Origin of the sequence: Pseudoduganella sp. RAF19 (genome assembly GCF_052114165.1) — a bacterium.
Classification (GTDB): domain Bacteria; phylum Pseudomonadota; class Gammaproteobacteria; order Burkholderiales; family Burkholderiaceae_D; genus Rugamonas.
The window spans coordinates 340027-396812 of record NZ_JBFREF010000006.1 but is presented as its reverse complement, the minus strand read 5'-3'; the positions used below and the strand labels follow the sequence as shown (position 1 = coordinate 396812).

Annotated in this window: 50 protein-coding genes, 1 tRNA gene and 1 pseudogene (2 of these 52 only partly in view); 28 read left to right on the top strand and 24 right to left on the bottom strand. The window is 62.6% G+C overall.

What is annotated here, in order from left to right:
* Together AB4Z19_RS18670 and AB4Z19_RS18665 are read left to right on the top strand one after the other, a co-directional pair.
* Positions 1 to 575, top strand: partial view of a hypothetical protein gene (locus tag AB4Z19_RS18670; protein WP_442035772.1) — the 3' portion only. The gene continues 460 nt to the left of window position 1, outside the view; 575 of the gene's 1035 nt are visible here — the last part of the coding sequence; its start codon lies off the left edge, out of view; the stop codon is at positions 573 to 575.
* 107 nt (positions 576 to 682) lie between these two features.
* Positions 683 to 1378, top strand: a complete 696-nt coding sequence (locus AB4Z19_RS18665; RefSeq protein WP_442035771.1) for a hypothetical protein — start codon at positions 683 to 685, stop codon at positions 1376 to 1378.
* Here AB4Z19_RS18665 and AB4Z19_RS18660 read toward each other — a convergent pair.
* Genes AB4Z19_RS18660 through AB4Z19_RS18650 form a run of 3 tightly spaced genes read right to left on the bottom strand, consistent with a single transcriptional unit; the run spans position 1375 to position 3592 of the window.
* Positions 1375 to 2709: a GAF domain-containing protein gene (locus AB4Z19_RS18660; protein WP_442029104.1), complete on the bottom strand. Its 1335-nt coding sequence runs from the start codon at positions 2707 to 2709 to the stop codon at positions 1375 to 1377. The genes AB4Z19_RS18665 and AB4Z19_RS18660 overlap by 4 nt on opposite strands.
* On the bottom strand, positions 2706 to 3194 hold the full coding sequence (locus tag AB4Z19_RS18655; protein WP_442029105.1) for a hypothetical protein: 489 nt from the start codon (positions 3192 to 3194) through the stop codon (positions 2706 to 2708). The genes AB4Z19_RS18660 and AB4Z19_RS18655 overlap by 4 nt, the downstream gene beginning before the upstream one ends.
* An 11-nt stretch (positions 3195 to 3205) precedes the next feature.
* Positions 3206 to 3592 carry a GtrA family protein gene (locus AB4Z19_RS18650; RefSeq protein WP_442029106.1) on the bottom strand — a complete coding sequence of 129 codons (387 nt, stop codon included), beginning with the start codon at positions 3590 to 3592 and terminating at the stop codon, positions 3206 to 3208.
* 96 nt (positions 3593 to 3688) lie between these two features.
* Between AB4Z19_RS18650 and AB4Z19_RS18645 the strand changes: the two genes are divergently transcribed.
* The 4 genes from AB4Z19_RS18645 to AB4Z19_RS18630 all read left to right on the top strand — a co-directional run bounded on the left by AB4Z19_RS18645 (position 3689) and on the right by AB4Z19_RS18630 (position 6385).
* Positions 3689 to 3764 (top strand) — tRNA-Phe (locus AB4Z19_RS18645).
* A gap of 325 nt (positions 3765 to 4089) precedes the next feature.
* Positions 4090 to 4776 carry a glutathione S-transferase family protein gene (locus AB4Z19_RS18640; protein WP_442035770.1) on the top strand — a complete coding sequence of 229 codons (687 nt, stop codon included), beginning with the start codon at positions 4090 to 4092 and terminating at the stop codon, positions 4774 to 4776.
* Positions 4777 to 4794: 18 nt separating this feature from the next.
* Entirely contained in the window at positions 4795 to 5751 is a 957-nt protein-coding gene (locus AB4Z19_RS18635) for an alpha/beta fold hydrolase (RefSeq protein WP_442035794.1), read from the top strand.
* 64 nt (positions 5752 to 5815) lie between these two features.
* Positions 5816 to 6385 (top strand): TetR/AcrR family transcriptional regulator, encoded by a 570-nt coding sequence (locus AB4Z19_RS18630; RefSeq protein WP_442035769.1) that lies wholly within the window; start codon positions 5816 to 5818, stop codon positions 6383 to 6385.
* Positions 6386 to 7114: 729 nt separating this feature from the next.
* Here the strand turns inward: AB4Z19_RS18630 and AB4Z19_RS18625 are convergent.
* On the bottom strand, positions 7115 to 8176 hold the full coding sequence (locus AB4Z19_RS18625) for an alpha/beta hydrolase (RefSeq protein ID WP_442035768.1): 1062 nt from the start codon (positions 8174 to 8176) through the stop codon (positions 7115 to 7117).
* Between the two features lie 217 nt (positions 8177 to 8393).
* On the opposite strand from AB4Z19_RS18625, the gene AB4Z19_RS18620 reads away from it, so the two are divergent.
* On the top strand, positions 8394 to 9989 hold the full coding sequence (locus tag AB4Z19_RS18620) for a glycoside hydrolase family 43 protein (protein WP_442028790.1): 1596 nt from the start codon (positions 8394 to 8396) through the stop codon (positions 9987 to 9989).
* On the opposite strand, the gene AB4Z19_RS18615 is transcribed toward AB4Z19_RS18620, so the two are convergent.
* The 4 genes from AB4Z19_RS18615 to AB4Z19_RS18600 form a co-directional block, all read right to left on the bottom strand.
* Positions 9983 to 11482, bottom strand: coding sequence for a glycoside hydrolase family 28 protein (locus tag AB4Z19_RS18615; RefSeq protein WP_442028791.1), 1500 nt, complete (start codon positions 11480 to 11482; stop codon positions 9983 to 9985). The two genes, AB4Z19_RS18620 and AB4Z19_RS18615, sit on opposite strands and share 7 nt — an antisense overlap.
* Positions 11479 to 14574, bottom strand: coding sequence for a TonB-dependent receptor domain-containing protein (locus AB4Z19_RS18610; protein WP_442035767.1), 3096 nt, complete (start codon positions 14572 to 14574; stop codon positions 11479 to 11481). Before AB4Z19_RS18610 ends, AB4Z19_RS18615 begins: the two co-directional genes overlap by 4 nt.
* 187 nt (positions 14575 to 14761) lie before the next feature.
* Positions 14762 to 14971: a DUF2945 domain-containing protein gene (locus AB4Z19_RS18605; protein WP_442023352.1), complete on the bottom strand. Its 210-nt coding sequence runs from the start codon at positions 14969 to 14971 to the stop codon at positions 14762 to 14764.
* Between the two features lie 54 nt (positions 14972 to 15025).
* Complete coding sequence (locus AB4Z19_RS18600; protein ID WP_442023354.1) at positions 15026 to 15919, bottom strand: DJ-1/PfpI family protein; 894 nt, start codon at positions 15917 to 15919, stop codon at positions 15026 to 15028.
* A gap of 131 nt (positions 15920 to 16050) precedes the next feature.
* Here AB4Z19_RS18600 and AB4Z19_RS18595 point away from each other — a divergent pair, with 131 nt between their 5' ends.
* From AB4Z19_RS18595 to AB4Z19_RS18570, 6 genes are all read left to right on the top strand, one after another.
* A complete protein-coding gene (locus AB4Z19_RS18595; protein ID WP_442023355.1) occupies positions 16051 to 17118 on the top strand; it encodes a sensor histidine kinase in 1068 nt (355 codons plus the stop codon).
* Positions 17118 to 17816, top strand: a complete 699-nt coding sequence (locus AB4Z19_RS18590; RefSeq protein WP_442023357.1) for a LytR/AlgR family response regulator transcription factor — start codon at positions 17118 to 17120, stop codon at positions 17814 to 17816. Before AB4Z19_RS18595 ends, AB4Z19_RS18590 begins: the two co-directional genes overlap by 1 nt.
* A 50-nt stretch (positions 17817 to 17866) precedes the next feature.
* Positions 17867 to 18796, top strand: a complete 930-nt coding sequence (locus AB4Z19_RS18585) for an alpha/beta fold hydrolase (protein WP_442023359.1) — start codon at positions 17867 to 17869, stop codon at positions 18794 to 18796.
* Between the two features lie 164 nt (positions 18797 to 18960).
* Complete coding sequence (locus AB4Z19_RS18580; protein ID WP_442035766.1) at positions 18961 to 19302, top strand: DUF1840 domain-containing protein; 342 nt, start codon at positions 18961 to 18963, stop codon at positions 19300 to 19302.
* A 20-nt stretch (positions 19303 to 19322) separates the two neighbouring features.
* Complete coding sequence (locus AB4Z19_RS18575) at positions 19323 to 20048, top strand: hypothetical protein (RefSeq protein WP_442035765.1); 726 nt, start codon at positions 19323 to 19325, stop codon at positions 20046 to 20048.
* Positions 20041 to 20421 (top strand): VOC family protein, encoded by a 381-nt coding sequence (locus AB4Z19_RS18570; protein WP_442035764.1) that lies wholly within the window; start codon positions 20041 to 20043, stop codon positions 20419 to 20421. Before AB4Z19_RS18575 ends, AB4Z19_RS18570 begins: the two co-directional genes overlap by 8 nt.
* On the opposite strand, the gene AB4Z19_RS18565 is transcribed toward AB4Z19_RS18570, so the two are convergent.
* The gene (locus tag AB4Z19_RS18565; RefSeq protein WP_442035763.1) at positions 20412 to 21431 is read right to left on the bottom strand and encodes a zinc-dependent alcohol dehydrogenase family protein; all 1020 of its coding nucleotides are present in this window, start codon (positions 21429 to 21431) and stop codon (positions 20412 to 20414) included. The genes AB4Z19_RS18570 and AB4Z19_RS18565 overlap by 10 nt on opposite strands.
* A gap of 101 nt (positions 21432 to 21532) precedes the next feature.
* Here AB4Z19_RS18565 and AB4Z19_RS18560 point away from each other — a divergent pair, with 101 nt between their 5' ends.
* The 3 genes from AB4Z19_RS18560 to AB4Z19_RS18550 all read left to right on the top strand — a co-directional run bounded on the left by AB4Z19_RS18560 (position 21533) and on the right by AB4Z19_RS18550 (position 25320).
* Positions 21533 to 22453: a LysR substrate-binding domain-containing protein gene (locus AB4Z19_RS18560; RefSeq protein ID WP_442023366.1), complete on the top strand. Its 921-nt coding sequence runs from the start codon at positions 21533 to 21535 to the stop codon at positions 22451 to 22453.
* A 122-nt stretch (positions 22454 to 22575) separates the two neighbouring features.
* The gene (locus AB4Z19_RS18555; RefSeq protein ID WP_442023368.1) at positions 22576 to 23610 is read left to right on the top strand and encodes an alpha/beta fold hydrolase; all 1035 of its coding nucleotides are present in this window, start codon (positions 22576 to 22578) and stop codon (positions 23608 to 23610) included.
* A 60-nt stretch (positions 23611 to 23670) separates the two neighbouring features.
* On the top strand, positions 23671 to 25320 hold the full coding sequence (locus AB4Z19_RS18550) for a M28 family metallopeptidase (RefSeq protein ID WP_442035762.1): 1650 nt from the start codon (positions 23671 to 23673) through the stop codon (positions 25318 to 25320).
* 161 nt (positions 25321 to 25481) lie between these two features.
* Here AB4Z19_RS18550 and AB4Z19_RS18545 read toward each other — a convergent pair.
* Together AB4Z19_RS18545 and AB4Z19_RS18540 are read right to left on the bottom strand one after the other, a co-directional pair.
* Positions 25482 to 25730, bottom strand: a pseudogene (locus AB4Z19_RS18545) (Rid family hydrolase); the annotation flags it as partial.
* Positions 25731 to 25904: 174 nt separating this feature from the next.
* The gene (locus AB4Z19_RS18540) at positions 25905 to 26510 is read right to left on the bottom strand and encodes a DUF1579 domain-containing protein (RefSeq protein ID WP_442023370.1); all 606 of its coding nucleotides are present in this window, start codon (positions 26508 to 26510) and stop codon (positions 25905 to 25907) included.
* Positions 26511 to 26590: 80 nt separating this feature from the next.
* Here AB4Z19_RS18540 and AB4Z19_RS18535 point away from each other — a divergent pair, with 80 nt between their 5' ends.
* The 4 genes from AB4Z19_RS18535 (at position 26591) to AB4Z19_RS18520 (ending at position 31236) form a co-directional block, all read left to right on the top strand.
* Positions 26591 to 27442, top strand: a complete 852-nt coding sequence (locus AB4Z19_RS18535) for a CAP domain-containing protein (RefSeq protein ID WP_442035761.1) — start codon at positions 26591 to 26593, stop codon at positions 27440 to 27442.
* Positions 27443 to 27647: 205 nt separating this feature from the next.
* Positions 27648 to 28094, top strand: a complete 447-nt coding sequence (locus AB4Z19_RS18530) for a nuclear transport factor 2 family protein (RefSeq protein WP_442026687.1) — start codon at positions 27648 to 27650, stop codon at positions 28092 to 28094.
* 127 nt (positions 28095 to 28221) lie between these two features.
* A complete protein-coding gene (locus AB4Z19_RS18525; protein ID WP_442026685.1) occupies positions 28222 to 29400 on the top strand; it encodes a GGDEF domain-containing protein in 1179 nt (392 codons plus the stop codon).
* A 66-nt stretch (positions 29401 to 29466) separates the two neighbouring features.
* Positions 29467 to 31236 (top strand): hypothetical protein, encoded by a 1770-nt coding sequence (locus AB4Z19_RS18520; protein WP_442026684.1) that lies wholly within the window; start codon positions 29467 to 29469, stop codon positions 31234 to 31236.
* 3 nt (positions 31237 to 31239) lie between these two features.
* Here the strand turns inward: AB4Z19_RS18520 and AB4Z19_RS18515 are convergent, their stop codons facing one another.
* The 3 genes from AB4Z19_RS18515 to pepN all read right to left on the bottom strand — a co-directional run bounded on the left by AB4Z19_RS18515 (position 31240) and on the right by pepN (position 35682).
* Entirely contained in the window at positions 31240 to 32151 is a 912-nt protein-coding gene (locus AB4Z19_RS18515) for a PEP-CTERM sorting domain-containing protein (RefSeq protein WP_442035760.1), read from the bottom strand.
* Positions 32152 to 32501: 350 nt separating this feature from the next.
* A complete protein-coding gene (locus AB4Z19_RS18510; RefSeq protein ID WP_442026681.1) occupies positions 32502 to 32930 on the bottom strand; it encodes a hypothetical protein in 429 nt (142 codons plus the stop codon).
* A gap of 109 nt (positions 32931 to 33039) precedes the next feature.
* The gene (gene pepN, locus AB4Z19_RS18505; protein ID WP_442035759.1) at positions 33040 to 35682 is read right to left on the bottom strand and encodes an aminopeptidase N; all 2643 of its coding nucleotides are present in this window, start codon (positions 35680 to 35682) and stop codon (positions 33040 to 33042) included.
* Between the two features lie 91 nt (positions 35683 to 35773).
* Between pepN and AB4Z19_RS18500 the strand changes: the two genes are divergently transcribed.
* Entirely contained in the window at positions 35774 to 36226 is a 453-nt protein-coding gene (locus AB4Z19_RS18500) for a GNAT family N-acetyltransferase (RefSeq protein WP_442026864.1), read from the top strand.
* Positions 36223 to 36540 (top strand): nucleotide pyrophosphohydrolase, encoded by a 318-nt coding sequence (locus AB4Z19_RS18495; RefSeq protein ID WP_442026862.1) that lies wholly within the window; start codon positions 36223 to 36225, stop codon positions 36538 to 36540. Before AB4Z19_RS18500 ends, AB4Z19_RS18495 begins: the two co-directional genes overlap by 4 nt.
* Here AB4Z19_RS18495 and AB4Z19_RS18490 read toward each other — a convergent pair.
* From AB4Z19_RS18490 to AB4Z19_RS18455, 8 genes are all read right to left on the bottom strand, one after another.
* Entirely contained in the window at positions 36521 to 37357 is an 837-nt protein-coding gene (locus AB4Z19_RS18490; RefSeq protein ID WP_442026860.1) for an alpha/beta hydrolase family protein, read from the bottom strand. The genes AB4Z19_RS18495 and AB4Z19_RS18490 overlap by 20 nt on opposite strands.
* A 71-nt stretch (positions 37358 to 37428) precedes the next feature.
* Positions 37429 to 39897 carry a TonB-dependent receptor plug domain-containing protein gene (locus tag AB4Z19_RS18485; RefSeq protein WP_442026859.1) on the bottom strand — a complete coding sequence of 823 codons (2469 nt, stop codon included), beginning with the start codon at positions 39895 to 39897 and terminating at the stop codon, positions 37429 to 37431.
* Positions 39898 to 39933: 36 nt separating this feature from the next.
* Entirely contained in the window at positions 39934 to 40425 is a 492-nt protein-coding gene (locus AB4Z19_RS18480) for a RidA family protein (RefSeq protein ID WP_442026857.1), read from the bottom strand.
* 8 nt (positions 40426 to 40433) lie between these two features.
* Complete coding sequence (locus tag AB4Z19_RS18475) at positions 40434 to 40820, bottom strand: c-type cytochrome (protein ID WP_442035758.1); 387 nt, start codon at positions 40818 to 40820, stop codon at positions 40434 to 40436.
* The gene (locus AB4Z19_RS18470; RefSeq protein ID WP_442025292.1) at positions 40817 to 42391 is read right to left on the bottom strand and encodes a flavin monoamine oxidase family protein; all 1575 of its coding nucleotides are present in this window, start codon (positions 42389 to 42391) and stop codon (positions 40817 to 40819) included. Before AB4Z19_RS18470 ends, AB4Z19_RS18475 begins: the two co-directional genes overlap by 4 nt.
* 176 nt (positions 42392 to 42567) lie before the next feature.
* On the bottom strand, positions 42568 to 44181 hold the full coding sequence (locus tag AB4Z19_RS18465; protein WP_442025291.1) for a Mu transposase C-terminal domain-containing protein: 1614 nt from the start codon (positions 44179 to 44181) through the stop codon (positions 42568 to 42570).
* A 228-nt stretch (positions 44182 to 44409) separates the two neighbouring features.
* Positions 44410 to 46542, bottom strand: coding sequence for a DEAD/DEAH box helicase (locus AB4Z19_RS18460; RefSeq protein WP_442025290.1), 2133 nt, complete (start codon positions 46540 to 46542; stop codon positions 44410 to 44412).
* Between the two features lie 136 nt (positions 46543 to 46678).
* The gene (locus tag AB4Z19_RS18455) at positions 46679 to 48286 is read right to left on the bottom strand and encodes a methyl-accepting chemotaxis protein (RefSeq protein ID WP_442025289.1); all 1608 of its coding nucleotides are present in this window, start codon (positions 48284 to 48286) and stop codon (positions 46679 to 46681) included.
* A 143-nt stretch (positions 48287 to 48429) separates the two neighbouring features.
* Between AB4Z19_RS18455 and AB4Z19_RS18450 the strand changes: the two genes are divergently transcribed.
* From AB4Z19_RS18450 to AB4Z19_RS18430, 5 genes are all read left to right on the top strand, one after another.
* Positions 48430 to 49494 carry a sensor histidine kinase gene (locus AB4Z19_RS18450; RefSeq protein ID WP_442025288.1) on the top strand — a complete coding sequence of 355 codons (1065 nt, stop codon included), beginning with the start codon at positions 48430 to 48432 and terminating at the stop codon, positions 49492 to 49494.
* On the top strand, positions 49491 to 50096 hold the full coding sequence (locus AB4Z19_RS18445) for a response regulator transcription factor (RefSeq protein WP_442025287.1): 606 nt from the start codon (positions 49491 to 49493) through the stop codon (positions 50094 to 50096). The genes AB4Z19_RS18450 and AB4Z19_RS18445 overlap by 4 nt, the downstream gene beginning before the upstream one ends.
* A 78-nt stretch (positions 50097 to 50174) precedes the next feature.
* Positions 50175 to 50540 (top strand): response regulator transcription factor, encoded by a 366-nt coding sequence (locus AB4Z19_RS18440; protein ID WP_442025286.1) that lies wholly within the window; start codon positions 50175 to 50177, stop codon positions 50538 to 50540.
* 14 nt (positions 50541 to 50554) lie between these two features.
* Entirely contained in the window at positions 50555 to 52060 is a 1506-nt protein-coding gene (locus tag AB4Z19_RS18435) for a putative bifunctional diguanylate cyclase/phosphodiesterase (protein ID WP_442035757.1), read from the top strand.
* Positions 52061 to 52081: 21 nt separating this feature from the next.
* Positions 52082 to 53080 (top strand): alpha/beta fold hydrolase, encoded by a 999-nt coding sequence (locus AB4Z19_RS18430; protein ID WP_442027013.1) that lies wholly within the window; start codon positions 52082 to 52084, stop codon positions 53078 to 53080.
* A gap of 11 nt (positions 53081 to 53091) precedes the next feature.
* Here AB4Z19_RS18430 and AB4Z19_RS18425 read toward each other — a convergent pair whose 3' ends face one another.
* Positions 53092 to 53901, bottom strand: a complete 810-nt coding sequence (locus AB4Z19_RS18425) for an SDR family oxidoreductase (RefSeq protein ID WP_442035756.1) — start codon at positions 53899 to 53901, stop codon at positions 53092 to 53094.
* 50 nt (positions 53902 to 53951) lie between these two features.
* Between AB4Z19_RS18425 and AB4Z19_RS18420 the strand changes: the two genes are divergently transcribed.
* On the top strand, positions 53952 to 55574 hold the full coding sequence (locus tag AB4Z19_RS18420; RefSeq protein WP_442027011.1) for a M28 family peptidase: 1623 nt from the start codon (positions 53952 to 53954) through the stop codon (positions 55572 to 55574).
* A gap of 114 nt (positions 55575 to 55688) precedes the next feature.
* On the opposite strand, the gene AB4Z19_RS18415 is transcribed toward AB4Z19_RS18420, so the two are convergent.
* Positions 55689 to 56786 carry the final stretch of a bifunctional diguanylate cyclase/phosphodiesterase gene (locus AB4Z19_RS18415; protein WP_442035755.1) on the bottom strand. Its footprint extends 1734 nt past the window's final position, so 1098 of the gene's 2832 nt are visible here — the last part of the coding sequence; its start codon lies beyond the right edge, outside the window; its stop codon occupies positions 55689 to 55691.

The window sequence follows — 56786 nt, the reverse complement described above, 5'->3', positions numbered from 1 at the left end:
TGGATGCGGGTCTGGTGTCCAACAACTCGCAACTATTCGCATGGCTGGGTGAGCTGTTCACCAGCACCGACCGCGTCTGCTCCGATCCCGAGGGTAACTACTTGTTCTTCACCGAGCGTCCGGTATTCTCGGTTACTGCGACGTCAGGAGAGCGGCGGGAAGTCCTGCCCTTTCGTATGACTTACGCGGGCGGCGGACCTCCGGCTTCCGAGCTTCCGTACTGCGATTGCCAGGTCCTGCTCGACCGCAGCTATTACGCGCCGATCTGGGACCGCAACTGGCCGGACGATACCCTGCTCAGCTTTGAATACATGGACGATCCGCCCGAGCCGGGCGTCCAGCCGCCCACGCGCGAGGCGGCCCGCGCGGCGCTGGGCCAGCCGTTGAAGGAACTGCGCTTCGATAAGGGCTACCAGGTCTGGCTCTACGAATGGCAGCCCGGGCACAAGCTGCCGCCGGGGCCGGACCAGCGTCCACAAATGGCTGAGCAGGTGCTGCTGTTCGGGCCGGATGGGGCCACACGCCGCATACGCCATCGCGAGCCCGCGCAACAGCCAGTGCGTCCAGTCAACTAAGAAGAATTTAAGATTTGCTGAGCCAAGTTTTAAGAACGCGGCTTTCCACCTCTGACTACCATTCTGTTCGGGCATTTCGCCCCACGGAAAAGAAAGAGGAAATGGAAATGAGTGAATCACAAGCCCGCCGCAATAATCTGTACAGCGGCATCCACAAAGCCCTGCGCGCCTACATGAGCGACACCCTGAACCGCACCGCGCGCCTTGACGCCAACGACGCTGAAGAGCTGTCCGCCGGCCTGCGCCAGATCCGCGAGCTGCTGGCCTTCATGCGCAGCCACATGCAGCACGAGGCCAGCTTCATCCATACCGCAATGAACGCCCGCCGCGCCGGTTCGGCCCAGGTCACCGAAGGCGATCACGATCATCACGACTGGGCCATCGACAAACTGAACGCGCTGTGCGGCCACGTGGAAGAACACAGCGGCGCCAGGCGCCAGGATTACCTGGACCACCTGCACCTGCAATTGTCCGTCTTCGTCGGCGAGAACCTGGTGCACATGAATATGGAAGAAACGGAGAACAACGCCATCCTGTGGGCCCACTACACGGATGAAGAACTGGATGGCATCCACGATGCCCTGGTCAGCACCATTCCGCAGGAAGAGATGCAGCTCGCCATGCGCTGGATGATCCCCGCACTTAACCCGTCCGAACTGGCAGGCATGATGATGGGCATGCGCGCCGGGATGCCTCCGCCGGTCTTTGAAGGCATGCTCGGTTTTGCACGCTCGCTGCTCGATCAACGCTCCGCGCAAAAGCTGGACGCGGCGCTGGCTGCACCGCAAGCCCTGGCAGCCTAAATCACCTCATGCAGCACCAGGGGCTGGCGCACGCAAAGACGGAAATGGCCGCGGCCTGTTTTCTCGATCTGCACTCCCGCATCACGTTCGCACAGGCGGCGCGCCAGCAGCACCAGGCGCGCTTCCAGATTGTCGCTGACATCGGGCAGGCGGATACGTGGATCGAGGCGCAGCTCGCGGTTACTGAAACACGTGCGGCCCAGAGTCGCGTGGTCCTTCAGCAGGCACCACAGCACCGCGCCCGCTACGCCTTTGATCAGGTAATCGTCGCCAAAGAACACGGAATCGTTGCCTGCGTAATGGCGCACCAGCAGCGGCGCCGCTTCGCGCTGCGCGCGCGCTTCGTCCGGCGCTGCAAGCGGCTCAGGTTCGGCTTGCGCCGCGTTCTGCAGGATGTACATCTGCATCGCCAGCTGGCCGCTCAGCGTGACCAGCGCATCTTCATCGTCATAGCTGAAGCGCAGATCCTGCGGACTCTCCACATACAGCACACCAAGCAAATAGTCGCAACCGACGATCGGCACGGCCAGCTGGCTGCGCGATTCGGCCAGTCCGGGAAACGGGATCTCTTCCGCCAGTTCGCTGTCCGTCAGCTGCTCGCGAATGGCGCGGCTGTAGCTGTACTCCGCCGTCATATGGCTGATGCGGACCGGCGTGCGCTCGCGCGCGGCCACACCAATCACGCCCTGCCCCATGCGAATTTCGGAGCCCACACCGGATTCGGCGTAACCGTGGCTGGCCACGGTGTACAGATTGCCCGCTGCCCTATCGTGCATCAGCAGCATGGCGTGGCTGATTCCCAGCTTCTCGTCCAGGCAGGCCATGATTTCGTCGAACAGGCGATCCAGGTCGCGGCAAGCGGCCAGGCGCTCGGAGCATACGCGCAGCGCGGCCAGTGTGTTGCGCGACGCTTCCGGCGCGGGGACGGCATCCTTGTCCACCCGCAGCAGGTCGTTGACGCGGTAGACGTCCGAACCTAGCAAATGAAATACGCCGCTCATGCCGACGTGCGAGGCAATTCCCGCCAGACGCGCCTTCATGCTCTCGAACAGCGATCCCGAAGTTTCAGTACGCAGGTATTCGATCTGCAGCGAATACTGCGCGCCCGTAAAGGGATTGATGACCATCAGCCGCGCGCGAGGATTGGCAAGAATGTTCTGGCGCGTCTTGTTGAAGAACTGGTAGGACAGCGCAATGTGTTCGCGATCGATGTACTGCACTTGCGAGAGATAGGAGACGTTCGGCACGCCTTCCTTATCGGCAGTCGCCAGCACCGCGGGGATCACGCCCTCGAAGCACTCGCGGATCGTGTCGAGGCGGACCTCGCTCATGCTCCAGCCTCCAGCGGTTTGCCTGCGTTGGGGCCGGGCGTCTGTGTGAAGGCTTGCTGCGGGCGGAAGCTCAGCCCCACCAGTTCATTCGGCGGACAGGAAAGCAGCATGCGCACCATCTCTTCGCGGAAGCCGATCGCGCCCACTTCGGCCACAAAGGCATCGCAGTAGGCTGCCACCACTTGCAGGTCTTCGGTTGAAGATGCGGTCACCCGTGCATCATCGCTTTTCAATTGCATCGTGCGGTGACTGGAAGGCTGGGTGAAGGCGACTGCGATGCGTCCATTGGCAAAGATATCGCGCTGCACGCACTGGGATTTGGACTCGGGCACGAAGACAGTGACGCTGCTGCCGTCATCGCTCACCCGGCAACCGATGGCCCGCACCAGCTCCGGCACGCCGCCCGCCGAACAGGTGGCGACGCTGATCGACACGCCCGCACGCATGAAGGCGATTTGTCCGGCATCGAGGGAGGGCGAGCTCATGTCGGACGATTCTATCTGAACACGAAGCGCTTGGCGGTAATGAAATTGAAAGTCATGCCCGCCAGTGAACCGATCGCCACACCGGCCGCCGGGGTCCAGGCCGCATGCGGCAGCAGCTGCAGCGCGAGGGTGTAGGCCGCATAGTTGATCGCACCGCCGCCCAGCATGGCGACCAGATAGCGCCACCACTCGCGCCAGACGCTGTCCGTGGCGGCAAAGGTGTAGCGGCGGTTCAGCCGCCAGGTCACCCAGACGGCAAACAGGAAGGACAGCAACCGTCCCACGTAATAGCCGCAGCCCAGCGCCAGGGCGAGATACAGCGCCGCCATATCGGCGACCAGTCCGGCCACGCCATTGGCCGCAAAGCGCAGGAATTGCTGATGGGTCGACTTGCTCATGTTGATGTTCTTGAAACGCCCCCAGGGCGCCAGCCCGCGATTATAAAACAAGGGACTAGCCAACCGGCCAAACACCCTGCTATAATTGCGCGCCTTGGCCTGGTAGCTCAGTTGGTAGAGCAGAGGATTGAAAATCCTTGTGTCGGTGGTTCGATTCCGCCCCGGGCCACCAAGAACATACCTCACGAAACGCCGATCCATTGCTGATCGGCGTTTTTGCTTTGTGCGCAACATTTCCGGGTTTTCCGGTCCATTCTCGGCTACGGTCTCACGTACCGTTTTCGCCGTCGCTGCCCCCCCCTGTCCCAAGACCCTTTCAGCGGCCATATGTCGTGTTCCGCGGCCGGCCGCGACGTGCTCAATGCGCGGTCGCTAAATTGCTTGACGCACCCAAAACTCGGAAGTATTATCTATCTATCGATAGGTAAACAACTCATCGTTTGCCTTCCGACAGCCAATCAATCTACCTACCAAATCGGTAGCTCAAGGAGTGCATTTTGAAAATTTATGACCGAGCAGGATTCCCTAACCCAGCCCGTATCCGCATCGTTCTTGCCGAAAAGAACCTGGAATCTCAGGTTGAGTTCATCAGCGTCGATTTAATCGGGGCCGAACACAAGCAAAGCGCCTTCCTTGCAAAAAACCCCAATGGAGTCGTACCGGTTCTTGAGCTGGACGACGGGACCTTCATTTCCGAAGGGGTAGCTATCACCATGTATTTGGACAACCTGGACGGCAACCCGGTGCTCACCGGCACCACTGCACGACAACAGGCCCTGATACACATGATGCAAAAACGTGCCGATGACCAGCTGATCGATGCAATCGGCATCTACTTCCACCACGCCACCCCCGGGCTGGGAGAAAGTCTGCAGGCCTATAAAAGTCCTGAATGGACGCATCGAAAGCAGTGGGGTGAGCGCAGTCTGGCCAAGTTCGCCAGCGGCATGCAGTACTTCAACAGCGTACTGGCAACTCAGCCGCATGTGGCAGGCGAGCACTTCTCGATGGCCGACATTACGGTATTTGCGGCACTGATGCATGCCTCCGCCGCCGGCGTACCGATACCGCCCGAACTATCCGCGCTGGCAGCGTGGCAGGCAAGGATCGCCGAGCGTCCAAGCGTGAAAAACCGCAGCGGCCAGCAATTCGAAGCGGACGATCTGCGCCGCCTCGGCTTTTAACCAGGAGCCACCATGACTATGTCTCCGCCCCGTACCGATCGCCGCAGCATGCTGGCCAGTCTCGCTGGCGCCGTCGCCGGACTGACAGCAATCAGCGCTACCGCTGCCGCGCCTGGCAAGCCCACAGCCGGCGTCCAGGCTGGCAAGCTCACCGCAAATACCATTACCACCCGCGATGGCACCGTGTTGTATTACAAGGACTGGGGAAGCGGTCCGCCGGTGGTGTTCTGCCACGGCTACCCGCTATCGTCGGATGCCTGGGAAAACCAGATGATGTATCTGGCCCAGCACGGTTACCGCGTCATCGCGCATGACCGGCGCGGCTTCGGCCGATCCAGCCAGCCCGCCCAAGGCTATGATTACGACACCTTCGCCGACGACTTGGCGACCCTGGTCAACGCCCTCGATCTGAAAGACGCCACCTTCATTGGACACTCAATGGGCGGCGGCGAAGTGGTGCGCTACATTGCCCGCCACGGCGCACAGCGCGTCGCCAAGGTCGCGCTGGTTGCTGCCGTTACGCCGTTCCTGCTGAAAACGGACAGCAACCCCGGTGGCGTGCCGCGCGAATTTTTCGACGGCTTCCGCAACGCCGTGCAAGCCGACCGCTCACAATGGAACAAAGACGTCAGCCTGCCCTACTACAACTACAACCGCCCCGGCGCAAAGGCGTCGGACGGGGTGCGCGAGGATTACTGGCGGCAGGGCATGAACACCGGCATGCTGGCGGCCTACCATGCGATCACCGCCTTTTCCGAAACCGACTTCCGCGCCGACCTGGCGAAGATCACCGTACCGACGCTCGTGCTTCATGGCAGTGACGACCAGATCTGCCCCATCGAGTTGACCGGCGCGCCAGCGGCCAAGCTACTACGCAACGCGCGGCTCGCAGTATACGAAGGCGGTTCACACGGCCTGCTCATCACCGAGAAGGACAAGCTGAACGCCGACCTGCTGGCCTTCCTGAAATCTTGAAATTCGTGACGAGGCGGTGTGAGTATGTGTATCATGCCGCCTATCTATCGATCAGGAGAGTAGTTTGGCGAACCGATCCGACATCCGCGAGCACATCATGGCCGTCAGCCGGAAAATGGTGCAGGCACGCGGATACAACGCACTAAGCTTCCGCGATGTGGCCGAGGCGGTGGGCGTCAAGAGCGCCAGCGTGCACTATCATTTCCCCACCAAGGGCGACCTGGGGGCGGCGCTGGCGAGGCGCTATACGGAAGACGGCATGATGGCGCTGGACGCGTTATTCGCATCCGGTGCGGGGCTGGAGGACAGCTTGCAGCAATACACGGAAATCTTCCGCCAGGCACTGGTGGATGACAACCGGATGTGCTTGTGCGGCATCATGTCTGCCGAGCAGGCCGACCTGCCGCCACAAGTACGCGCGCAGGTCAACGGGTTTACCGACGCGAATGTCGAATGGCTGGGCCGCCTCTTGCTGGCGCGGCGGCCGGGAACAGACGCGGCACTGGCACAGTCGCGCGCGATGGCCATCTTCGCCGCCATCGAAGGGGCGCAGCTGGTCGCTCGTGGACGGGGCGACCCGGCTGTCTTCGATGCTATCCTCGCTTCCTACCGACAGGCGGGACTGTTCTCGTAGAGCCGAAGTTTGAAAATCCTTGTGTCGGTGGTTCGATTCCGCCCCGGGCCACCAAGAATAAAAAGTAAAAACGCCACCTTCGGGTGGCGTTTTTGTTTTTGGGCGCCCCTCCAAATATGCATATTCCTTTGCAAAAGAAGGAATTAAATTCTCCTCCGTGGTAGTGCGTGATTTATTCCTCTGAGCAACTTAATATGCTCTACTGCATTATCGGCCTTTGTGTATATTTTGAGCAGCGCATACCAAAATCACCAGCCAGAAAACAAACTAAAAAGAGACTTGACCGAAGCAGCCAAGTCGCGCAGACAGCGACGTAGCCTGAAACAAATTCACGAAGAGCTTAAGGAACTGAGATTCGGAGGGTCTTACGATCGCGTGGCGGCGTTCGCAAGAGTATGGCGGGCAGGTCAAACGGACAGGGCCAATTCAGCGAGCAAACGAACAGTCTGTGGTCGAAACATGAAGTATCAGGCTCGGCCCTGTCCGAGTTGCGAGCCAATCTCGAACAGCAAGCAAATCCGGGCGATGCGCGATTCCACGCGGTTAGCGCAGACGTTCTGTCCTTGTCGGTACGAGCAACTGATCTCGCACACACACTTTCTAAAACTAAGGGCGACTTAACGGCATGCTTTTGAATTGCATACTGCAACATGCGTTAAGCAATCAGTTGTCGTCCCTCCGGACGAGGCGGCGACTTCGTGACTTCTAATGAGATCATGGAATGAGCGCTCATTGATTCGCCACCACCCTCTCATCCAGAAAGTGCTGCACGGCTTCGAACAGCTGCATGCGGTTCTTCTCCATGAGGATGCTATGGGTGCCCTCGCCTATCTCGACATAGCGCTTGTATGGCACATTCACCAGTTTGGCGAAGTAGGCATACAGCATATAGCTCGGCAAGTCGGCATCCCACTCGGCATGGACCAGGAAGGTCGGGACGCGGATGCCGGCCGGGTCGTACAGGGCTTTGCCGGCGGCCCAGAATTCACGGGTATCCTGCACAACGCCGTTCGGTGCGCGTAGCACCGGAGGCGATTGCGCCGCACCGATTGGGTCGCTCGCAAACGTGGCGTCGGCCCAGGCCTCGAACCAGCCAGCAGGAATCAGGTCGCGCTTTTTGTCCTCCGCTACGCCGGTCAGCCAGCGCTCCCTGGTAGATTCGCGCGTGACGGAGCGATAGGCGCCAAGCTTGTTGCCGGGGTCCGCGAGCGAAGCCGTGGTGCGAATCCACTGTGGCGCGTACAGGACCAGGCGATTGACCTTATCGTTATTTTGCGTCGTATAGACGGCCATGAGTGTGGTACCCCAGGACCATCCCATCAAATTAATCTTCGATACGCCGCGGCGTTTCAGAATGAAGTCCACAGCGCTGCCGACGTCCTTCACTGCGGTTTCGGTACGTACGATTGGGAAGTTTTCTGCAGCGGGGCTGTCCATTTCCGGCGGTCGCGTCGATTTGCCGTAACCACGCAGATCGACCAGGTACACGTCGTAGCCATGCCGCGCCATGTAGTCCATCCATGACAGGCCGTTCAGCTTCAGATCGAATGTGGCCTCGGAGGGGTATGTCGCGCCGTGAACATACAGCAGGATCTTCTCGGCGGGAAATCGCTTCTCGCCCTGAGGATGCTTGTTGCGCACATAGAGGCTGATGCCGGGGTCCTGCGCCGGCACCATGAATTCTTCCATGGCCAGTTGCGGCGTATTCGCGGCGATGGCGCCTGCGCTAGCAACAAACAACAGCGTAGCGGCGGCGGCCGTCCGCATCATCGTCCTGATATCAATTCTCATGGCCCATCCCTTTCAGAACCGGCATTTTTTAAGATATCAAGACAATATTAGCTGGCTTTTGGTTTTCGTCAACCCGGCGGTAATGCCTGTTATAAGGCGCGCCGTTGGTCATAATCCATCAGCATGTTGATCACTTGCCGATTGACTCGATAGCTGCCCTCGTTTCTACTTGTGGAATCGCCAGAAAAGAGGATGGCCCATGGGATTGAGGAAGTTGATGCTTGCTGCATTCGTTGCGCTGTGCTGCACGCAAGGTCATGCGCAGACTTACAGTAATCCCATTCTTTATGCTGACTATTCGGACCCCGACGTGATCCGCGTCGGGAGCGACTACTTCATGGTCGCCTCCAGCTTCCATTTTTCGCCGGGCATTCCCATCCTGACTTCGCGCGATCTGGTGCATTGGAAGATTCTTGGCCATGTGCTGCCCAAGCTGCCCTTCCATCCGGCCTATGACATGGTGCCGCCTTACACGCTGACGGACAGTATCTCGAAGCCGGTCGGCGATGGTATGCGCTACGCGGGCGGCGTGTGGGCGCCGTCGATACGCTTCCATGACGGCCGCTTCTATGTTTACTGGGCCACGCCGAACGAAGGCATTTTCATGAGCAGCGCCGCCGACCCGGCGGGCAAATGGTCCGAGCCGGTTGCCGTGCTGGCGGGGCCAGGTTACGAAGATCCTTGCCCTTTCTGGGACGACGACGGCAGAGCCTATCTGGTGCATTCCAGGGTCGGCGCGGGGCCTGGCATCCTGCACGCCATGAGCCCTGATGGCAAAACGGTGTACGACGCGGGCAAAACCATCGTCGACGACAAAGTCAACCTGCCGGTGTTCGAAGGCCCCAAGGTCTACAAGCGCAATGGCTACTACTACATCTTCGCGCCGATTGGCGGCGTCGAGACAGGACCGCAAGCCGTGCTGCGCTCGCGGCATATCGACGGACCTTACGAATCGCGCGCCGTGCTGAAGCCCACGGCCACCATCAAAGGCCCGCACCAGGGCGGCTACATTGAAACGCCGACGGGACAAGGCTGGTTCATCCACTTCAACAGTACCGGCGCCTTTGGCCGCATTACTTATCTTGAACCGGTGGTCTGGCAAGACGACTGGCCCATCATCGGCGAAAGGAGCGACAAGGCCGAGCTCTCTGGTACGCCGGTCAGCAGCTACGCGCTGCCGCAAACCGGCGTCGCCTACCAGCTACAAGACAGCGATGAGTTCTCGGCGTCTACTCTGGGCCTGCAATGGTCATGGAATCACAATCCTGACGATGCGCGCTGGAGTCTGACGCAGCGCCCAGGCTATATGCGCATTGAGGCCAACAAGGCCCGCTATCTGGTCGGCGCGCGCAATACGCTGACGCAGATTCTGCAAGGCCCGCAGTCGGAGATCGCCACGCGCATCGAACTGGCAGGACTGGCGGAGCAGCAGCGCGCAGGGCTGACGCTGTTTGGTGTGAAAGTACCGTGGATTGGCATCGTGCGCGAGAATGGCGTCAATTACCTGAGCTATTCGAATTCCGGCGAGGAGCTGCGCGGGCCGCGAATCGATGCGCCGGCCGTGATCCTGCGTGCGGTGGTGAAGCAGGATCAGACCGTGCAATTCTCATACGCCCTGCAGGACCAGGCGCCGTTCAAAGAGTTCGGTCCTGTCACGCAGTTGGCGCGCTTCTCGTGGTGGAAAGGCAGCCGACCTGCCGTGTTCACCTACATCAAATCGGACAGCGACGAAGCCAGGTCAGCGCGCGCCCCAAACCGGATCGACCGCAACTACATCGACATCGACTGGTTCAGGGTCACGAACGCTCACTGACGCAGGACTTCAGCGTCGACGCCAGCCAGCACCTCCGGCCGCGCGTCAGCGCCGGACACGCTGAAGCGCACGCGCTGCAAGCGCAGCTGGCGAATGTGCCGCGCCCACAGGCCGTAAGCAGGCATCACCTTGGAAAACATATGCGGATCGGGATACTCGGCATGCGCTTCCGGCACCGCGGCCTGGTCCACGGCCGGTGCATTGGCAGCGGCCATGCCGAGCGACACATCGCGCAACAGCACATGCTCGATCGCCCTCTCCGGAATGCCGCTGAAGAAGGAGCCGCGCATGCCATTGTTGTCGCCCGTGATGCGGTCGTACACGATGTAGCGCAGCACGCCCGGACCGGGACGTTGCTGCTCCGGCCGCACGCGTCCGCGATCGCCCAGCCGCAGGAATAGCGGGCTTTCGGCGCGGACGATGTGCGCATCGTGCACCAGCACGCGCTCCAGCGTGCCGCCGTCCACGATCTCCCACGAGATGCCGCCGTCCGCCTTGCGCCGGTTCATGGCACGCATGGCATCGGACGGCCCGCCCACCGTCACATTCCGCACCAGCACATTGCGGAAGTCGCCCTGCGAGTCCGTACCGAACTTCAGCGCATTGCAGGTGCTGTAGAACTCACAGTTTTCGACCAGGATGTCTTCCGCCAGCCGCTGGCCAGCGCCCTTGAAGCACATGGCGTCGTCCTCGGCGTTGATAAAGCTGTTGCGCACGATGACGCGGCGGCAGCTGTCGATATCCAGGCCATCGTTATTGTGATTGGCCTGGTTATCGACGCGGATGCCGTCAACAATCAGGTCTTCGCAGTTCAGGTAGTTCTGCATCCAGCAGGGGGAATCCTTGAGATGGATGCCGCGCACCACCACCTGTCGGCAATCGATCACGCGGATCAGGAAGGGACGTCCTGGCGTTGAACCGGCCGTTTCCTCGCCGGGGAAATTGTCCTTGGTGCCGCGTCCATCGATCATGCCCTTGCCGCAGATGCCGATACGTTCACAGCCCTCGGCAAAAATGAGCGACTGATTCATGCCCATATTGCTGTCCATGACCGTCGGCCGCTTCGCCACGTGCTCCGGAAAATCGTGCAGGTCGGTACTCGCCAGCAGCCGCGCGCCTTCGGCCACTTCCAGCATCACGCCGGAACGCAGCACCAGCGTGCCGCTGACGTAATCACCCTTCGCCAGACGCACCGTGCCGCCGCCCGCCGTGGCACAGGCTTCAATCGCACGCTGGATCGACGTCGTCGTGGCAGCGGGCGCTGCGCCGGATGCCAGGCCGTGATCTTCCGGCAGGAATACGCGGTTCGGCACTTTCCATGGTTTGAGCGTTTGCGTGAGATGCGCGGCCATCTTGTCCAGATCGCGCCGCAGCTGGTCTGCCCAGTCCGGGGCCGCGGCAGCCGCCGCAGCGGCTCCTACGGTCCATGGACTGAGCAAGCCCGCTGCCAGCGCGAAGGTGAGTTGCCGTCGTTGTTGGCCAGTTTTGATCACAGTTTGACGTCCAGGCTGAAGAACAGATTGCGGCCCAGCGGGTCATAGGTCGCGGGGATGCTGTTGTTTGCGGGGAGCTGCGTGGAGCCCAGCACTGGCGGGTCCTTATCCAGCACATTGCGCACGCCGGCCACCAGGCTGATGTTCTTGGTGAAGTCGTAGCCGGCCGTCAGGTCCAGATAGGCGTAAGCGCCGATCTTCGGATTGGTCAGCGACTCCAGCGCCGGTGGCGTGCCTCCCTGGCGCTGCGGCAGAACGTAGGTATCCACGGTCACCTTGCCGAGGTAGCGCACGCGGGCCGACAGCATTGCCTTGCCCGAGTTCCAGGTGACGCGCGCAGTGCCCTTCCAGTGCGGCACCGGTTGGCCGCAGGTAGGACCAAAGCTTGCCACGCACTCGTTGGTGATGTTCGGCAGATCCTGAATTGGCGTAAAGGTCAGCTCTTTCACATAAGTCCAGTTGGTGTCGAGATTCCAGCGGCTGTCTGCGCCCATCAAGCCGAAAGCGGTGCGGAAGCCGTAGTGCGCCGCAGCGTCCAGGCCCGAAGTCTTGATGCCGCCGATATTGGCCGCCGTGGTCATCACGTACGTCGGTGCTGCGATCTGGCCGGTCACCGGGTCGCGGTTGATGGCCTTGCAGTACACGCTGTTCGCGTTCTGGATGGTGTTATAGCACAGGTTCAGCACCGACTGGATGCCGCCGCCGCCCAGCGTGGAGATCGCGTCATCCAGTGTGATGCGGTAGTAGTCCAGGCTCATTTGCAGGCCCGGCACGGTGGTGGGTGCGAACACGGCGCCGAAAGTCGTGGTGTGCGAAGTCTCAGCCTTCAGGCCCGGATTGCCGCCCACGATCTGGGTCAGGAAATTGGTCGGCTGGATGGACTGGTCGAACACCAGATTGGCCGGCACGCCGGTCGCCTGGCACAGCGCACGCACAGCTGCCGTCTGCTGCGATGCAGGCTGGCGGCTGGAACACGGGTCGGTCGCGGTTGGGCCATTGGTGCCCTGGCCGCCGTACAGCTCACCCACGTTTGGCGCGCGGATCGACTTCTGCTTCTGCGCACGAAAGGTCAGGCTTTGCACCGGTGACCATTCGGCGCCGACCGAGTTGGTCCACACCGCGCCGACCGATTCCACATCGTAGTCCGAACGGCGGAAGGCGCCGCTTACGCTCAGGCTCTTGGCGAAGGGCTTGTCCGTCAGCAGCGGGATGCGCGCTTCGCCGAACACTTCCTTCACAGTCTCCGAACCTTCGGTCTTGCGCGCCGCATTCCAGCCGGCGACGTCACCCGAAGCCAGGTAGGCATCCGGCGAGTAACGGGCGTCAGCGCGGCGGCGTTCCACGCCGGTGGAGAAGTCGACCGGACCGGCTGGCAGCTGGAACAGCGTACCGGTCAGCCCAGCGGCCAGACCCTGCTGCTCGGCGGTGATATTCGAGTTGGAGATGACCGAAACAGCAGTGGCGGCGGCCGGGCTGATGTTCTGGCCGAAGGGATTCAGCACTGGTGCAGCACCGCCCTGCGACAGCAGCGCGTTCTGGAAACCGCTCAGCGAAATCGACCCGGCCTGAAGCTGGGATTCCGTGGTGCGGCTGTTGGTGTAGTACATATCGTACTTCAGGTCACTCAGGTAATTGTCCGAGATATTCGGCAGCTGCCCCTTGACGCCCAAAGCGATACGGAAGGTTTCGTGGTCGGTCGCTGCCGCGCGCGGACCGACATCGGTCATACGCCGGTTCAGATTCAGAACCGCCAATCCATCGCCAGCAGTGGTGGACAGCGTGCTCTTGCCGTTGGTGACAGTCGAGGTGCCGCTTTCCTTCAGGTCCAGCTGGCGCAGCACTTCCTGCATCTGCGAGCTGAGATAAGGATTATTGGTGTTGACCAGGAAGTTGCCGCCTACGCCGGACGGCGCCAGTTGCACGCTGGCGCGGTTGCTGCTGAAGTGCACCTCGCTGTAGCCGGTCGCGTACTGATTGAAATCATAGTGGGCGAAGGCGTTGGCCACCCAGCGCTTCTGCGGCGTGACGACGTAGGATTGCGGACCAAGGTCGTAAGCATCGGCCGTGGTGTAGGGACGCACGGTCTTGCCGGTCTGGTCGAAGATGGCGCCCAGCGTGGTCATGCTGCCCAGGCCCGCTGCGCGCATGGCCGCATCCAGCGCGGCGTTGGAGCTGGAAGAGCCGACCACCGGCAGGTTGCCGATACGTCCCGTCGGCACGGTCGACGAACCGCTGTAGACCAGGCCAGGCTTGCCGCCCGCCGACAGACAGGTCTGGCCGGAAGGCACGGCCAACGGCGTGCCGGGACCGGTGGCCGACCACGACGCGGCGGTCACGCAGCCGTCGCCCAGCGAAGGCAAGGCATAGCCGCCCAAGTCGCCGCGCGTGGTGCCTTTGCGGTCCTGGTAGTTGACGGAGATGACGGCGTTGCCCTTGCCGCTGTCGAAGTTGCCGCCGACCGTCAAATCGACGCTGCGGGTTGGCGTGTGCGTCGGCTGATCCCAGTTGCTCTGCACATTGATTTCCGCGCCCTGGAAGTTATCGCGCAGGATGAAGTTGACCACGCCGGAAATCGCGTCCGAACCATACACGGCGGACGAACCACCGGTAACAGTCTCCACGCGCTTCACCAGCGCGGTCGGAATGGTGTTGATGTCGGTGGTGAAGTCAGGGCCGGTGATCGCAAAGCGGCGGCCGTTGACCAGTACCAGATTGCGGGTCGCGCCGAGGTTGCGCAGATTGAGCGTGGAGGTGCCGACCGGCTGGCCCGCCTGCACGGTGTTGGCTGTGGGGCTGTTCAACTGATTGCCGGTGAACTGCGACATATCGTTGAGCAGGTTCTCCAGGTTCTGGGTACCGGACACCTTCAGTTCCTGTGCATCGACCACGGTAACCGGGGTCGGCGCCAGGAAGCCGCGGCTGACCAGGCGCGAACCCGTGATCGTGACGACGTTTTCGTCAGGCTTTGCGCTGTCCGGCGCTTGCTGTGCCTGCGCCGCGCCGCCCATGCTGGCCGCGATCAGCAGCGCCGATACGGCAGGTTTGTGATTGAGTTGTGTGCGTTTCTTTCCTGTCTGCTTCTTAGATCTCATTATTTTGTCTTCCTCTATTTTTAATGCGACTTTATAAGATAGCGCTATCATTTACTCGCCGTACTGTGCGGCTTAGGCGATGTTAGAGAGCGATTGCAAACAGGGTCAATTGGCTATCGATCAGGGAGTTGATCGAAGCCCTTTTTAGTCATCAAGTTGATTGATTCGCGCTGGAATCTGTTGCAAATCAGATTTTCTTGAGCGCTTCGGCTTTGTGGGCGGCTTCAGCGCCCGTTTTGTCGCTGACGACGAGGTATTCGACGTGTCCGGGCGAGGCCGCGACTTCATGGCCTTTGATGTGGGTGGGCGAGGTCAGCTTCTTTTTGATGGTGCCGTGAACCGGGCCTTGCGAGGAATTCCACTGCACCTTGTCGCCAATTTTGAGCTCTTCCGCCATGATCTGCCTCCTATCGGAAGATTGGAGCACAGATCGTGGCGACGGATCGCACGCTTATCCGAGATAAGGCGCCGGGTTGGCGTCGAACAGCTGTTTGTGGTCGCTCATGCAGAAATAGTAGGTCTTGCCGCGATAGCGGGACGTTGGCGCGGAAGCCTTGGCCACTTCCATCTCACACACGGGGCATAGCGGGTGCTCGGCGCTTGAGCGGCGGCGCTTGGCGTAAGCAACGTTGGACTCCGGATTGAGCCAGCCCTGTCCCTGGTATTCCAATGCGTCCGCCGTGTTGGCCGCAACGGGCCGGCCGAAGTAGCGCTCCACCACACGCAGCGCGAGATCGATGCCGGAGGACAGCCCGCCGGCGCTGGCGAACTTGCCCGCTTCCACAAAGCGCGCGCCGCGCTTGAGCGCAATGTCGGGGAAAGCCATCGCGAATTGCGTGTAGGAGCCGTGGTGCGTGGTGGCGGCTTTGCCGGACAGCAGTCCCGTCTTCGCAAGCAGGAAGGCGCCGGTACAGACCGACATCGTCAGGTCCGCCTCCTGCGACGCTTCGCGTATCCAGGTCAGCACGGCTTCATCGCGCGCGCTCTGCGCCGGAATGACGATCACTTTCGGCGCAGGCGCATTGTCGAAGGAGTATTCAGGGACGATGGTCATGCCGCCGCTGGCCTTGATTGGCTTGGTGGTGGCGGCAACCGTGTAGAGATTGAAGGCCTGTTCGCGGCCCGGAATGCTGACGTTCTCGAACACTTCCCAAGGTCCGGCAAAGTCGATCATCACCGCGCCATCGGACAGCAGGAATGCAACGGGGATGGCGCCGTCAGGCGGCGGCTGAAGCGCCGGTACTCGTGCAGGTGTGGGCGCAGCCGCTGCGGCCTTACCCAGCGCAGGCAGCGCCGCGGTCAGTCCCATCGCGGTGGAAAGGCGGAAGAGGTCACGTCGGTTCATGATTGGTCCTTGAAATGTGATGGGTGTAGTGTCCCATCGCGTTTGCTGCGGCGCGACGCACCTGGCTGCAGGCTGCCGTGGATTCGCTGCAAACCATCGCCCGGCCACCGGTTTTCCCCTATGATTGCGCCATGACGATTTCAGCAAAAACCCTGCGCTACGTAGCCTATCCGTGGCTGGCCCTGGCCCTGTTCGATGCGACCCAGACCGTCGTGTCGATGAAAGCCATGGGCATGGAGCATGCGTGGGCCACGCTGTTTGCGGTGACCTTCGCATCCTGGGCGGTTTGGGCGGTATTCACGCCGATGGCACTGGTCCTGCTACAGCGCTTTCCCCTGCCGTCGCGCGCCGCAGCGCCCTGGCTCGTGCACAGCGCCGCATGTCTGCTGATCGGTGTGGCATGGGCCACCTGGGCCTCGGCGCTGGAACACACGACCAATCCCTTTGCGTATCCACACGGCGCCGATCCATTTATGCCGCTGCTGCGATCCAAATTGCTGAACAATCTGGTGGGCGACGTGATTCTGTATGGCGCGATCGTGGCCGTGGCAATCACAATCGACGCCCAGCACCGCCTGCTGCGCCAGCGCGAGGCCAGTGCGCGCCTGTCCGAATTGCTGGCGCAAGCCCAGCTCGCGGCACTCAGGCTTCAGATCGAGCCGCACTTCATCCTCAACGCCCTGAACGCCGTCACGGGTCTGATTCGTGAGAAGAAGGACCGCGATGCGATCGCGATGGTCGCCTCTCTTGGCGACTTGCTGCGCCGCGTGACCGAACGTTCCGATCGCCAGTTCGTCGCGCTGGAAGACGAAGTCGATTTCCTGCGCAAATACCTCGACATCCAGCAGATGCGCTTTGCCGAGCGCCTGCGCTGCCGCATCGACATTCCGGCGCCGTTGATGAAAGCCCAGGTGCCGGACTTCATCATGCAGCCGCTGGTGGAAAACGCCATCAAGCATGGTATCGCCAAGCGCGCGAAAGGCGGCGAGCTGCGCGTGACCGCCGAGCGCGAAGGCGGGCTGCTGACCTTAAGCGTGATGAACGACGGCCCACTGCTGCCGGAGCAGATTCGCGATGGCGTCGGCCTGTCCAACACGCGCCAGCGTCTGCAGGCGCTGTATGCGGACGCAGCGCTGACCCTGCGCAATCAGGCGTCAGGCGTGCTGGCCACGATCACCCTGCCCTATTGCGAGACTTGATGCGTGCCCTGATCATCGACGACGAACCGCTCGCGCGCAGCAATCTCGCCGTGCTGCTGGCACGCGATCCGGCAATCACCGTGGTGGGCCAATGCGGCTCGGCTGAAGACGCGCTTGCCGCACTCGCCGAGCACGCTCCCGACCTGGTCTTCCTCGATATCGAAATGCCCGAATGCGACGGCTTTGAACTGCTGGAGCGCATCGGACCGTCGCCATCGTTCGCGATTGTCTTCGTCACGGCACACAACCAGTTCGCCTTGCGCGCATTCGAAGTCGGCGCTTTGGACTATTTGCTGAAGCCTTTCGACGACCAGCGCTTCGAGCGCGTGCTGGCGCGCGTGAAGGAACGCCTGCGCGTGCCGGATGAAACGCGCCGCTTCATCATCAAGAACGGCAACACGCTGGAGGTCGTGAAGTTCGCCGACATCGACTGGATCGAAGCCAGCGACTACTACTCGACGCTGCACGCGGCGGGCCGCACGCACATGCTGCGCCGCAGCCTCGCCGATCTGGAAGCGCAGTTGACGCCATATGGCTTCTACCGTATTCACCGCTCCGCCATCGTCAATCTCGATCGCATCCGTGCGCTGGAAATCCGCGAAGACGGCGAATACGAAGTCGTCCTCGGCGACGCGCAGCGGCTGCGTATGAGCCGCCGCTATCGCAAGGCGGTGATGGAAAAACTGGCCCCGGCTTAAGAATCTGCTACTCTCTTGGGCGGTGGTACCCAACCAAAGGAGAACGACGCATGCGCATTCCCTTCGTATCTGCCCTCGCTGCCGCCCTGCTGGCAGCCGCCGCACTGCCTGCACTCGCAGCGCCCATGCCCTACCCTGCCAGCTTCAAGATCCAGGATATCAAGACCGATGGCGCCACGCTGCATGTGCGGGTGGGCGGCAATGGTCCGGCCGTGGTCCTGATTCACGGCTTCGGCGACACGGGCGATATGTGGACGCCACTGGCGGTGGCCCTGGCCAGAGACCACAAGGTGATCGTGCCGGACCTGCGCGGGCTGGGCTTGTCCTCGATGCCGGACGGCGGATACGACAAGAAGACGCAGGCGGGCGATATCCGCGCCATTCTGGACATGCTGGGCGTCGACAAAGCCGATATCGTCGGCCATGACATCGGCACCATGGTCGCCTATGCCTATGCCGCCCGCTATCCGGACAAGACGACCAGGCTGGTGGTGATGGACGCCCCCGTGCCCGGCGTACCACCATGGGAGCAAATCGTTCGCCTGCCCGTACTATGGCATTTCGATTTCGGCGGCAAGGATGCCGAGCGCCTGGTCAAGGGCCGCGAGCGCATTTATCTGGACCGCTTCTGGAACGACTTCGCCGGCGATCCTTCCAAAATCGACGAAGCCACGCGCGCGCATTATGCGAAGCTCTACGCCCGCCCCGGCACAATGCGGGCCGCCTTTGCCCAGTTCCAGTCCATCCGCAAGGACGCGGAAGACAACCTCCAATCCATCAAAACAAAACTCACCATGCCAGTGATGGCAATCGGCGGCGAAAAGTCCTTCGGCAACAATGAAGCGATCGTGATGCGCAATGCCGCCGACCATGTCACCGAAGTGGTTATTCCAGGCGCCGGCCACTGGCTGATGGAGGAAGCGCCCGCCATGACGATCGAAAAAATACAGACCTTCCTGGGAGAAAACCCAGCAAAATAAAGTTCTGACAACGATCGTTCGATCCTGTCTATGACTTAAATCAAACTTAAGCGAACAGAATTCTCTATGGAAAACAACAAAATCGGCCTAATGTCTGTACTACGGGCAGGCTAATTCACCACGCGCTGCCTGAACGACAAGATTTATTCGTGGAAGGCCGCATTATGTTGATTTCGTTCAAGTCCAAATCTTCTCCTGAAGTGTTGATGTACCAGGAGCATGCCGAGCGCATTCTCCGCCTGCTGAACAAGAGCCCGAAGCGTGGCGTGATTACGGCGGCCGAAGCGACCCAGGCGCTGTCATTGCTGGAGCAGGAAGTGCAATACACCAAGGAGCACCCGACTGAGGACGTTGAACACGACGTGCACGCCCACGAGCAGGAAGAAGGCGAAACCAAGGAGCACGCCATGCTCCAGCGTGTGAGCTTCCACGCCCGCGCCTTCCCCCTGCTGGAGATGCTGCGCTCCGCCAGCCAGGAAAACGAATACATCATCTGGGGCGTCTGACGCGCCGTGCGAACGTGGTCATGTCCGTCCGCAACCGTCCCCTCGCCCTCGCCCTCTCGCTGCTTGCCGTCGGCCCGGTCTTAGCCGACACGCCGGTGGACGAGCCGCTGGCCGCCATCGTCCGGGGCATGCATAGTTCCGAATTAAAGAGCTATCGCGTGATGCTGGCCGGTCTGGACGCCTTCGAGGAGTTCCACACGCTGGCGCCGGATGCGCCTGAAATGCGCTTCCGCCTGCGCCCCACCGAAGAAGATGCCGACATGGGCGATCTGGCCCTGCGCATCGCCGGCGAAGACACCTCGCTCGCCGTTCCGGTCGCGGCCGACAATACCTTTATCCTGCCGCCCAGCGAACTGGTGGCAGACGATAACGCCGATCTGCAGCTGAACAAACCGAAAAGCAAATTCCGCTGGCAACCGGATATCCGCAGTCTCGGCGTGCCGGAGAATATGCGCCGCCTCGGCGACCTGCGGCTCGAAGCCAAGGTCAAGATCGCGACGGCCAAGGCGGAAATGAGCTTCATGCTCAAGTCGCTGGTCAACTCCCTGCTGCGCAGCGCGGACTGGGCGATGCACGAGAAGATCCTCATCCCCACCACGACTGCCCGCCAGCTCGCCAAAGCCACCCTGCTCCATGGCGATCAGCGCATCGCGCTCGACCTGACGCCCGAAGGCCACGGCTTCCAGCCCCCGATCCGGAACAAAGCCTATCCCGACGACGCCCTGATCGAACTGGTATATGCCTGACATTCTGCTCGACCACCTGATCCTGAATGTGCGCGACGCAGCTGCCTCGGCGCGGTTTTACCAGGACATTCTCGGCTTCCGGCATGAGGGCCGCGCCGGGCCGTTCGAAATAGTGCGCGTCAATGCCGGCCTGACGCTGGATCTGATGCAGTCGGAGCCGGCGCTTCAACAGCACCTCGCCTTTGCGCTCGCGCGCGAAGACTTCGAACAGGTGCACCAGCGGCTGAAGGCGACGGGTATTGCCTTCGGCGGCAACCACTTCGAGCGCAATGGCGGCCCTCCCGGCCGCACCCTCGGCGCGCGTGGCATGGCCGACTCCATCTACTTCGACGACCCCGACCACCACAGCATCGAAATCCGCTGCTACGGCTGATCAGAGATCTTGATCACGATCTTGCCGAACGGCCCGCGCGCCAGGTGTTCATAGGCCTGCAAGGCTTCGTCAAACGAATACACATGATCGATGACAGGCTTGATGCGATGCTTGTCCAGGAAAGGATTCATGCGTTCGAAAGAGCTGCGCGGTGCGACGGCAATGCCGCGGATTGTGGTCTGGCGGAAGATGACCGGCATCAGGCTGAGTGCCGAAGTCTGCCCAGTGAGAAAACCGACTTGGGCAATCGTGCCGCCGACACGGGTTGCGAGCACCGACTGGTTCAACCCATCGCCGCCTGCGACATCGAGCGTGATGTCCACACCTTTGCCATCCGTGAGCTCCAGCACCCTGTGTTCCCAGTTCGGGTGGGAGCGGTAATTCACGCCGTCAAGGACGCCAAGCGCCCTGACGCGCTCCAGGTTCATATCGCTGCTGGACGTGGCGATCACCCGGGCACCGTGCGCCAGGGCGATTTGCGCCGCAAAAATCGAGACGCCGCCAGTCCCCTGTACCAGCACGGTCTGGCCGGGCTGCAAGTGACCGACGTCCATCAGCGAATACCAGGCCGTCAGCGCTGCAATCGGCAGGGTCGATGCCTCCACATCGCTCATTTCATCCGGGGCCTTCACTGCGCTCTGTTCGTGGATGATCATGTACTCCGCCAGACCGCCCGGCAGCGGGGAGCCCAGGCAGTACAAGGGTTCATCCGGGCCAGGCATGCCGTCAAGCCAGCGCGTATACAGCGTTGAGTTCACGCGCTCACCCACCTTGAAACGGCTTACGCCCTCGCCCACCGCGACCACAGTGCCCGCCGCGTCGGATACCGGAATCAGGGGCTTCGGCACCAGATGCGGTTCGTAGATGCCGTCGACAATTGCCTTGTCGCGGAAGTTCAGCGACACAGCGCCAACCTTGATCAGCAGCTCACCCGCGCCAGGCACCGGCGTCGGTACTTCCGCCTGCTGCAGGTTCGCCAGTCCAAAGTCCTTCAACAGCCATGCTTTCATTTGCTTCTCCAATAGAAATCGATGGAGAAAAGTCTAATTCAATCCCTTAAGTTTATTTAGTAGGTAGAATTCCACTCATTCAATCCTGACAGGATCAAATCATGGAAGACCGTTTTGCAGGCATACGCGAGTTCGTCACCACGGTGGATGAAGGCAGCCTGACTGCGGCCGCCCTGAAGCTGGACGTAACGGGATCGGCAGTGGGCAAGAGCATTTCGCGGCTGGAGGCGCGGCTCGGCGTACAGCTTTTGCATCGCACGACGCGGCGCCTCGATCTCACCTCGGAGGGCGAGACTTATCTGCAAAGCTGCCGCCGCATCCTGGAGGACCTGGAACAGACCGAATCGATTCTGGCGACCGGCCACCGGCATCCCATCGGCCGCCTGCGCGTCGACCTGCCAACTACCTTCGGGCGCCGCCACATCATGCCGGCGCTGCTGAAACTGAGCCAGCGCCACGAGCAGCTGGATTTATCGGTCACGCTGCGCGACCGTACGGTGGACATGGTGGGCGAAGGTATCGACCTCGCCGTGCGCATCGGCATGCTGGGCGACCACACTGACCTGGTGGCGCGCAAACTGGGCGAGCAACGCCTGGTCATTTGCGCCGCGCCGTCCTACCTGAAGCGGCGCGGCGCGCCAAAGAAGCGCGAAGACCTGGCAAAGCATGATTGCCTGATCGGCTGGCGCCGTGGCGGCAGCTCGAACTGGCTGCTGACCAGTGAAGATGGCCACACTGCTCCTTTTGAAGTGCCGGTGCGTCATGAGCTGACAGACGGCGATGCGCTGCTGTGTGCGACCGTCACCGGCTGCGGGCTGGCGCAGCTGCCAGGCTGGCTGGCGGAAGACGCTTTGAAATCAGGAGAATTGAAGGCCGTACTGCCCGAACTCTCCGGCGGCGCCATGCCTATCCACGTGGTTTGGCAGAAGAAATGGCATATGCAGCCCAAAGTCCGGGTCACGGTGGAAGAACTAATGAAGCTGGCCGCGTCGCAGCCAGCGGTGTTCAACGCGCGCGGCTGAACTCAGCCGTCAAGATATACTCCTCCGCGTGCAAAAGCGGTCCTTTGTACATTGCGACACATAGCCGACATACGGCTTACATACACTGGCTACATTGTTCAAAACGAAAGGTGGAGGTAAGTATGTCTGAGAATATCAATAAGCAGCGCCGCTTCCTGATGACGGGCGCTTTTGCACTGGCCGGCCTGTCTGCCCTCGAACTGGCTTTCGGCCCAACGGCCAAAGCAGCAACCCTGCCCGCATCGGCCGGCCGTTCGGCGCTGGACCAGCTGCGCCATGTGAAGACTTCCGAGCTGGATATCGCTTATGCGGAACTGGGCCCGTCGACTGGCCAGCCGGTCATCCTGCTGCATGGCTGGCCTTATGACATCCACGCCTTTGAAGACGTGGCGCCACTGCTGGCTGCCGCCGGCTACCGGGTGATCGTGCCTTACCTGCGCGGTTACGGCGCGACCCGCTTCCTGTCCAAGGACACCGTCCGCAATGGCCAGCAAGCCGCGCTGGCGATGGATATCGTCGAGATGATGGACGCCCTGAAAATCCGCAGCGCCATCCTGGGCGCCTTCGACTGGGGCGCACGTACGGCCGACATCATCGCTGCTCTGCATCCTGAACGCGTGAAAGGACTGGTGTCCGTCAGCGGTTACCTGATCGGCAGCCAGGCCGGCAACAAGAAGCCCCTGCCGCCGCAAGCCGAACTGGAATGGTGGTATCAATATTACTTCGCGACCGAGCGTGGCCGCGCGGGCTATGAAGCGAACCGTAAGGACTTTAATCGTCTGATCTGGAAGCTGGCTTCGCCGAAGTGGGCCTTTGACGACGCCACTTACGACCGCAGCGCACAGTCCTTCGACAATCCGGACCACGTCGACATCGTGATCCACAACTACCGCTGGCGCCTGGGCGCCGCACAGGGCGAATCGAAGTACGACGCGATCGAACAGCAGCTGGCGCAATTCCCGGCGATCAGCGTGCCGACCATCACGATGGAGGGCGACGCCAATGGTGCACCGCACCCAGCACCTGCCGCATATCGCCCCAAGTTCACTAGTAAATATGAACATCGCACTGCAACAGGCGGCATCGGCCACAACCTGCCGCAGGAAGCGCCACGCGAATTTGCGCAAGCGATACTGGATGTCGCTTCATTTGCTTGATTGACCTGCCCCTCCATTCGGACGATACTCTCGGCACTTCAATCCGAATGGAGGTTATCAGTGAAACACACCATCCTCGCCGCCCTGATGCTATCCGCATTTGCCGCGCACGCCGAGAATTCCCCGAAGTTCGACCCGCAGCACCTGTCGCAGGACGTCAAAGTCCTGTCGTCGGATGAATTCGAAGGCCGCGGTCCGAACACTATCGGCGAAACCAAGACCGTCACCTATCTGATCAACCAGTTCAAAGCCGCCGGCCTGCAGCCAGGTGGCGACATGGTCAAGGGCAAGCGCAACTGGACGCAGGACGTGCCGCTGGGCCGCTTCGAAATCCAGGGCCCGGTCACGCTGTCCGTGAGCGACGGCAAGCAATCGCAGACCTACACCCAGGGCGAACAGATGGCCGTGCGCGCAGCGCAGAACGGCAAGAAGCGCGTCGACTTCGACAAGGCGCCGCTGGTCTTCGTCGGCTACGGTGTGACCGCGCCTGAGCGCAAGTGGGACGACTTCAAAGGCATGGACCTGAAGGGCAAGCTGGCCGTGGTCCTGATCAACGACCCTGACTTCGAAACCGGCCAGGGCGACTTCGGCGGCAAGGCCATGACCTACTACGGCCGCTGGACCTACAAATACGAAGAGATGGCGCGCCGCGGCGCGCTGGGCACCATCATCGTGCACGAAACCGCACCAGCATCCTACGGCTGGGCGACCGTGAAGAACTCCAATACCAATGTGCAGTACGACATCGTGCGCAAGGACCCAACCCAGGCCCACGCACCAGTGGAAGCCTGGATTCAGCGTGATGCGGCAGTCGATCTGTTCAAGCGTGCCGGCCTCGATTTCGACGCGCTGAAGAAGCAGGCGCAAACCCGCGACTTCAAGCCGCAAGTGCTGACCGGCGTGACCATGTCCGGCCACTTTGCCGTGGATGCCCGTGTGATCAAATCGAAGAACGTGGTGGCGATCCGCACCGGTTCCGAGCATCCTGACCAGACCGTGATCTACAGCGCGCACTGGGACCACCTCGGCGTCGGCCTGCCTGATGCGAAGGGCGACAAGATCTACAACGGCGCCGTCGACAACGGCACCGGCACTGCCGCCCTGCTGGAACTGGCACGCGCCTACGGCAAAGCGCCGGCGCCAAAGCGCAGCGTCGTCTTCCTGGCGGTCACGGCTGAAGAGAAAGGCCTGCTGGGTTCCGAGTATTACGCAGCGAATCCGCTGTATCCGCTGGCGACCACCGTCGGCATGCTCAATATGGACGCGCTGAGCCCCTATGGCCCGGCCAGGAACTTCACCATTTCCGGCAGCGCCAAGCTGGACGTGCTGGACATGATGGTCGCCAAGGCCAAGCAGTGGAACCTGACCTACTCGCCTGATCCGCTGCCGGAAGCCGGACACTTCTTCCGTTCCGACCACTTCCCGATGGCCAAGCGCGGCGTGCCTGCGGTGTCCTTCGGCTCCGGTGAAGACTGGGTGGAAGGTGGCGTGGCGGCCGGCCGCAAAGCCGAAGAGAGCTACACGACCAACAACTACCACCAGCCGTCCGACGAATGGAGCGCACAGTGGCCATTCACCGGCATGGCGCGCGACCTGGAACTGCTGTACAGCGTTGGCCGCGACATGGCGGATTCGAACGCCTGGCCGAACTGGTCGCAGGACTCCGAGTTCCGCACCGTGCGCGACCAGACTGCGGACAAGCGCAAGTAAGTCTCACCGCGACACGTGGCGCGCAGCCTCAGGGCAGGCGCGCCACCATGTCCACCTCCATGCTCGCACCGCCTGGCAGTTTCGCTGCCTGGATGGTGGTGCGGGCGGGCGGGTTTACTCTCCCCGAAGCGTGCCGCATAGGCCTCATTCATCTTGGCGAATTCGTCGAGGTTGGTCATGTAGACGGTCACCTTCACCACATCCTTCAGCGAACATCCAGCGCCAGCAAGGATCGCTTCCAGATTATCGAAGATGCGGTTGGTCTGTACGGTGATATCGCCTTCAACCGGCTTATTGGTGGCGGGATCGCGCGCCAGCGTACCGGCGGTATAAAGGAAGCCATTCACCACCACGCCCTGCGAATAAGGGCCAACTGCTTTCGGCGCACCAGTCACGGCCACCGGACGCATTTCCGCCCGGTTCATATTGGCGCAGCCAGTCAGGGTCAGAGCGATCAAACCAAACAAGAATGGAACAGGCAGGCGGGTACGCATGGCAGATCCTTTCAAGACAGGTGGATGAACTCTTCAATCTAGCAGCTGAGTCCAGATCGTCAAGCTCATCCCGCCCTTGTGGCATGCCTGCTACTTGCTGCGCGTGTAAGCCAGCTCCATCCACTTCACGTTCTTGCCGTCCGGACCCGGGCCCCACATTTCCAGCGTGTGGTGGTCGTTGTCCGCGATGGTCAGGTTCATGGTGAACGGCACCACCTTGCCGGTAGTGGGGTCGGACATATTGCCCTTGTACTTGATGGACTTGCCAGACAAAGTGCCCCAGGACAGCGACATGCTGGTGCTCATCGAATCGATCCAGCTGCCGAAATACTTCTTCGTCACATTGTCAAAGCCCTGCGTGCCCTGGCCGGTGAAGGGCTGGCCCATGAACGTTCCCTTGTAGTCCTCTTGCAGGTAGCGGTTCCCCATGATCCATTTGCGCTCGGAGGTGGCCGTGCTTTCCTCGGGCGGTTTGGAAGGGTCCATCCACGATTTGGTTTTTACGCTGAAGTTGCCTGCCAGCGGTTCCAGTTTCTTGTGGCCTTCGCCGGGCTGGGAGGCTTTCTCCATCGCTTCCATGGCGGCTTTTTCATCCATGGGCGCTGCTTCCTTCTTTTTGTCGGCAGCAGGAGCGGCAGCAGCGAGGGTGAGGCTTGTGACGACAACCAGGTACTGCGCGACGTTACGGAGCTTCATGAGGTTCTCCTATCAAGCAGGGTTGTGGAAGGGTCATTGTCCGCGTGGACGCCGCGCAGTGTCAATGGCATAGTGGCTTTATGAGCTTCCTCCTGAAATGCGCTGTATCCTGTGCCACACTGGCCGCGCTGCCGGCCCGCGCGGCCGACGATGCGGACCTGCTGGCCGCACTGGTCAACGGCTATCGCGCCGCGCCCACCGCCTGCCAGGGACGCACGCCCGCGCCGGTGCCGCCGCTGGCGCCAACGCCCGCCTTGTCGCAAGTCGAACTGCGGCCCTACTCGATCCTGCTCGCGGCGCTGGGCGAACAGGGCTATGAGGCCGAGGTGGCGGATGCGATCCAGGTGTCCGGCCCTACCGATGCGCGCGCCGCGTTTGAGGCGCTGCAGGAAAAGCATTGCAGCATCATGCTCAGCACGCAGTATGCGGCCATCGGCACTTCGCGCCACGGCAACGCATGGACGGTGGTGCTGGCCCAGCCGACACCGAATCCCCAGCTGACACTGCCGCCCTGGCCCGACGCCGGCCAGCAGATCCTTGCCGCCACCAATGCGCTGCGCGCGCAGCCACAGGACTGCGGCGGCGTAAGCCTCGGTCCGGCGCCGCCGCTGGTGTGGAGCGATCGCCTGGCGGAAGCGGCCCTGCACCACAGCGAAGATATGGCCGAGCGGCGCTACTTCAGCCACACCGGCAAGAACGGCAGTCTGCCCGGCGACCGCGCGCACGACGCCGGCTACAGCTGGCACAGGATCGGCGAGAACATCTCGCTGGGACAAGTCAGCGCGGAAGACGCCGTCGCCGGCTGGCTCTCCAGTCCCGGCCACTGCGCCAACCTGATGAATCCGGGCTTTACGGAAATGGGCGCCGCCTACGCCATCCGCGGCGGCAGGCGTCCCGCCGCTTACTGGACGCAGGATTTCGGCACGCGCTGAGGCGCTGTGCAGCCCGGCGATTGGCTGCCGCTGTGCGGGACCGCAGCGGTCATCGGTTTGCAGCAAGGAGCCAACGCCGGGTACGGAGGCAGCATAGCCTGTCATGATGACAGCGAGTGTCTTGACTTCATCCATGGCCGTACTAGGCTGATTTGACCGGCTATCCGCGGCGCCGCTGCGCTGGCCGGCCAAAAGGAGGGACGTCATGGATATTCAAGAGAGCAAAGAACTGGTGATGAAAGGCTACAAGCTTTTCCAGGCCGGTGACATCCGTAGCCTGCTGGACATGTATCACGATGATGCCGAGTGGACCGGCCCCGAGTCGGAATATTTAGCCTACTCCGGCAACTATCACGGAAAACAGGGCATCGCCCAGTTTTTCACCAACCTGAACGCCGCCGTGCAAGCCCTGCACATGGAACCGAAACAAATCATCGCGGAAGGCGACACTGTGGTCGTCATTGGCGACTCCACCTGGCTGGCCCGCAACACCGGGCGCCAGTACGACAATCCTTTCGTTCACGTTTTCAATATACGTGATGGCAAAGTGGCACGATTCACCAGCTATTGGGACACCGGCCCCGCCGAGCGCGCCCAGCGTACCGAACTGGGCGCTGGCCAGCCGGGCTTGTCCACGCCCCTTCACCATTAACGGTCTGCCGCCGCCCCTCGCGGGCGGTGTTTCTTTCCGTTTTCCCTTGATTGTGACAATTTGTGCATTTTTGCACGCGTGAAACTCTCTATACTGGCGAGCCATAACAACAGCAGGCAAGCAAGGGATGGATGCTTTCACTCTGGTCGTTGCATCTGGGCTGGCTGCGGCCATCATGGCCATGGCCATGTTTTTCCTGTACCGCGGCAACCCGCGCGATCTCTGCCTGCGCGATTGGTCGTATGCCGGACTGTTTTTCCTCGGTTCGAACGTCCTGGGTGGGATTGCCGCTACCTGGCAGCTGAGCCACTTCCTGATTCCTGCGGTCGCCAACTCCTTCTACATCGCCGGCCATTTCGCCATTGCGGCCGGGTTGCGCCGGCATCTGGGACGGGCGCCGCGCTATGACGTGCTGGCCCTGATCGCGCTGACGTCCGTGCTGCTGCACTTCCTGCCCTTCACGCAAGCGTCGGTGATCAATCGGCTGCTGCTGTTCACGCCGGTGATTGTTTTCATCAACTGCCACGTGGTGGCCCTGCTGTGGCGCTTGCCGAGCGGTCCGGAGCGCTCCGCCTATGTGCCGCTGATGGTGATTGAGATCGGCTTCATGATCCAGCTCTCGCTGCGCACGCTGTACATGGTGCTGAGCCGCGATACGCCGCTGACCTTCCTCGGCAGCCAGATCCTGCAGACTTCCGGCTCGCTGTGCGTGCTGATCTTCCTGTCCGTCGCGGGCATGTGCTGCGCCGTCATCGTCATCCGCCATCAGGAACTGGCGTTGCGCAAAGCCTCGCTGACCGACAGCCTGACGGGCTGGCTGAACCGCCGTGCCCTGCACGACGTGGCCGAGCGCGAATTCGCGCGCTTCCGCCGGGTGCATCACCGGGCCGCCTTCATCGTCTTCGATATCGACCACTTCAAATCGGTCAACGACCGCCATGGCCATGCCGTGGGCGACACGGCCCTGCGCCACGTCACCGCGCTGGCGGCTCACGCCCTGCGCGGCTACGACGCCATGTTCCGCCTCGGCGGCGAAGAATTCGCGGTGCTCCTCACCAGCAATGGTCCCAGCGAAGTGCGCCAGGTGGCCGAGCGCATGCGCGCGCTGATCGAAGCCACCCCGCTGCAGGCCGAGGCCGATACCGTCGCCATGACCATCAGCCTCGGCATCGCGTCCTGGGTCCCCACCGACGCCAGCTGGGAAGAAGCCCTGCGCCGCGCCGACAGCGCCCTCTACCAATCCAAGAAAGACGGCCGCAACCGCGTCAGCGTCCACGGCGACACCTCGGTAGCGGAAGCGGCTTGACTTAGCTCTGCCCTGTGCTAAGTTGAGATGTTATCGACATGACATCACCTTGCGCAAGGAGGCATCATGTACCGGAAAACCTTGCTGGCCGCGGCCCTGATGGCGCTTGGCGCGGCCGACGCGGAACGCGCGCCTTTCGATCCTCTGTTCTCCTCCCCAGGCCTGTGCGCGCCAACCCAGGCGGGGCGGCCGCTCTTGCTGGACAAGCTGCTGCTGGCCCAGGCTGAAACGGCGCCGTTCAAGCCCACCCAGCAGCCACGCGCGGCGGCGGCGCCCGCCAAGCCGCCGCTGTATCCCAGCCTCGGCAATCTGCACATGAAGATCACGACCGCCAACGCGGCCGCGCAAGCCTATTTCGATCAGGGCATGCGCCTGACCTTCGCCTTCAACCATGCCGAAGCGGCGCGCGCTTTCCGCACTGCCCAGCAGCTCGATCCGCAATGCGCCATGTGCTACTGGGGCGAGGCGCTGGTGCTGGGACCGAACATTAACGCGCCCATGTTCCCGGACGCCGTCGCACCCGCCGCCGCTGCCGCCGCCAAAGCCGAATCGCTGGCTGCCAAAACCAGTGCGTCCGAGCAGGCGCTGATTCACGCTGTCGCCAAACGCTATCAGGCCGAACCGCCCGCCGACCGCAGTCCGCTGGACCAGGCGTACGCTGCCGCGATGGCGGACGCGGCGCGCGCCTTCCCCAATGACGACAATATCCAGGTGCTGTTTGCCGAAAGCCTGATGGATCTGGCGCCATGGGATTACTGGCAGGCCGCAGGCGCCCAGCCCAAAGGCCGCACGCCGGAAATGGTGGACGCCCTGGAGCGCGTGCTTGAGCGTAATCCCAACCACCCCGGAGCCATCCACTACTACATCCACGCAATGGAAGCGTCCACCCATCCGGACAAGGCGCTGCCCTACGCCCGCATGCTGGCCAAGCAGATTCCCGGCGCCGGCCATATCGTGCACATGCCTTCGCACATTTACTACCGCGTGGGCCTGTACCGCGAGGCGCTGCAATCGAATCTGGATGCGATCGCCATCGACGAAAAATACTTCAGCAAGGCGGACAGCGACCCCGTCTACAAAGGCGCCTACTACCCGCACAACATCCACTTCGCCATGGTGTCGGCCCTGATGGGCGGGGACGGCAAGGCGGCGCTGGAAGCCGCCGATAAACTCGACAAGGCGCTGCCTGCGGACCTGGTCAAAGCCTTCGCCGTGATGCAGCCGGTGAAAGCGGCGCCTTACTTCTCGCACGTGCAGTTCAGCAGTCCCGACACGCTGCTGGCCCTGCCCGATCCGGGTCCTGACTTCGTGCTGGTGAAAGCCATGTGGCACTATGCCCGCGCCACCGCCTACGCGCGCAAGGGCGCCGTAGCCGATGCGCAGAAAGAGGCGGATGCCTTGGCCGCACTGGAAAAGAACGCCGACTTCAAACCCATCCTGGATTGGGGCGTGCCGGCGCCGGACATCGTGCACACCGCGCGCGCCATTGCGATGGGCCGCGTCGCCGAAGCCAGGGGCGATATGGACGGCGCCATCAAAGCCTATGAGGAAGCCGTCGCCGCGCAGGATTCTCTGCCCTACACTGAGCCGCCCTACTGGTATTACCCGGTGCGTCAATCGCTGGGGGCGGCCCTGCTGCGTGCCGGCAGGCTGGATGCTGCGGAGCAGGCCTTCCGTGCCTCATTTGCAAAAACGCCCAGCAATGGCTGGGCGTTGCGTGGCCTGATCGAGGTCTATCGTCAGCGCGGCGACACTGCCGCGCTGGCCGCTGCCCGTAAGCGTTTCGAAACCACCTGGCTAGGCCGCAAGGACGGGCCCGACCTGGCCAGGTTATAGGGCTTATTTGCCGAAGCGGCGGCGCATGGTGTACACCATGCCCAGCAGGCCGAAGCCCATCAGCGGCAGGCTATCCGGCTCGGGCACGTCGCAAGCCGGCTGGCCCGGCGAGCCGCAGCTGATCACCGTACCGGCCCCGCCACCCAGCACCACAGCGCCGGGGAAAGTGCCGCCCGCATCATTGAAGATCGGGCCGGTGATCAGGGTTTGCAAACCACCGAAGTTGCCGGAGAACCAGGCGTGCCAGGGCGTAGCATTGCTGGCGTCGGCATTGGTCAGGCCCGGGAAGGCAGCGTTACCGGCTGCGGTCAGCGTCAGCTGGCTGGTGTCGGTTGACGGACCACCGTTATCGCCCTGCACAATCAGACCGGGCAGCAGGGAAGTCAGCCAGCCGTAGCCGATGGCAGAGTTGGCCTGCTCCTGCGTGAACAGGCCACCGCCTGCCGCCAGATAGCTGTTCAGCGCAGCACCCTGGGCATTGACCAGCGCCAGCTGGGCGTCGCTGATGCCGCCAATGATATTGCTTTCCACGGTCGGCATGTAGATGATGCCGGCATTGCCGATGTTGACCGCGCCCGTGCCATCGAAGAAGCCGCTGATATCGCTCAGCGAAGTCAGGTTGGCAAACGTCCAGGAGCCGGTCAGCGCGGAGTTCTGGGTGGACGAATCAAAGGCAGCGCCGGCCTGCGAGCCGTTGCAGCCCAGGCAGACGATGGAGTTCCTGCCGTTGCTGACCTGGCCTGCGATGTTCTCGAATGCCTTTTGCATGAACAGCCAGCCGGTCATATTGGTCGTGCCGGTGGCGAAACCGTGGTCATCAGCATCGGTACCGGCAATGATCACAGGGCCTGCGGTGGCGGCCGAAGCCGTCAGGCTCAGCAGCAAAATTCCCAGCAGCTTGGACAAATTTTTCATTGTTGAATTTCTTCCTTGGTTTGGTTTTGATCAGGACACCGGCCCCAAAGAGCAAATTCAATGCCAACGTTAAAATTTTTACATCATTTCTTTAATTATCAAAAGCTTATCGTTTACTTTTAAATAAGTACCTGCCCTCAACTGTCAAAATTTTCGACAAAAAAAAGCCTCCGGGCCTTGCGGCACCGGAGGGTGGGGAAAACCGCTGGGAGGAGCGGTATCTTGGATTGGGATCAAACGGGCGCATTGTAAGCAATAGAATGCCCTTCAATTCTCTCGAATTGTTGCAAGTCAGCAATTAAATGGAAGGCCGGGCCACCACGACGGGGCCCGGCTGGGTCGGAAAGGCGCTAATTACCGCCAAAAGTGAGTAAAACAGGCTTCACCGGCAAGCCGGCAAGGGCGCTGGCTTGCGGTATGTAGAGCACATCGCCGCGCACTTCACCGTCCATCCGCTGGTTCAGGCTGAGCTTGAGGCTGCGGTCCACGGCCACAAAACTGTCGGCAGTGGCGCCCACCACCCGGACTTTGTCCTGGTCACCGATCTGGGCGTACATGGCATGCCCGCGCGAGGTGAGGTACAGGACACGCCCATCGGACAGGTCGTACGCGCCCTGGTAGCTGTCGAAATTGGTGAGGACCATGCCGAGTGCATGATCTGGCAGGTCGATGCTCCACGGTGCCGGCACGCGGACGGTGCTGTCCCGGGATTCCGTTGACTGGGCGCCGGCCGCGAGCGGCAGCACGCACAGTAACGCAGTGAGGAGGGTCGCTTTCATGGTCTTCTCCCAGTGATGGAGGAGCAAAACCACTATACGCCGGCGCCTGAGCACCGGCGTATCGATAGCAAAATGCAATGGCGCCGCCGGCGGGCAGCGCCTTCACCGATCAGCTCAGCGGAACGGTGAGCGCCTTGCGGATGGTCACGCAGCGGGCGTCTTCCTGATGCGTCACAAGCAGTGCGCGGCGCGTACCGGCGGACAGCTCCTTATCCTGCTCGGCTGCCGCCGCCAGGCGTGCCACGCTGTCGGCCGTGCAGCTGGCCGGGATCATGCGCGTAGCGTAAGTGCGCATGAAGACCGGACCGGCAGCCTTGTCCAGCACGGGCAGCTGGGCCAGGCGTTCCGCCGCGGTCTGCTCGGCGAGCCTGGTCTGCGAAGCCGGGTACATGGATTCCATCGCCGTGCGGAGGCGCGAGAACGGCAGCTTGCTTTGCGTGTCGCCGATCTTGGCGATCCACTCTTCCTTCACCTTCGCATCAGGACGCGCCACGGTCGCCGCCAGTGCTGCAGCTTCACCGGTATCGGACTTGTCCTTCGCCTGTTCCGCCGCCAGCAGCGCATCGCCGCCCTTGTAGCCCACGGCATTCAGGTGCTCGATGATGGTCCAGCGCAGATCCTGGCTCACGTTCAGGCCATTCACTTTGACCGAGCCATCCAGCAGGCCCGCCAGACGCTTCTGCGCTTCCGGCGTGGTGGCGAAGGCCACGTACTGGCCGATCCAGCGGCGCTGGAAGTCACCCTCGCTCGACTGCGCGCCTTTCCAGGTCATCTGCTCCAGTGCGGCGGCAGTCTTGCGGCTGTAGGCGGCGTCCGGATTCATCTTGTCCAGATATGCCTTGGCTTGCGTGGTCTTGGTCAGCACATCGCCCAGCACCACGTAGTCCTTTTCGGCCGGTGCGTTGTTCAGCACTGCCTGCACGAACTCGTTCAGCGGCAGCTCGCCGTCACGCACGCCATCCCACAGCGACTGCCACAGCATGGCGCGCAGCAGCGGGTCTTCCACCTTGCTCAGGCTCTTGCGCGCGCTGGCGAAGGAATGCTTATCCAGCTTGGCTTTCGCGAAGCCCCAGTCCTGATAGTTCGGGTAGACCAGATCCGGGCAAGCGGCGCCTTTCAGTTCTGGCACTTCGGTGTTCGCGCCCTTGTAGGTCACGGCCACCACTTTGCCGACCTTCATCTGCTTGTCCATCAGCGCAACCTGCACGCGCTGCTCGCGCAGCACCGGGTATTGCGCGCTGGCGGTCTGCTGCAGATTGAAGCTGTTGATCTTGCCGCCCGCGCAGCTGTAATTTGCGGTGATGGTATTCACGCCCGGCTGATACAACCAGTCTTTGGTCCATTGCGACAGGTCGCGGCCTGCCGCATCACCCAGACTGCCGATGAAGTCATCCAGTTTGGCGTTCTTGTACTGGTACTTCACCAGGTAGTTGTGCACACCCTTGCGGAACGTTTCTTCACCCAGCAGATGGCGCAGCTGTTTCAGCGTGGACGCGCCCTTCGAGTAGGTGATGGCGTCGATATTGTCGAATGCATTGGCGGTGGACGGTACCGGCACTTCGATCGGGTGCGTGGTCACCTGCTCGTCCGACACATAGGCGCGCGCCTTGCCTTGCGTGTAGAAATACTGCCAGCCGTTCTTGAACTCCGTCGCTTCGGCAGTCGCCAGGGTGCCCATGAAGGAGGCGAAGCTCTCGTTCAGCCACAGGCCATTCCACCACTGCATGGTGACCAGGTCACCGAACCACTGGTGCGCCATCTCGTGCATGATGACGCTGGCCAGATCGTGGCGCTGGGAGGCGGTCATCTTATCCTTGTGCATGAAGCCGCGTTCCGCAAACGTCACGGCGCCCGCGTTTTCCATGGCGCCATACAGGAAGTCTGGCACCAGCAGCTGGTCATACTTCTCGTACTGGTAAGGAATGCCGAAGTAGTCGTCGAACCAGGCCAGGCCCTGCTTGGTGTACTTGAACCATTCTTCCGGCTGGATCTGCGGCGCGACGGACTGGCGCGCGAACAGGCGCATCGGATATTTGCCGCTCTTGTCTTCCCATACCTTGTACGGGCCGGCGTGCATGGAGAAGTTGTACGGGCTCAGAATCTTCGATACCGGGAAGGTCCAGTGCTTGCTGGCGCCGGCATCTTCCACTTTCGTTTCGCGCGTGGTGGATGCGACAGTCCAATCGGCAGGCGCGGTCACGTTGACCTGGTAAGTCGCCTTCAGGTCCGGCTGATCGAACACGGCGAACATCTGATGCGCAGCGGCTGGCTCGAAATGCGAATAAGTGTAGACACGGCCATCGACCGGGTCGACCATGCGGTGCAGGCCTTCGCCATTGGTGCTGTGCAGACACTCATATTCCACGCTCACCGTATTGCGGCCTGCGGTGAGGTCGGCGGCCGCCAGGGTGATGAACCACTTGTTGTACTGCGGCTGGACTTCCTTGCCGTTGACGGTCAGCTTCCTGATGGTGGCCTTGTCCAGGTCCAGGGTCAGCGGCTGATCCTTGTCTTTCAGATCAAATTGCACCGTGGTCGTGCCGCTAAAGCTTTCCTTGCCGGTCAGCGTGAAGTTCAGCACATAAGCCACGTTCGATACGCGCGCGGAGCGCGCAGCAGCATCGGCTTGCGACAGATAGGGATTCTCGGCGCGTGGAGCGTCTGCAGCGAAGACGGTGGAGGTGGCGGCAGCGCCGGCGAAAAATACGGAGGCAACGGCCAAAGCAGCCGCGCGAGGAACAAATCTTGACACTTTGTCTCCCTTGTAGTGAGTGTGGGTGTGCCCAGCCTCGTGGATTGGGCGCGCAAGAGAATACCACGGGCGGGCGTGATAAGATCGATTCATGAAAATCGTTTTCGAGACTCCCAACCAGCCCGAGGTCGTGGCCCTGATCGCCGACCTCGACGCCTACCAGCTCACGCTCTATCCGCCCGAATCCGTGTACGCGCTCGACATGGCATCCCTGACCCAGTCCAATGTGCTGTTCGCCGTTGCCCGCTCGCCGGAAGGCGCGGCCGTCGGCTGCGGCGCGATCGTGGTGACGCCGGAATTCGGCGAAGTGAAACGCATGTACGTGTCGCCTGCCGCGCGCGGACAAGGCGTGGCGCGCAAGCTGCTTGGCGCCCTCGAAGGCGAAGCGCAGCAGCGCGGCGTGACGCAGTTCATGCTTGAAACGGGACCTTACCAGCACGAGGCGCTGGCCCTGTATGAACGGGTCGGCTATGCCCGCCGCGGACCTTATGGCGGCTACCCGGACGATCCGCTCAGCGTGTTCATGGAGAAGCGCGTCGCATGAGTGCCGATTCGCTGACCGCCCTGCGCGACGCCACGCGCGCCTTTGCTGCCGCGCGCGATTGGGAGCAGTACCACACGCCCAAGAACCTGGCGATGGCGATGTCCGTTGAAGCGGCGGAAGTGGTCGAACACTTCCAGTGGCTGAAGACGGGTGTGCCGTCCGAGCTGGATGCGGCCACGCGCGAAGGCGTGGGCCAGGAATTGGCCGACGTGCTGCTCTATCTCGTGCAGCTGGCCGATAAACTCGACGTCGACCTGTATCAGGCCGCCGTCGAGAAGATGAAACTCAACGCGCTCAAATACCCAGCGCCTTGAGAATTTCGCGGCCGACGATCGCCCACGACGGTGAATCGGCCGATACCTCGTCATAGTGCCCACCACCCGGCAGCACCAGCACTTCCGCCGCATCACCCGCCGCCCGCGCACGCGCCGCGTAACGCTCGCCGGTGGACAGCGGTGAAATCTCATCGAACTCGCCGTGAATCAGCACGCTGCGCACGCCGCAGGGCAGCATCTCGGCGGGTGAGGTATCCAGAAATACATCCGGACGTTCCGTCGTTGGTTCACCCGCCAGCTGTGATGTAACGCGCTCGCAGCTGGTACAGATCAGGCCCGCTTCATTGCGCAGGTCTGCCAGGCCGCCAAGACTGACCACCGCAGGAATCGGCAGCGGATTGCTCACCCACGCGGCGCTCCAGGCCGGCAGCTTATGGCGCGACACGGCCCATTGCGCCAGATGTCCGCCCGCCGAATGGCCTACTGCGGCGATGCGCGCCAGATCGAGCGATCCCGCCGCCGCGTGCTCGCGCAGCAGGTCCACCGCCGTGGCGACGTCCTGATACATGCCCGGATAGCCGCCGCCCGCCTCATCGTAGCGGCGATACTCCACATTCCACACCGCCACACCGGCGCGAGTCAGTGCGCCGGCCATATTGCGCATCTGGCGGATGCCGCCGAAATCCACCGTCCAGCAGCCGCCATGCAGCAGCACCACGACCGGATGCGGTCCCGGACCTTGCGGCAGATACAGCTCAACAAACTGCGACGGCGCGGCGCCATAGGCAATATGCTTGTCCGGCGCGCGTCCGTCCAGCGCCAGGTAATCCTGCAGGGTCATGGGTGCAGCAGCCATCAGCTCTCTCGACAAAAAACGGGTCAGGGCGCAGCATACCGCGCCCTGACCCGCCTGTCATGCTGCGCCGCTCAGAAGCGGAAGCTGGCGCGCGCGTAGTAGTAGCCGCCGTTGATGCCGAATGGCGAGAAGGATGGATAGATCGTGACGGCCGTGTTGTCCAGATTGGCGCGATACACCGCCAGCAGCTCGGCGTTGACCTTGTCCGGATACTTGTTGAACAGATTATTGCTGCCCACCGTCAGCGTCCAGGCCTTATTCAGCTTGTAGCTGACTTCCAGATCCGTGATCGCCGTGTTGCCGATCTCGGTTTTGTACCAGACCGCGCCATCCGGACTGCCGAATTCATGCGATTTGCCATACAGGGATTCACGCAGATTGACCGTCCACGGGCCGCGCTTCCACAGCGCCCCCAGATTGATGCGCGTCTTTGGCGCCGCCGTTTCGAGATCGGAGATCGCCTGCTTGTCCAGCAGCGACTGCGGCTGCAGCTGGGCCGGCGCCTGGTTGATCTTGGTCACACGGGTCTGGTTCCAGTTGGCGGCCACAGACCAGTCCACACGGCCATAGTCGGCATAATTGCTGTTCAGGGTCGTCACGAACTCCACACCACGCGTACGCGTGTTGACGGCATTCGAGAAGATGTTGATACCCGTCTGCACCACGGTCGGATCGAGCACATTGCCGTTCGCCTTGATCGCCGCCACCACGGCCGGCGAGTTGTCCGACCCGCCGGAGCCATACAGCGCGCCTGAACCGACAATACGGTCGCGAATCTTGATCTGGTAAGCGTCGAGCGTCACCGCCAGATTGCTGGCCGGGTTCAGCACCAGGCCCAGACTCAGGTTGGTGGATGCTTCCGGCTTCAGGCCGTCCACGCCCACCAGCCTCGCACCCGGCGAGTTCGGCGCCAGCTGCACGAAGGCGCTGCGCGGCGACACATTGGTGGCCGAGTAGTATTCCTCCGCCAGCGTCGGCGCGCGGAAGCCGTTGGAATACGTGCCACGCAACGCGAACATCGGATTGAAGTCATAGCGGCTGGTGAGCTTGCCCACCTTGGCGTTACCGAAATCGCTGAAGTGCTCATACCGGCCCGCCAGGTCGACCGTCCATTCGGCCAGTGGCTTGACGATGAAGTTGACATAGGCCGCCTCGTTGTTGCGTGAGTGTGTTCCTGCATCGGTCAACGAGAAGCCCGGATAGGATTGCGAACCTTCCTTGTAGCGCGATGCCTCGTCACCGGACTTAATTTCGTACTCGTCGCGGCGATGTTCCAGGCCCAGAGCGAACGTCAGCGGCGAGGCCATGCCAACTTCGAAGTCGCGGCTCACGTCCAGGTTATTGGTCCACTGACTGGCGATGAACTGGCCCGCCTTGAACACCGTCGGGGTGTAGCCGGTATCCTGGTAAAGCGAGACGTTGCCGGAGTCCTCGACACCAATGCGTGACTTGTCTCGGCCATAGGTGCTACTGAAGTCCCAGTTCCACACATCGATCTTGCCCTTGGCGCCCGCAGTGAACGCGAAATCTTCCTCGCGCATGGTTTCCTTGGGACTAAAGCCGAGCGGATAGACGGCCGGCAAGCGGTTCGGCATGCGGTAGTTCTCGAAGGCGCGCGCGTTCTTGCGGCCGGCGGTGGCGAAAGCATACAGCTCAATGCCATTACCGAGGTCATAGCCCGCATTGGCGGCAAAGGTGTACAGGTGATACTGCGCATCGCCGGATATGTGGTTCAGCTGCGGATAGCCGGGCACCTGCAGCAGCGGCATGGATTTGATGTTGGCAGGATCGGTCACACGCGGATCGACGCCACCGCGGTCGGTGAAGTCATGGTACTTACCCTCCGCCGTGATGCTGAGAAAGCCCTGCTCGCCCAGCTTGAAGCCGGCGTTCGCCGTGGCGTCGGGCGTCTTGCCGCCGCCATCGGAGTAGCCGCCGCCGCTGATGCTGCCGCTCACGCCCTGGTTGTTCGACTTCAGGATGATGTTGATCACACCGGCAATCGCGTCCGTACCGTACTGCGCCGCCGCGCCGTCGGTCAGCACTTCGATGTGGTCGATCATCGCCACTGGAATGAAGTTCAGGTCCGCCGCAGCGCTGCCCTGGTATGGACCGCCCAGCACGGCCAGGTTGGAGGTGCCGTGGCGGCGCTTGCCGTTGACCAGCACCAGCGCGTTATTCGGGCTCAGGCCGCGCAGACGGGCCGACAGCGTCAGGTTGGCGGTGTCTCCGCCGAAAGCCTGGGCGGTGAAGGAGGGCAGGTTTTGCGCCAGTGCCTGAATCAGGTCCGGCTGGCCGGTACGCTGCAAGGTACCGGAATCCAGAACCTGGATAGGCGATGCACTGTTTTCCACTTTGAGGCCATTGGCGCGCGTGCCGGTCACGATCACGGCGCCGGCCATGGCCGGGCTGGCGGCAGCGGCACCGCCGACTGCATCGGCTTGCGCCTCCGGAGCATCGGCAGGATCGGCGAAGCTCACGCCGGCGTATAGCAGCATCACCGCTGCAGCACAGGTTTTCAGTTTGCCCTTCTTATGCATCGCGTGTTCCTTTTTGGTGAGGATTGAGTGGTGACGCTATTTTTTTGCCGCTACGACTTCGATCTCGACCAGCCAGCCGGGCGAGTTCAGCGCAGCGACCTGCATGACGGCACGTGCCGGGAGGTTGGGTTGCGCGCCGCCGAAGAACTGTGTGTAGGACTCCATGAAGCCCTTCACATCCGCGCGTCCCTGCTTGGCCGGATCGCCGACGAGGAAGACCTGCATCTTCACCACGTCGCCCATCCCCAGGCCCATGCCCTTCAGGATCTCCTCAATCTTCTTCAGTACGCCCAGTGTCTGGGTCTTGGTATCGCCGTAGGCCGCAAGCGAATCGGCCGGGGCATTCTTGTCGATCACCGGCGGCACCTGGCCGCTGATGAAATGGATAGTGGCGTTTGGCGGCAAAGTCACTGCCTGCGCGATCGGAAAATCGGAACCGGGAATCTTGTGGCGGATGATGTCCTGTGCCGACGCCATGCCGGAAGCCAGGGACAGCAGGCCGGCGCCAATGATCAGTTTTGCTTGCATGGTTTTCCTTAGTGTTTGTTGGACATCTGGCCGGCGGCAAACTTCTCCACCTTTAATGTGTCGCGCAGGGCGGCGACTTCCTGCTCCGGCAGCGCGTCCGCCTGATTGCCCCAGGCACTGCGCACATAGCTCAGCACCTCGGCGATGTCCGCGTCGGACAGCGTCGGGCTGAAGTCAGGCATGCCGCCGCGCCCCTTCAGCAGCACGGCCGCCACTTCGGCCGGCGGCCCCTGCACGAACTTGTTGCCCGCCAATGCAGGGAAAGCGCCGGGAATGCCTTTGCCGCTGGCCTGGTGGCAGGCCGCACAGTTCTTCGTGAACAGCGCCTTGCCGTCGGCCCTGGCGCCGCCGTGCACGATCAGCAGCGCCGCAATGAGAATGGTCCTTAATGTCATGCGCTTGCCCTTTCATGAATGCGTTGCAGCTGCTGCCATGCCGATTCGATGGCGCCGGCCTGCCAGCCGCCCAGGTAGCTCAGGTGCTCGCCGGCCAGCATCACCCTGCCCTCGCCTTCCAGCAGCAGCGGATAGACCGTCTTGCGCTTTTCTTCATTCCAGTCAGCCCAGCCGCCAAGGTTGTATTGCACGCGGTGCCACGCCACGGAGAAGGCGTTTTCGAAGGAGGAACGGTAGGCCGGGAAGATTTGTTCGCCGGCTTTGACGGCAAATTCGGCCCGCTCGGCCGGCGACAGCGCACTCACTTCGATGGCCGAGGTCTGGTAGTTGTAGTAGCCCAGCAGAACGCCCTTCTTCTTCTGCCAGTTCGAAGAAGGCAGCGAGATCGTGTTGATGCCCGCCATATCGGTCAGCACATGGCCGCCGTAGATCTGGTCGTCCTCTTCCCAGAAGCGGCGCTTCATCTGCAGGCCGATCTTGCCGACCGGCGCATAGGCGACGGTGGCAATGGCCTGCTTGAACTTGTCGGAGAAGTCCGTCTCCACATGGCGCAGCACGGAAAGCGGCAAGGTGCACAGGCAATAGTCGGCCGTGACGCTGCGCAGCTTGCCGCTGGCGGTGTCCTTGTAGGTCACCTTCACGTCGCGCTCACCATGGGTGATCGATTGCACTTCGGCCTTGTACTGGATGTGTCGGCCGACACGCTTTTCGAATGCTTTGGCAATCTGGTCCATGCCACCCACCGGCTGGAACATGGTGTTCTGCATCGGGAAGTCCTGCACCGCGCTGTAAACATTGCCGATGCGGGACTGCAGCAGCTCCTCGAAGCCCAGAGGGTCCGATGCAGTACCGGGATTCAACCCGGCACCGGGATTGACTGCGTAGCCGCGGCCGCTGCGGCCCTTGTAACGCAGGTCCACCTGGTCCAGCTGCCCCTCGTGCGCCAGGTAGTCGAGCAGCGCGCGCTTGTCGTCCGCGCTCAGCTCCTGATCCAGCATATTCCCCTTGACCGCCTTGGCCAGCAGCTCCGCCACATGGCCGCGCATGTCGGCCTTGACCTGGGCCGGACGCAAACGCCGGTTGGCCAGCGGGCCGCCATTCTGCAAGTACACATAAGAATGGTCGTTGTCGTTGACCATCACTTCCAGCGGAACTTCGAACAGGCGGGTGTAGTACAGCGTGGACTGGTGATGCAGCGGAATGCGCCACGGTCCGTGGTTGATGTAATGGCCTTCGTCGAACCTGCACTCCTGCTTCTCGCCGCCGAGCTCCGTCAGCGCGAAGCCTTTACGCGCAGTCTGGCAGCGGCCACCGGCAAATTCGCGCGCCTCCAGTATCTGCACGGAGTAGCCCAGCTTGCCCAGTTCGTAGGCTGCCGTCATGCCGGCCAGGCCTGCGCCCAGAATTACGACGCGCTTGCCTTTTCCGCTGCCGGCCAGCACGGGTGGCGTATTCACCCGCGAAGCAATTCCGATGCCCCAGGCATTCATCGTGTTCAGCAAGAGCCCTGTACCACCCACTGCTGCTGCGCGGTACAGGAACTGCCGCCTTGTTATCGAGCGTTCTTCCATCTGTCACCTCGTCTGCTATGAATGACAGTGGTAAAGCAATCGGTATGCCAAAACGGCTTGCGAAATGACTCTATTCCGGCCCTAAAATAAACTCATTAAACAAAAAGCGCGCCTTATAGGATAAGGCGCGCTTCAATACGATCTACGACATTACTTTGTTTTGTGTAAGCTCTTTTTCAGGCGCTTGCCTCCTGCAAGGCTGGGCGCACCATCGCGATGCGTTCGATTGGACGGCATGCATGGAATTGCAGCGGCGCGGCGGCATCAACCAGATACACCATGCCATCCGCCGACGGGTCGACCGCCACGCGCACCGGCCAGCGTCCACGCGTGCGTGCGCGCTCGAACCAGTGCTCGTTCTCGGCACGCACGCAGCTGAAGTAATTGCCCGCCACGCAGATGCCTTCGGCCGTTACCCACGCTTCGCTGACCGGCAACAGGCAGCAACGCACCAGATCCTCCGGGAACTGCTTGAGGGAGGAGCCGCGGCGGCGCACGCCCCAGTCCCACAGCTGCAATGGTGCGTGCCCGCTGGCGCCCTGCTGATGGTTATAGGCCAGCAGCACGTCCATGGCAATGCGGCGGAATTCCTGCAGCGTGATGATGCCGTCCAGCGTGCCCGCCTTGCCGTCGGCCGCCGCGCCAAAGCAGGCCCGCAGCGCCGCCATCCAGGGACGGGCCGGCGCCTCGAAATCGGCCACACAGCGGATATGGAAATTCGCCAGCAGCGCATCACCGTCTGCACGCAGCATCAGCTCCGGCGGCAGCAGCAAGCGTTCCGGTAAATGGCAGCTCGGCCACTCCTGCGGCGCCAGCAGACGGCCCAGGCGCCGCGCGAAACGCGTCTTCTCTGCAGCGCAGCTGGCTAGCGCTATCATGGCCTGTCCCCAGCTGGGTGCTTCAAAGCTGGCATACATGCCGGCCACCATGCCGCTGAATACATCCGTGATCACATACAGGACAGGCGTTCCGGCCAGCAGCTGCCGGTCCTGCGCGTGCAGCAGCTGCATGCCGAAGGGCAGAATGTCCAGGCGGTAGTCGCTGGCCGGTTGGCCGGTACGCCCTACCGCAGTCGTATCCGGCAGGGGTGCCGGCATCGGCTGCGCAGCGGTCAGATGGTCCTGATCCAGCCAGTAGTTGAACTGGCCAAAGCTCGGAACCGGTTCCGCCGAGGTCACGCGGCGTATCCGGCGCGAATACGGGTCCTGCACACGCTCGCAGAAAAAGTCCCGCGCCATCTCGTCATACGCACCGCGGCGTGAGAACTGCAGGTTGCGGGCCGCGTAGCGTGCAGAAGCCAGCCGAAAAACGGCGCGCATCGCATCGTCCACATTGACGCCTACCTGGCCGCCATCCTTGCGTGGACGTCCCCGTTTGACGCCTGGCGACGCCGTGCGCCGCTTGCCGCGGCCGCCGGAGTTGGCGTAGTCCGGCAACAGGGCATTGGGCGTTTGGCCACGCTGCCAGTAACGGCGCAGATAGCGGTAGATGGTGGGGTGCGACACGCCATGCTGCCGGGTCGCCGCCTGCACCAGCTGGCCGCGCCGGCCAGGCTCGTAGATGTCGGGCTCCTGTGTGATCAGGTCGGAGATCACATTCCAGGCACGTTCGCGCAACTCGACATGCTTGGGCGGCAGTGCCTCGGTGTTCGTCACCACCAGGTAAGGATCGGATTCCAGACGCCGTATGCGGCCCTTGCCGATTTCGCCTTCCAGCACGGACAGGCGATGCAATTCGACTTCCGCTGCTTCGGAAGCCACGTCGAACACGTAGGCGAAACTGCGTGCCACATCGATCCACAGAATCCGGACGATGCGGCGCCTCGGTTCACTAAATTCAAGGAGATCGTTTCGCAATAACATTCGCCACCTTTCAAAAAAAGGATAACCAGGCAATGTTTATGCAATTTCCAGGCCATGAATGAAATGGCGCTGTAAGGCGGGTTTGGCGTCAGCGGCGGCTTACTTGTGGTGCAAATTCAACACAAACTGCACCGCCACTGTGCGCGATACGTAGTATTACTTAGCCTTTTTCACCGGCTTCTTGGGCGGCGTGTGCTTGCCCGATTCGGGCGGCATTTCATCGGCGAGGCTGATCTTCAGCTGCTGCCCACCGACCCAGACCTTTTTCAGATGACGGAAAATCTCGTCCGGCATCCCGTCCGGCATTTCGAGGAAGGTGTGATCGCCCATGATCTCGATGCGGCCGATGTAGCGCGCTTCCAGACCGCTTTCGTTGGCGATGGCGCCCACCAGGTTGGCCGGCGTGGCCGAGTGCTGGCTGCCCACTTCCACGCGGTAGGCGCGCATCGGCACGCCGGGGCCTTCCGCCTTGTCCTTCTTTTTCTTCTTCGGCTTTTCGTCGAAGGCCATATCCTCGTCATCCGCGCGCGCCGCCAGTTCAGGCTCCGGGCGCTTGCGTGGCGAAGGTGCCGCCGGAGCAGGCGCTGCGGCCGGCGCCGTCTCGCCGTCGCGGTGGATGCGCAGGGTCTGGCCTGCCACACGCAGACCGGCGATCACGTCCAGTGTGCCGGCTGGCAAGTCGTCCGGCATATCCAGCACAGTGTAGTCGTCGAAGATCTCGATGCGGCCGATGTATTTGGAATCGACGCCGCCTTCGTTGGCGATGGCGCCCACGATATTGCCGGGGCGGACGCCGTGGCGGTAGCCCACTTCCACGCGATAGGTCTGCATGCCTGGTTCAGCTTCGCGCGGCATGCGCTCCTTCTTCGCGCGAGGTTCACGTGGTTCGCGCGGTTCGCGCTGAGGGCGGTCGTCGCGCTCGGCGCGTTCCGGACGCGGCGCGCCGTCGTCGTGCCAGCCGCGTTCCAGCGATTTATCCAGCAGCAGCGGCTTGCCACCGCGTCCCATCATGGCCAGCGCCGCCGCGATTTCAGTGGCCGGCACATTGTGCTCGTTCTCGTAGTCTTCGATCAGGGACTGGAAATGCTCCAGGCCACCGGCCGCCAGCGTTTCCGTGATCTCGTCCTTGAAGCGCTGGACACGTACATCGTTCACCGCCTGCAGGGTCGGCAGCTGCATCGGCGTGACCGGCTGGCGCGTGGTGCGCTCGATCAGCTTGAGCAGGTTGCGCTCGCGCGGCGTGATGAACAGGATCGCCTCGCCGCTGCGGCCGGCGCGGCCGGTGCGGCCGATGCGGTGGGTGTAGCTTTCCGGGTCGTAGGGTACGTCGTAGTTGACCACGTGACTGATGCGCTCCACGTCCAGGCCGCGCGCGGCGACGTCGGTGGCGACCAGGATATCGATCTTGCCGTCCTTGAGCTGGCCGATCATGCGCTCACGCGCGGCCTGCTGCATATCGCCGTTGATGGCGCCGGCCGAGAAGCCGCGCGCCTGCAGGCGTTCCGCCAGTTCTTCCGTTCCCAGCTTGGTGCGGGAGAAGATGATCATGCCGTCGAACGGTTCCGCTTCCAGAATGCGGGTCAGCGCATCCAGCTTGTGCATGCCGCTCACCAGCCAGTAGCGCTGGCGGATATTGGTGTTGGTGGTGGTCTTCGCCGCCACCATCACTTCGGCCGGGTTGTGCAGATAAGTGGTGGCGATGCGCTTGATCGCCGGCGGCATGGTGGCCGAGAACAGCGCGGTCTGGCGCGATTCCGGCACTTCCTGCAGGATGCGCTCGACGTCGTCGATAAAGCCCATGCGCAGCATTTCATCCGCTTCGTCCAGCACGATGGTCTTCAGGCCGGACAGGTCGAGCGAGCCTTTATCCAGGTGATCGATCACGCGGCCCGGCGTACCCACCACCACGTGCACGCCGCGGCGCAAGGCGCTCAGCTGCGGGCCGTAGCTCTGGCCACCGTAAATCGGCAGCACATGGAATTTGGGGATGTGGTTGGCGTAGCGCTGGAAAGCTTCCGCCACCTGGATCGCCAGTTCGCGCGTCGGCGCCAGCACCAGGGCTTGCGGCGTGGCTTGTTTGATATCGATCTGGCTCAGGATCGGCAACGCGAAAGCCGCGGTCTTGCCAGTACCCGTCTGCGCGGTGCCCAGCACATCGCGGCCCTCCAGCAGGTGCGGAATGGTCGAGGCCTGGATCGGCGACGGGGCTTCATAGCCAACCTCCTTCAGCGCTTTCAGGATGGGGGCGCTCAGTTGGAGATCGGTAAACAGGACTGGTGTGTCAGACATGGCGGCACTCGCTTGTTGGTTATTGTTCGAATCGCCTAATGCGACAGAAAGGGCGTAGTTTACTCTTTCTGCGCAGTTTCTGCGTGGAAACACCAGCAAAGCGGCGGATCAATGACCCGCCCCACGCAAAACGCAATTACGTGAGCACGGGACGCATCGTAGGGCGGATCATCGATCCGCCATGCCTGCGTGCCTGCGGCGCCAGCCTGAACGTCCCCACCGCGCGCGCCAGCAGGCCCGCCTGCTCCTGCAAGCCCTGCATCGCGTGCGACGACTCCTCCGCCAGCGCCGCATTGCGCTGCGTGACCACGCCCAGTTCCGCCACAGCGCTGTTCACCTGCTCAATGCCCAGCCGCTGCTCGCGCGCCGCGCCGCTGATCGAATGCAGCAGCGCCGACACCTCGCTCACGCCCGCAATGGTCGACTCGATGCTCACGCCCGCGCGCTGCACCCGCGCTGCGCCCTCGCCCACCTTGCGGATCGAATCCTCAATCAGCAGGCGAATCTCCCTGGCCGATCCGGCGCTGCGCTGGGCCAGCTGGCGCACTTCGGAGGCCACCACGGCAAAGCTGCGGCCATGGGTTCCCGCCCGCGCCGCCTCCACCGATGCGTTCAGGGCCAGCAAATTGGTCTGGAAGGCGATGCTGTCGATGACCTGCACGATCTCGTTCATGCGCCCCGCCGCTTCCGTGATGCGCGCCATGGTTTGCGCAATTTCAGCGACGGCAGTGCCGCTATCGCGCGCCTGGCTGGCGGTGCTTGCCGCGACAACGCTGGCGTCCTGTGCATGATCGGCGTTCTGGCGCACGGACTCCGTCAACTGCCCCATCGCCGCTGCCGTTTCCTCCAGTGCTGCCGCCTGCTGCGCCGTGCGTGCAGCCAGTTCGTGATTGCCTTCGGCCAGTTCGGTGGCGGCGCCCGCCACCGCGTCGGCGCCGTAACGCACCTCGCCCACCGCATGCCGCAGGCGCTCATTCATGCCGCGCAGGGCCGCCAGCAGGTGGCCGGTTTCGTCGCCGCTATGGCCTTCGATGGTGGTACTCAGATCTCCCTGCGCCACACGCTCGGCCACGCTCACGGCGGCGCCCAGCGGCGCTGCGATCACTGCACCAATGCGCCAGGCCAGCAAGCCGCCCAGCAGCAGGCTGGCGCCCAGCGTGGCGAAGATCAGGATGCGGGCGTGAAGGTAAGCCTGCTCCGCGCTGTGGCGCGCGGCCGCGGCGCCGGCCATGTCCAGCTGCACCAGGCGGCTGATTTCATCGGCCGCGGCAAAATTATGCGTGCGCGATTCGCCCCGCACGGCGCGGCGTGCACCGTCCAGGTCGCCGCTGCGCGAGATGGCCGCCACCCGGTGCGCGGCAGTTTCATAGCTGTCCAGCTCCTGCTGGAACCTGCGCCAGCTATCGCGCACTTCCTCGCTGGCCAGCAGCTCCTGGTAACGCGCCATCAAGCCGCGCACCATGTCCATCTGGCGCGCCATCTGGTTTTCGTAGTCGTCGTAATCGGCTGGCGCATTCGACAGCGCGTGTTGCAGCTCGAATGTCCGGTAACGCAGCAGCGCCGCCTTGATTTCCAGGATGGTGCGCGTGGCGGGCGACCATTTATTGGTCAGCTCATCGCTGGCGTGGTCCAGGGTGCGCAATTCGAACAGGGAAAACAGGCCGAGGGAGGCGGTCAACACCAGCGTTCCCAGTGAGGCCACGGCCAGCTTGTGGGCGATTTTGAGGTTGCGGAACCATTGCATATCAGCTCTCCCGATGGATTTTCCGACAGCGTAGGGCGATCCGCGGCCAGCCGCCATCGCACCTCGGTATAGGAACCTATACATTGGTTTAAGTTGGGGCTTGCCGATGCACCACTGGTTCTTAACTGAACTATACTGACTGGATGTTGCGCCTCACTCCCCATCCACTGCTGCGTCCCGCCATCGTGCTGCTGGCGGCGACGATCTTTTCGATCGACGCTTTCACGCCGCTGGATATTGCCATTGCAGTGCTGTACGTGGTGGTGGTGCTGGCGTCGGTGCGCGCCTGGCCGCATCGTCTGTCGACGGTGACCGCGCTGTGCTTCGTCCTGACGCTGGTGGCTTACGTGATTTCCAACTGGGGCACGCTGGCGGACGACTCGGCCGGACGCTGCGCCATGAGCCTGGCCGCCATCGCCATCACCGGCTATCTCGCGCGCAGCAACCACCGCGCCAACGAGCGCCTGTGGCAGCAGGAAGAATCGCTGCGCGAATCGCGCGCCCAGCTGGCGCATGCGGCACGCGTCTCCACGCTGGGCGAACTGGCGGCCTCTATCGCCCACGAGGTCAATCAGCCACTGGCCGCGATTTCCGCCAACGGCTCGGCAGCGCTGCGCTGGCTGAACCGCCCGCAGCCGGAACTGGAAGAAGTGCGCACCGCCATCGGCCGCATCCAGTCCGACACCGCCCGCGCCTCCGAAGTGATCACGCGTATCCGTGCGCTGGCGCGGCGCAGCGATCCGGAACAACTGCCATTGGACCTGAACGAAGTGGCGGAAGAAAGCGCAACCCTGGTGCGGCGCGAACTGGCATCGCATGGCGTGATGCTGCGCCTTGCCTTGGGCGACGATTTGCCGCCGGTGCTGGGCGACCGCGTGCAGCTGCAACAGGTGATCATCAATCTGCTGATGAACGGCATGCAGGCCATGGACGGCCAGGGTGGCGGCCAGCTGGAGCTGAGCACCGGGGTGAATGCCGACGGCGCAGTGCAGCTCTCGGTCGCCGACACCGGCCCCGGCATCGCGTCCGAAAACCTGAGCCGCCTGTTCGAGCCCTTTTTCAGCACCAAGCCCGATGGCATGGGCATGGGCCTCGCCATTTGCCGCTCCATCATCGACAGCCACGGCGGCCGCATTGCCGCTTCCTCCAACGGCAGCCGCGGCGCGCTGATGCAATGCACGCTGCCGGCACTGGGAGGCGCCGCATGAGCGAAATGGTGTACATCGTCGATGACGACGACGGCCTGCGTGAAGGCTTGCTCAGTCTGATGCGTTCGGCCGGCATGACGGCGGCGGCCTTCGATTCCGTCGCCGCCTTCCTGCAGCACAAACGCACCGATTGCCCCAGTTGCCTGGTGCTGGACGTGCGCCTGCGCGGCGTGAACGGTCTGGATTTTCATGCCGACCTGCTGCGCCAGGGCGAAACCCTGCCGGTAATTTTCATGACGGGGCATGGCGACATTCCCATGTCCGTACGCGCCATGAAGGCTGGCGCGGTGGACTTCCTGGCCAAACCTTTCCGCGAGCAGGATCTGCTGGACGCCGTCGCCGCAGCACTGGACGGCGACCGCCGCCGCCGCGCCGACCATGATGCAGGCGCCGAACTGCGCAACCGCTACGAGTCCCTCACCCCGCGCGAACGTGAAATCATGGGCCTCGCAGCACGCGGCCTGATGAACAAGCAGATCGCAGGCGAAGTCGGCACCAGCGAGATCACCGTCAAGATCCATCGCGGCAATGCGATGAAGAAGATGCGCGCCAAGACCTTCGCGGACCTGGTCCGCATGGCGGAAGCCCTCGGTCTTAACTAAACTATACCCACGTATGATTTCGCGCCGGAGAGCGGCGCGCTACAGTGCTCCCATATCAGCAGCATTCGGGAGTTCCCTGTGTCAGTAGTAGCCATCATCGACGACGACCAATCCGTGCGCACCGCCATCAGCAGCCTGCTGCGGTCCATCGGGCTTGAGGTCAGCCTGTACGCATCCGCAGAAGAATTTCTGGCATCGGACGGTGCGCTTCTCAGCGACTGCATCGTCAGCGATGTGCAAATGGGCGGCATGAGTGGCATCGAGCTGCTGGAATTGCTGCGTAACCGCCAGTGCGCCCTTCCCTTTATCGTGATTACGGCCTTTCCGCAGGACTTTCTGCGCAAGCGCGCCAGCCAGGCCGGCGCCACCTGCTTCATGACCAAGCCTTTCGACAGCGCCGCTCTGCTGCGCTGCGTGGAAGACGCCCTGTCCGGACAACACTAAGAAAGGATCGCGCCATGAGCCTTCCACCTCCCGCCGGCCGCAGCTACCGCCTGGCTATTTACACCCTGCTGCTGCTCGTGATTGCCGGTGGCGCGGTGGCCTCGCTGCTGATCGAGCGCTACGCCAGCCTGCATTCGATGGCCCACGTGTTTAACGTTATGGCGCTGGGCACGGCGTCCTTCATGATTTACCACGTCTGGTCGCGCTTCCGTTCCGAAGACGAATTGCTGCATCTGGCGAACCACGATCCGCTGACCGGGCTCGCCCACCGCCGCTATTTCGAACAGCGCCTGCAATCGCTGCCGCCTGCGCCGCATACGGTGGTGCTGGGCACCATCGACCGCTTCTCGCGTGTGATCGGCAGCTTCGGCCACGCTTTCGGCGACGCGATGATGAAGTCCATGGCGCAGCGCATCCGCGAAGCTGCCGAGCAGCATGGCGGCCAAGCCTTCCGGCTCGATGGCGCCAACATCGCCGTGCTCTATCCCATGGACCAGCAGGCGCCCGCTTTCGGCGCCGCGCTGGCCGCTTTGCAGGAATACATGCGCAGCCCTTTCAGCTGCCAGAATCACGAGGTGTACTCCACCCTGAGCCTGGGTGCAGCCACCTTCCCTACCGATGGCGCCGATCCGGCTACGCTGCTGCGTAATGCCGATGCGGCGCTACAAACGGCGCGGCGCGGCGGCGGCGATCTGCTTGTGCCTTACTCCGTCGAGCTGAATACGCAGGCCGATCAGCGTCTGGACATTGAGTCCGATTTGCGCCATGCGCTCGAACGTGGCGAGCTGGAATTGCACTATCAGCCGCAGCAATCTCTGCGCGATGGGGCGCTGGCCGGCTTCGAGGCCCTGCTGCGCTGGCGCCGCCGCGGCGAGCTGGTGTCGCCTGCCGTCTTCATCCCGCTGGCCGAAGAGTCAGGCCTGATCATTGCCATCGGCGACTGGGTGCTGGAGCAGGCCTGCCGCCAGGCCAGCGAATGGAGCGCGCACTATGGCCGCGCGCTGACCATTGCCGTGAATATTTCGCCGCGCCAGTTCACGCATCCGTCCTTCCTGCCGAAGATCACGGACCTGCTGGCGACCACGCATATCGATCCCGCCTGCATTGAGCTGGAGATTACTGAAGGCGTGGTGATGGAAAACACGGAGCAGGCCATTACGGTACTCGGCCAGTTACGCGCACTGGGCCTGAAACTGTCGATCGATGATTTCGGCACCGGCTATTCCAGCCTGGCTTATCTCAAGCGCTTCCCGATTCATAAACTGAAAATCGATCAAAGCTTTGTGCGCCAGCTGGCGCCCGGCACCGGAGATGCCGCCATCGTGCAGGCGGTGATCGGCCTGGGGCGCAATCTGGGCATCAGCGTGATTGCGGAAGGTGTGGAGAACGCCGGCCAGCGCGCGCTGCTGCATCTGTGGGGCTGCGATGAAATCCAGGGCTACCATTACGGACGCCCGATGCCGCCACGCGAGGCTCAGCGCTATTTGCGCAGCAGTGATAGCATGGTGCTCGCCGCCTGAATCCAGGCCCAGGAGTTCACCATGTCCCGTCCATTCGCCACACTGTCTGCTTGCCTCGCGCTGGCGACATCCATCGTCCACGCAGCACCAGTCTATGGCCCGGAGCTGGAAGGCTTCCAGTATCCCTATCCGCAGCAGCATTTCCATTTCCGGTCGCAGGGCCAGGACCTGCAAATGGCGTATATGGACGTGGCGCCAACCGGGCAGCCCAACGGCCGTACGGCAGTGCTCATGCACGGCAAGAACTTCTGTGGCGCGACCTGGGACACGAGCATCGCCGCGCTCAGTGCCGCAGGCTACCGGGTCGTGGCGCCGGACCAGATAGGCTTCTGCGCCTCCACCAAGCCTGCGCACTATCAATACAGCTTCCAGCAGCTGGCCGACAACACCTCGGCCCTGCTCAGGCAGCTGAAAGTCGACAAAGCCGTGGTCGTGGGACATTCGACCGGCGGCATGCTGGCGGCGCGCTACGCGCTGATGTGTCCGCAAGCCGTGTCGCACCTGGTGCTGGTCAATCCTATCGGACTGGAAGACTGGAAGGCGCTGGGCGTGCCTGGCCGCACCGTGGACCAGTGGTACGAGCGCGAACTGAAACTGAGCGCCGACAGCGTGCGCGCTTACGAGAAAGCCACCTATTACGTCGGCCGCTGGAAACCCGAATATGAGCGCTGGGTGGAAATGCTGGCGGGCCTGAACGCCGGTCCCGGCCACGCGCAGGTAGCGTGGAATTCCGCCCTGATCTACGACATGATCTGGACCCAGCCCGTCTGGTACGAACTGCCGCAGCTGCAAATGCCGACGACACTGATGATTGGCGACGCCGACACCACGGCCATCGGCAGCGATATCGCGCCGCCTGAAGTGAAAGCCCGTATCGGGCGCTACGCCGTGCTGGGTAAGGAAAATGCGAAGCGCATCCCGAAAGCACACCTGATCGAATTCCACGGCATGGGCCACGCGCCGCAAATGGAAGATCCGGCGGCCTTCAACCGGGCTCTGGTCGAAGAACTGGCACGTTGAGGACGCAGCGTTTAACCGTGCGGCTTGACATCTTCCTTCAGCGCGGCCATGGCCAGCTTCTCGACCAGACCCGGTGCAATCAGCTTCATCCAGCGTCCCAGCTTGCCTTTGGCCGTCATCACCACTTCGCGGCGGCGTGACTGCATGCCTTCGATGATCAGCGCCGCGCATTCCGCGACCGGCATGGCCTTGTCTTCTTTCAGGCTGCTGCTTCCCAGCTCGCCGCCCTGAGCGTTGTAGCCGCGATAACGGATGCGCGTGTCGACCACGCCGGGATAGGCCGTCGTCACGCTGACGCCATGCGGCTTCAGCTCCGCGCGCAGACTTTCGAAGAAGCCGGACATGGCAAATTTGGTCGCGCCATAAGCACTGCGTCCCGGCACGCCAATCAGCCCGGCCAGCGAGGACACGGCCACCAGCCGTCCGCGCGACGCTTTCAGCCAGGACAGCGCAGCGTGGGTGCACCACACGCTTCCCCACAGGTTCACCCGCATCAGTTCTTCGTACCAGCGCAGGTCTTCGACCTCTTCGAACAAGGCATGCGCGGAACGGCCAGCGTTGTTGATCAACGCGTCGATGCGGCCGAAGCGTTCGGCGGCTGTGGCAATCAGCCGGCGGCATTGCGCTTCGTCGGACACGTCGGTCTGCACCACCAGCGTTTGCGCGCCGAGCGCCGAGCAGGCGTCGGCTACCGATTGCAGCTGATCGGCCTTGCGTGCTGCCAGCACCAGCGCGGCTTCCTTGCCGCGGCTGCGCGCCAGCTGGCGCGCCATCTCCGCACCGATGCCGTCGGATGCGCCGGTAATGACGATAACCTCCATGTGTCCCCCTGTGTTTATTTATGTTCCGATTATGCGTTAAGATGGCCCACATGAACACTCAAGCTACCCTCCTCGCCGCCAGCCTCGCTCTGGCCTGCGCCGCTGCCTCCGCGCAGCAGGCTCCCGTTGTTCGTGAAGCGCCTCTGCGCGCCCACTTGTCCTTCCTCGCCGACGATCTGCTCGAAGGCCGCGGCACCGGCCAGCGTGGCGGTGATCTCGCCGTGCGCTACCTGGAAACGCAGGCCGCAGCCATTGGCCTGACGCCGCTGGCCGATGGCACTTACCGCCAGTCGGTCAAGTTCCAGGGCACCAAGCTGATGCCGGGCAGCTCGGTGGCCTTCACCGTTGGCGGCAGCAAGCTGCTGCCGCAGAACGGCAAGGACATCGTCTTCGGCACCGGCAGCGGCCGCGCCGACGTCAACTTCGACGCGCCACTGGTCTTCGTCGGCTACGGCGTCACCGCGCCGGAAGAACGCTGGGACGATTACAAGGGCGAGGACGTGAAGGGCAAGATCCTGGTCATGATGGTGAACGATCCGCAGCCAACCGCCGAGGAGCCGAACCGTTTCGCCGGCAAGGCCTATACCTATTACGGCCGCTGGATGTACAAGTATGAGGAAGCGATGCGCAAAGGCGCGGCCGGCGCACTGCTGATCCACACCACGCCATCCGCCTCCTACGACTGGAACGTGCCCGCCACCAGCTTCGCCCACGAGCGCTTCCACCTGCCGGGCGGCGGCAACCAGATCGAAGGCTGGATCAGCGAAGACCAGGCGCGCCGCCTGTTCAGCGCTGCCGGCTTCGATCTCGACAAGCTGCGCGCCGATGCCGAAAAGCGTGACTTCCATCCGGTCGACCTGAAGACCAGCGCCCACGTGGAAATGCGTTCCTCGATCCGCCAGGTCGAGCAGTTCAATGTGGTCGGCGTGGTGCCGGGCACCGATCCCAAGCTGAAAGACCAGGCCGTGGTGTATTCCGCGCACTGGGACCACCTCGGCATCGACGAAGGCGCCAAGGATGGCGGCGACCATATCTACAATGGCGCCATCGACAACGGCTCCGGCGCGGCGGCCCTGCTGGCCATGGCAACGGAGGCAGTGAAGAAGCCGGCCAAGCGCTCGCAGGTTTTCCTGTGGCCCGCAGCCGAAGAACAGGGTATGCACGGTGCGGCGACTTATGTGCAGCATCCGGTGTTCCCGCTGAACCGCACGCTGGCTGACCTCAACCTGGACAGCATGAACTTCGCCGGCCGCACCAGGGATATCGGTGTAGCGGGCGCCGAGCGCAGCTCGCTGTATGAATCCTCGGCCAAGGTGGCGAAGCAGATGGGCCTCAGGATTGCGCCGGCCATTCCGGACCTGTCGGGCGCTTACTTCCGCGCCGACCACTTCCAGTTCGCCAAGGCGGGCGTGCCGGCGTTTAACGTGGGCTCGGCCGTGTTCTCGGGCGACGGCCATTTCGAGTTCGAGCGCAAGCAGGATGAATCGGCGGCCAGCATCGTGGCCTTCAAGAAGGACTACCACACGGTACGCGATGAGTACCATGCGAGCTGGGACTTGTCCGGCATGGTGCAGCAGGCGCAGTTCACGCTGAACCTGGGCTATGAAATCGCCAACGGCAAGGACATGCCGGCCTGGAAGAAGGGTGATCCTTTCGGCCAGGTCAAGCGGTAACGAGGGCGGCGGGTCGAATGACCCGCCCTACGCGGCGCGGCATTCCGGAACGCACAGGACAACCCGTCGTTTCCCTATCCGCAGCACCGTAGGGTGGATCATCGATCCGCCGTTTCACGCTGCCAGGCGCGCCTCGTTTTCTTCCAGCACGGTGATGAAGGCGCTGGCGGGAACGGGACGGCTGAAGAAGTAGCCCTGCATTTGCTGGCAGCCATGCTGGCGCAGGAAGGCGATCTGCTCTTCCGTCTCCACCCCTTCCGAAATCACTTCCAGATCCAGGTTCTCCGCCAGCGCGATGATGGTGGTGACGATGGCCGCATCGTCCGGATCGACCGTCAGATCGCGCACGAAAGTCTGGTCGATCTTCAGCACGTCGATCTCGAAGCGCTTCAGGTGCGCCAGGGACGAATAGCCGGTGCCGAAGTCGTCGATGGCCAGCTTGACGCCCAGCTTCTTCAGCTGGTGCATCACGGAGATGGCATGCTCCACATCGTTCATCACCGTGCTCTCGGTCAGCTCCAGCTCCAGGCAGTGCGGCGACAATCCCGTCTCGGCCAGCACGGCTGCCACCGACTGCACGAAGTCCGGCTCCGCCACCTGGCGCGCCGACACGTTCACGGCCATGCGCAGATTCTCGCGTCCTTCGCACTGCCACTGGCGCAGCTGCTCACAGGCGGTGCGCAGCACCCAGCTGCCGACCGGCAGGATCAGGCCTGTTTCCTCGGCCAATGGAATGAAGCGGTTCGGCGCCACCATGCCCATCTCCGGATGGCGCCAGCGAATCAGCGCTTCCATGCCGACGATGCGGCCGCTCTCCGTATCCACCTGCGGCTGATAATGCAGCTCGAACTCGCGCCGTTCCAAGGCAGTACGCAGGGCGGACTCGATGCGCAGGCGCTCGCCCAGCTGCTCGTTCATGGCGGCCGTGTAGAACTGGTAATTATTGCCGCCCATTTCCTTGGCGCGGTACATAGCGATGTCGGCACGTTCCGCCAGCACGTGCGGATCGTCGCTATCGGCCGGATACACGGCGATACCGGCGCTGCAGCTCAGGAACAGCTCCACGCCGTCCAGCACCAGTGGCTCGGCCAGCTTGTCGAGCACGCGCTGCAGCTGATCGGCGCGCGGTGCGTGCGCGCCATGCTCCGCCAGCAGCAGCAAGGCGAATTCGTCGCCGCCCAGACGCGCCACCGTGTCCAGCGGACGCACGGC

What these genes read in the sequence shown, in the direction of transcription:
- AB4Z19_RS18665 (WP_442035771.1), top strand. Translation starts at nt 683, where the DNA reads ATGAGTGAATCACAAGCCCGCCGCAATAATCTGTACAGCGGCATCCAC.
- AB4Z19_RS18660 (WP_442029104.1), bottom strand. Translation starts at nt 2,709, where the DNA reads ATGAGCGAGGTCCGCCTCGACACGATCCGCGAGTGCTTCGAGGGCGTG.
- AB4Z19_RS18655 (WP_442029105.1), bottom strand. Translation starts at nt 3,194, where the DNA reads ATGAGCTCGCCCTCCCTCGATGCCGGACAAATCGCCTTCATGCGTGCG.
- AB4Z19_RS18650 (WP_442029106.1), bottom strand. Translation starts at nt 3,592, where the DNA reads ATGAGCAAGTCGACCCATCAGCAATTCCTGCGCTTTGCGGCCAATGGC.
- AB4Z19_RS18635 (WP_442035794.1), top strand. Translation starts at nt 4,795, where the DNA reads ATGTCTCCGCCCCGTACCGATCGCCGCAGCATGCTGGCCAGTCTCGCT.
- AB4Z19_RS18625 (WP_442035768.1), bottom strand. Translation starts at nt 8,176, where the DNA reads ATGAGAATTGATATCAGGACGATGATGCGGACGGCCGCCGCCGCTACG.
- AB4Z19_RS18620 (WP_442028790.1), top strand. Translation starts at nt 8,394, where the DNA reads ATGCTTGCTGCATTCGTTGCGCTGTGCTGCACGCAAGGTCATGCGCAG.
- AB4Z19_RS18610 (WP_442035767.1), bottom strand. Translation starts at nt 14,574, where the DNA reads ATGAGATCTAAGAAGCAGACAGGAAAGAAACGCACACAACTCAATCAC.
- AB4Z19_RS18605 (WP_442023352.1), bottom strand. Translation starts at nt 14,971, where the DNA reads ATGGCGGAAGAGCTCAAAATTGGCGACAAGGTGCAGTGGAATTCCTCG.
- AB4Z19_RS18600 (WP_442023354.1), bottom strand. Translation starts at nt 15,919, where the DNA reads ATGAACCGACGTGACCTCTTCCGCCTTTCCACCGCGATGGGACTGACC.
- AB4Z19_RS18595 (WP_442023355.1), top strand. Translation starts at nt 16,051, where the DNA reads ATGACGATTTCAGCAAAAACCCTGCGCTACGTAGCCTATCCGTGGCTG.
- AB4Z19_RS18590 (WP_442023357.1), top strand. Translation starts at nt 17,118, where the DNA reads ATGCGTGCCCTGATCATCGACGACGAACCGCTCGCGCGCAGCAATCTC.
- AB4Z19_RS18585 (WP_442023359.1), top strand. Translation starts at nt 17,867, where the DNA reads ATGCGCATTCCCTTCGTATCTGCCCTCGCTGCCGCCCTGCTGGCAGCC.
- AB4Z19_RS18580 (WP_442035766.1), top strand. Translation starts at nt 18,961, where the DNA reads ATGTTGATTTCGTTCAAGTCCAAATCTTCTCCTGAAGTGTTGATGTAC.
- AB4Z19_RS18575 (WP_442035765.1), top strand. Translation starts at nt 19,323, where the DNA reads ATGTCCGTCCGCAACCGTCCCCTCGCCCTCGCCCTCTCGCTGCTTGCC.
- AB4Z19_RS18570 (WP_442035764.1), top strand. Translation starts at nt 20,041, where the DNA reads ATGCCTGACATTCTGCTCGACCACCTGATCCTGAATGTGCGCGACGCA.
- AB4Z19_RS18565 (WP_442035763.1), bottom strand. Translation starts at nt 21,431, where the DNA reads ATGAAAGCATGGCTGTTGAAGGACTTTGGACTGGCGAACCTGCAGCAG.
- AB4Z19_RS18560 (WP_442023366.1), top strand. Translation starts at nt 21,533, where the DNA reads ATGGAAGACCGTTTTGCAGGCATACGCGAGTTCGTCACCACGGTGGAT.
- AB4Z19_RS18555 (WP_442023368.1), top strand. Translation starts at nt 22,576, where the DNA reads ATGTCTGAGAATATCAATAAGCAGCGCCGCTTCCTGATGACGGGCGCT.
- AB4Z19_RS18540 (WP_442023370.1), bottom strand. Translation starts at nt 26,510, where the DNA reads ATGAAGCTCCGTAACGTCGCGCAGTACCTGGTTGTCGTCACAAGCCTC.
- AB4Z19_RS18535 (WP_442035761.1), top strand. Translation starts at nt 26,591, where the DNA reads ATGAGCTTCCTCCTGAAATGCGCTGTATCCTGTGCCACACTGGCCGCG.
- AB4Z19_RS18530 (WP_442026687.1), top strand. Translation starts at nt 27,648, where the DNA reads ATGGATATTCAAGAGAGCAAAGAACTGGTGATGAAAGGCTACAAGCTT.
- AB4Z19_RS18525 (WP_442026685.1), top strand. Translation starts at nt 28,222, where the DNA reads ATGGATGCTTTCACTCTGGTCGTTGCATCTGGGCTGGCTGCGGCCATC.
- AB4Z19_RS18520 (WP_442026684.1), top strand. Translation starts at nt 29,467, where the DNA reads ATGTACCGGAAAACCTTGCTGGCCGCGGCCCTGATGGCGCTTGGCGCG.
- AB4Z19_RS18515 (WP_442035760.1), bottom strand. Translation starts at nt 32,151, where the DNA reads ATGAAAAATTTGTCCAAGCTGCTGGGAATTTTGCTGCTGAGCCTGACG.
- AB4Z19_RS18510 (WP_442026681.1), bottom strand. Translation starts at nt 32,930, where the DNA reads ATGAAAGCGACCCTCCTCACTGCGTTACTGTGCGTGCTGCCGCTCGCG.
- AB4Z19_RS18500 (WP_442026864.1), top strand. Translation starts at nt 35,774, where the DNA reads ATGAAAATCGTTTTCGAGACTCCCAACCAGCCCGAGGTCGTGGCCCTG.
- AB4Z19_RS18495 (WP_442026862.1), top strand. Translation starts at nt 36,223, where the DNA reads ATGAGTGCCGATTCGCTGACCGCCCTGCGCGACGCCACGCGCGCCTTT.
- AB4Z19_RS18490 (WP_442026860.1), bottom strand. Translation starts at nt 37,357, where the DNA reads ATGGCTGCTGCACCCATGACCCTGCAGGATTACCTGGCGCTGGACGGA.
- AB4Z19_RS18485 (WP_442026859.1), bottom strand. Translation starts at nt 39,897, where the DNA reads ATGCATAAGAAGGGCAAACTGAAAACCTGTGCTGCAGCGGTGATGCTG.
- AB4Z19_RS18480 (WP_442026857.1), bottom strand. Translation starts at nt 40,425, where the DNA reads ATGCAAGCAAAACTGATCATTGGCGCCGGCCTGCTGTCCCTGGCTTCC.
- AB4Z19_RS18475 (WP_442035758.1), bottom strand. Translation starts at nt 40,820, where the DNA reads ATGACATTAAGGACCATTCTCATTGCGGCGCTGCTGATCGTGCACGGC.
- AB4Z19_RS18470 (WP_442025292.1), bottom strand. Translation starts at nt 42,391, where the DNA reads ATGGAAGAACGCTCGATAACAAGGCGGCAGTTCCTGTACCGCGCAGCA.
- AB4Z19_RS18460 (WP_442025290.1), bottom strand. Translation starts at nt 46,542, where the DNA reads ATGTCTGACACACCAGTCCTGTTTACCGATCTCCAACTGAGCGCCCCC.
- AB4Z19_RS18455 (WP_442025289.1), bottom strand. Translation starts at nt 48,286, where the DNA reads ATGCAATGGTTCCGCAACCTCAAAATCGCCCACAAGCTGGCCGTGGCC.
- AB4Z19_RS18450 (WP_442025288.1), top strand. Translation starts at nt 48,430, where the DNA reads ATGTTGCGCCTCACTCCCCATCCACTGCTGCGTCCCGCCATCGTGCTG.
- AB4Z19_RS18445 (WP_442025287.1), top strand. Translation starts at nt 49,491, where the DNA reads ATGAGCGAAATGGTGTACATCGTCGATGACGACGACGGCCTGCGTGAA.
- AB4Z19_RS18435 (WP_442035757.1), top strand. Translation starts at nt 50,555, where the DNA reads ATGAGCCTTCCACCTCCCGCCGGCCGCAGCTACCGCCTGGCTATTTAC.
- AB4Z19_RS18430 (WP_442027013.1), top strand. Translation starts at nt 52,082, where the DNA reads ATGTCCCGTCCATTCGCCACACTGTCTGCTTGCCTCGCGCTGGCGACA.
- AB4Z19_RS18425 (WP_442035756.1), bottom strand. Translation starts at nt 53,901, where the DNA reads ATGGAGGTTATCGTCATTACCGGCGCATCCGACGGCATCGGTGCGGAG.
- AB4Z19_RS18420 (WP_442027011.1), top strand. Translation starts at nt 53,952, where the DNA reads ATGAACACTCAAGCTACCCTCCTCGCCGCCAGCCTCGCTCTGGCCTGC.